The sequence below is a fragment of the Ruegeria sp. AM5 genome (assembly GCF_056540645.1).
In genome coordinates this window covers 56,705-112,902 of sequence record NZ_JBQFXC010000003.1, presented here as the reverse complement: position 1 = coordinate 112,902, position 56,198 = coordinate 56,705, and the positions used below count along the sequence as shown (strand labels likewise).

Annotated in this window: 53 protein-coding genes (2 of these 53 running past the window's edge); 18 read left to right on the top strand and 35 right to left on the bottom strand. The window is 57.6% G+C overall.

From position 1 onward, the window contains the following. A protein-coding gene (locus tag ACR0AH_RS10150) for a hypothetical protein (protein ID WP_170391953.1) crosses the window boundary here: on the top strand, positions 1 to 277 show its 3' portion. Its footprint begins 98 nt before the window's first position; the window shows 277 of its 375 coding nt (coding positions 99–375); the start codon falls outside the window, past its left edge; the stop codon is at positions 275 to 277. A 69-nt stretch (positions 278 to 346) separates the two neighbouring features. Here ACR0AH_RS10150 and glyA read toward each other — a convergent pair whose 3' ends face one another. After that, positions 347 to 1,642, bottom strand: a complete 1,296-nt coding sequence (gene glyA, locus ACR0AH_RS10145; protein WP_170732898.1) for a serine hydroxymethyltransferase — start codon at positions 1,640 to 1,642, stop codon at positions 347 to 349. A gap of 168 nt (positions 1,643 to 1,810) precedes the next feature. On the opposite strand from glyA, the gene ACR0AH_RS10140 reads away from it, so the two are divergent. Continuing rightward, positions 1,811 to 2,572: an NAD kinase gene (locus ACR0AH_RS10140; protein WP_170391948.1), complete on the top strand. Its 762-nt coding sequence runs from the start codon at positions 1,811 to 1,813 to the stop codon at positions 2,570 to 2,572. A gap of 271 nt (positions 2,573 to 2,843) precedes the next feature. Here the strand turns inward: ACR0AH_RS10140 and ACR0AH_RS10135 are convergent, their stop codons facing one another. The 3 genes from ACR0AH_RS10135 to ACR0AH_RS10125 all read right to left on the bottom strand — a co-directional run bounded on the left by ACR0AH_RS10135 (position 2,844) and on the right by ACR0AH_RS10125 (position 8,914). Next, positions 2,844 to 4,283: an amidase family protein gene (locus ACR0AH_RS10135; RefSeq protein ID WP_480591804.1), complete on the bottom strand. Its 1,440-nt coding sequence runs from the start codon at positions 4,281 to 4,283 to the stop codon at positions 2,844 to 2,846. 180 nt (positions 4,284 to 4,463) lie between these two features. Continuing rightward, positions 4,464 to 6,353, bottom strand: coding sequence for a propionate-CoA ligase PrpE (gene prpE / locus ACR0AH_RS10130; RefSeq protein WP_170732896.1), 1,890 nt, complete (start codon positions 6,351 to 6,353; stop codon positions 4,464 to 4,466). Positions 6,354 to 6,640: 287 nt separating this feature from the next. Next, on the bottom strand, positions 6,641 to 8,914 hold the full coding sequence (locus ACR0AH_RS10125) for an NADP-dependent malic enzyme (protein WP_170401318.1): 2,274 nt from the start codon (positions 8,912 to 8,914) through the stop codon (positions 6,641 to 6,643). 196 nt (positions 8,915 to 9,110) lie between these two features. Between ACR0AH_RS10125 and ACR0AH_RS10120 the strand changes: the two genes are divergently transcribed. The 7 genes from ACR0AH_RS10120 (at position 9,111) to upp (ending at position 15,510) form a co-directional block, all read left to right on the top strand. Then, entirely contained in the window at positions 9,111 to 9,815 is a 705-nt protein-coding gene (locus ACR0AH_RS10120) for a hypothetical protein (RefSeq protein ID WP_480591801.1), read from the top strand. After that, positions 9,778 to 10,881 carry a cupin domain-containing protein gene (locus ACR0AH_RS10115; protein ID WP_480591798.1) on the top strand — a complete coding sequence of 368 codons (1,104 nt, stop codon included), beginning with the start codon at positions 9,778 to 9,780 and terminating at the stop codon, positions 10,879 to 10,881. The genes ACR0AH_RS10120 and ACR0AH_RS10115 overlap by 38 nt, the downstream gene beginning before the upstream one ends. Positions 10,882 to 10,985: 104 nt before the next feature. After that, positions 10,986 to 11,378 carry a cytidine deaminase gene (locus tag ACR0AH_RS10110; protein WP_170391936.1) on the top strand — a complete coding sequence of 131 codons (393 nt, stop codon included), beginning with the start codon at positions 10,986 to 10,988 and terminating at the stop codon, positions 11,376 to 11,378. A 4-nt stretch (positions 11,379 to 11,382) separates the two neighbouring features. Then, a complete protein-coding gene (locus ACR0AH_RS10105) occupies positions 11,383 to 12,690 on the top strand; it encodes a thymidine phosphorylase (protein WP_170733100.1) in 1,308 nt (435 codons plus the stop codon). After that, positions 12,687 to 13,898: a phosphopentomutase gene (locus ACR0AH_RS10100; RefSeq protein ID WP_170732892.1), complete on the top strand. Its 1,212-nt coding sequence runs from the start codon at positions 12,687 to 12,689 to the stop codon at positions 13,896 to 13,898. The genes ACR0AH_RS10105 and ACR0AH_RS10100 overlap by 4 nt, the downstream gene beginning before the upstream one ends. Continuing rightward, complete coding sequence (locus tag ACR0AH_RS10095) at positions 13,895 to 14,881, top strand: adenosine deaminase (RefSeq protein ID WP_170732891.1); 987 nt, start codon at positions 13,895 to 13,897, stop codon at positions 14,879 to 14,881. The genes ACR0AH_RS10100 and ACR0AH_RS10095 overlap by 4 nt, the downstream gene beginning before the upstream one ends. Further along, the gene (gene upp / locus ACR0AH_RS10090; RefSeq protein ID WP_480591795.1) at positions 14,878 to 15,510 is read left to right on the top strand and encodes a uracil phosphoribosyltransferase; all 633 of its coding nucleotides are present in this window, start codon (positions 14,878 to 14,880) and stop codon (positions 15,508 to 15,510) included. The genes ACR0AH_RS10095 and upp overlap by 4 nt, the downstream gene beginning before the upstream one ends. A 3-nt stretch (positions 15,511 to 15,513) precedes the next feature. On the opposite strand, the gene ACR0AH_RS10085 is transcribed toward upp, so the two are convergent. Further along, positions 15,514 to 16,527: a hypothetical protein gene (locus tag ACR0AH_RS10085; RefSeq protein ID WP_170420887.1), complete on the bottom strand. Its 1,014-nt coding sequence runs from the start codon at positions 16,525 to 16,527 to the stop codon at positions 15,514 to 15,516. A 147-nt stretch (positions 16,528 to 16,674) separates the two neighbouring features. Between ACR0AH_RS10085 and ACR0AH_RS10080 the strand changes: the two genes are divergently transcribed. Beyond that, positions 16,675 to 17,613 carry a DMT family transporter gene (locus ACR0AH_RS10080; RefSeq protein ID WP_480591792.1) on the top strand — a complete coding sequence of 313 codons (939 nt, stop codon included), beginning with the start codon at positions 16,675 to 16,677 and terminating at the stop codon, positions 17,611 to 17,613. Positions 17,614 to 17,822: 209 nt separating this feature from the next. Further along, the gene (locus ACR0AH_RS10075; RefSeq protein ID WP_480591789.1) at positions 17,823 to 18,599 is read left to right on the top strand and encodes a Hint domain-containing protein; all 777 of its coding nucleotides are present in this window, start codon (positions 17,823 to 17,825) and stop codon (positions 18,597 to 18,599) included. Positions 18,600 to 18,652: 53 nt separating this feature from the next. Here ACR0AH_RS10075 and ACR0AH_RS10070 read toward each other — a convergent pair whose 3' ends face one another. The 8 genes from ACR0AH_RS10070 to ACR0AH_RS10035 form a co-directional block, all read right to left on the bottom strand. Further along, the gene (locus ACR0AH_RS10070) at positions 18,653 to 20,854 is read right to left on the bottom strand and encodes a 3-hydroxyacyl-CoA dehydrogenase NAD-binding domain-containing protein (RefSeq protein ID WP_480591786.1); all 2,202 of its coding nucleotides are present in this window, start codon (positions 20,852 to 20,854) and stop codon (positions 18,653 to 18,655) included. Beyond that, the gene (locus ACR0AH_RS10065) at positions 20,847 to 21,335 is read right to left on the bottom strand and encodes a cupin domain-containing protein (protein WP_170594818.1); all 489 of its coding nucleotides are present in this window, start codon (positions 21,333 to 21,335) and stop codon (positions 20,847 to 20,849) included. Before ACR0AH_RS10065 ends, ACR0AH_RS10070 begins: the two co-directional genes overlap by 8 nt. Continuing rightward, positions 21,335 to 22,546: an acetyl-CoA C-acetyltransferase gene (locus tag ACR0AH_RS10060; RefSeq protein ID WP_170420896.1), complete on the bottom strand. Its 1,212-nt coding sequence runs from the start codon at positions 22,544 to 22,546 to the stop codon at positions 21,335 to 21,337. The genes ACR0AH_RS10065 and ACR0AH_RS10060 overlap by 1 nt, the downstream gene beginning before the upstream one ends. 12 nt (positions 22,547 to 22,558) lie before the next feature. Then, positions 22,559 to 23,197: a glutathione S-transferase gene (locus ACR0AH_RS10055; RefSeq protein WP_170391918.1), complete on the bottom strand. Its 639-nt coding sequence runs from the start codon at positions 23,195 to 23,197 to the stop codon at positions 22,559 to 22,561. A gap of 31 nt (positions 23,198 to 23,228) precedes the next feature. Next, positions 23,229 to 23,441 carry a hypothetical protein gene (locus ACR0AH_RS10050; RefSeq protein WP_170391916.1) on the bottom strand — a complete coding sequence of 71 codons (213 nt, stop codon included), beginning with the start codon at positions 23,439 to 23,441 and terminating at the stop codon, positions 23,229 to 23,231. 53 nt (positions 23,442 to 23,494) lie between these two features. Beyond that, positions 23,495 to 25,276, bottom strand: coding sequence for an acyl-CoA dehydrogenase C-terminal domain-containing protein (locus ACR0AH_RS10045; protein WP_480591783.1), 1,782 nt, complete (start codon positions 25,274 to 25,276; stop codon positions 23,495 to 23,497). A gap of 38 nt (positions 25,277 to 25,314) precedes the next feature. Beyond that, positions 25,315 to 25,716 carry a MerR family transcriptional regulator gene (locus tag ACR0AH_RS10040; protein ID WP_039536426.1) on the bottom strand — a complete coding sequence of 134 codons (402 nt, stop codon included), beginning with the start codon at positions 25,714 to 25,716 and terminating at the stop codon, positions 25,315 to 25,317. Positions 25,717 to 25,888: 172 nt separating this feature from the next. After that, positions 25,889 to 26,257, bottom strand: a complete 369-nt coding sequence (locus ACR0AH_RS10035; RefSeq protein ID WP_170391912.1) for a MerR family transcriptional regulator — start codon at positions 26,255 to 26,257, stop codon at positions 25,889 to 25,891. A gap of 117 nt (positions 26,258 to 26,374) precedes the next feature. Here ACR0AH_RS10035 and ACR0AH_RS10030 point away from each other — a divergent pair, with 117 nt between their 5' ends. The 3 genes from ACR0AH_RS10030 to ACR0AH_RS10020 are packed head-to-tail and all read left to right on the top strand — an operon-like array spanning position 26,375 to position 28,633. Next, positions 26,375 to 26,794, top strand: a complete 420-nt coding sequence (locus tag ACR0AH_RS10030) for a PaaI family thioesterase (protein ID WP_010438901.1) — start codon at positions 26,375 to 26,377, stop codon at positions 26,792 to 26,794. Between the two features lies 1 nt (position 26,795). Beyond that, a complete protein-coding gene (locus ACR0AH_RS10025; protein ID WP_170635955.1) occupies positions 26,796 to 27,314 on the top strand; it encodes a PaaI family thioesterase in 519 nt (172 codons plus the stop codon). Positions 27,315 to 27,316: 2 nt separating this feature from the next. Continuing rightward, the gene (locus ACR0AH_RS10020; protein ID WP_170391909.1) at positions 27,317 to 28,633 is read left to right on the top strand and encodes an MATE family efflux transporter; all 1,317 of its coding nucleotides are present in this window, start codon (positions 27,317 to 27,319) and stop codon (positions 28,631 to 28,633) included. Here the strand turns inward: ACR0AH_RS10020 and arsC are convergent. Genes arsC through ACR0AH_RS10000 form a run of 4 tightly spaced genes read right to left on the bottom strand, consistent with a single transcriptional unit; the run spans position 28,630 to position 30,789 of the window. Beyond that, positions 28,630 to 28,971, bottom strand: coding sequence for an arsenate reductase (glutaredoxin) (arsC, locus tag ACR0AH_RS10015; RefSeq protein ID WP_170420902.1), 342 nt, complete (start codon positions 28,969 to 28,971; stop codon positions 28,630 to 28,632). The genes ACR0AH_RS10020 and arsC overlap by 4 nt on opposite strands. Further along, positions 28,968 to 30,026 carry a quinone-dependent dihydroorotate dehydrogenase gene (locus ACR0AH_RS10010; RefSeq protein WP_480591780.1) on the bottom strand — a complete coding sequence of 353 codons (1,059 nt, stop codon included), beginning with the start codon at positions 30,024 to 30,026 and terminating at the stop codon, positions 28,968 to 28,970. Before ACR0AH_RS10010 ends, arsC begins: the two co-directional genes overlap by 4 nt. Then, on the bottom strand, positions 30,023 to 30,454 hold the full coding sequence (locus ACR0AH_RS10005) for a DUF1330 domain-containing protein (RefSeq protein WP_170420906.1): 432 nt from the start codon (positions 30,452 to 30,454) through the stop codon (positions 30,023 to 30,025). Before ACR0AH_RS10005 ends, ACR0AH_RS10010 begins: the two co-directional genes overlap by 4 nt. Then, complete coding sequence (locus tag ACR0AH_RS10000; RefSeq protein WP_480591778.1) at positions 30,451 to 30,789, bottom strand: DUF952 domain-containing protein; 339 nt, start codon at positions 30,787 to 30,789, stop codon at positions 30,451 to 30,453. The genes ACR0AH_RS10005 and ACR0AH_RS10000 overlap by 4 nt, the downstream gene beginning before the upstream one ends. A 108-nt stretch (positions 30,790 to 30,897) precedes the next feature. Here ACR0AH_RS10000 and ACR0AH_RS09995 point away from each other — a divergent pair, with 108 nt between their 5' ends. Continuing rightward, a complete protein-coding gene (locus tag ACR0AH_RS09995) occupies positions 30,898 to 32,475 on the top strand; it encodes a bifunctional metallophosphatase/5'-nucleotidase (RefSeq protein WP_170625323.1) in 1,578 nt (525 codons plus the stop codon). A gap of 53 nt (positions 32,476 to 32,528) precedes the next feature. Here ACR0AH_RS09995 and ACR0AH_RS09990 read toward each other — a convergent pair whose 3' ends face one another. Then, on the bottom strand, positions 32,529 to 34,181 hold the full coding sequence (locus ACR0AH_RS09990; RefSeq protein WP_480591774.1) for a tetratricopeptide repeat-containing sulfotransferase family protein: 1,653 nt from the start codon (positions 34,179 to 34,181) through the stop codon (positions 32,529 to 32,531). 151 nt (positions 34,182 to 34,332) lie between these two features. Between ACR0AH_RS09990 and mnmH the strand changes: the two genes are divergently transcribed. Beyond that, positions 34,333 to 35,385, top strand: coding sequence for a tRNA 2-selenouridine(34) synthase MnmH (mnmH, locus tag ACR0AH_RS09985; RefSeq protein WP_480591771.1), 1,053 nt, complete (start codon positions 34,333 to 34,335; stop codon positions 35,383 to 35,385). On the opposite strand, the gene selD is transcribed toward mnmH, so the two are convergent. The 7 genes from selD to ACR0AH_RS09950 are packed head-to-tail and all read right to left on the bottom strand — an operon-like array spanning position 35,376 to position 43,462. Further along, positions 35,376 to 37,535 (bottom strand): selenide, water dikinase SelD, encoded by a 2,160-nt coding sequence (gene selD, locus ACR0AH_RS09980; protein WP_480591768.1) that lies wholly within the window; start codon positions 37,533 to 37,535, stop codon positions 35,376 to 35,378. The two genes, mnmH and selD, sit on opposite strands and share 10 nt — an antisense overlap. 5 nt (positions 37,536 to 37,540) lie before the next feature. Next, complete coding sequence (locus ACR0AH_RS09975) at positions 37,541 to 37,927, bottom strand: Na+/H+ antiporter subunit G (RefSeq protein WP_170401276.1); 387 nt, start codon at positions 37,925 to 37,927, stop codon at positions 37,541 to 37,543. Between the two features lie 7 nt (positions 37,928 to 37,934). Further along, positions 37,935 to 38,204: a K+/H+ antiporter subunit F gene (locus ACR0AH_RS09970; protein WP_170391889.1), complete on the bottom strand. Its 270-nt coding sequence runs from the start codon at positions 38,202 to 38,204 to the stop codon at positions 37,935 to 37,937. Further along, a complete protein-coding gene (locus tag ACR0AH_RS09965; RefSeq protein WP_170392908.1) occupies positions 38,201 to 38,698 on the bottom strand; it encodes a Na+/H+ antiporter subunit E in 498 nt (165 codons plus the stop codon). The genes ACR0AH_RS09970 and ACR0AH_RS09965 overlap by 4 nt, the downstream gene beginning before the upstream one ends. Further along, a complete protein-coding gene (locus tag ACR0AH_RS09960; RefSeq protein ID WP_480591766.1) occupies positions 38,698 to 40,236 on the bottom strand; it encodes a monovalent cation/H+ antiporter subunit D in 1,539 nt (512 codons plus the stop codon). The genes ACR0AH_RS09965 and ACR0AH_RS09960 overlap by 1 nt, the downstream gene beginning before the upstream one ends. Further along, complete coding sequence (locus ACR0AH_RS09955; RefSeq protein WP_170391885.1) at positions 40,233 to 40,592, bottom strand: Na+/H+ antiporter subunit C; 360 nt, start codon at positions 40,590 to 40,592, stop codon at positions 40,233 to 40,235. The genes ACR0AH_RS09960 and ACR0AH_RS09955 overlap by 4 nt, the downstream gene beginning before the upstream one ends. Next, positions 40,592 to 43,462, bottom strand: a complete 2,871-nt coding sequence (locus ACR0AH_RS09950; RefSeq protein WP_480591763.1) for a monovalent cation/H+ antiporter subunit A — start codon at positions 43,460 to 43,462, stop codon at positions 40,592 to 40,594. The genes ACR0AH_RS09955 and ACR0AH_RS09950 overlap by 1 nt, the downstream gene beginning before the upstream one ends. Before the next feature lie 220 nt (positions 43,463 to 43,682). Between ACR0AH_RS09950 and ACR0AH_RS09945 the strand changes: the two genes are divergently transcribed. Both ACR0AH_RS09945 and ACR0AH_RS09940 read left to right on the top strand, forming a co-directional pair. Next, the gene (locus tag ACR0AH_RS09945; protein WP_170401273.1) at positions 43,683 to 44,156 is read left to right on the top strand and encodes a rhodanese-like domain-containing protein; all 474 of its coding nucleotides are present in this window, start codon (positions 43,683 to 43,685) and stop codon (positions 44,154 to 44,156) included. Then, a complete protein-coding gene (locus tag ACR0AH_RS09940) occupies positions 44,153 to 44,968 on the top strand; it encodes a PHB depolymerase family esterase (protein WP_170391879.1) in 816 nt (271 codons plus the stop codon). The genes ACR0AH_RS09945 and ACR0AH_RS09940 overlap by 4 nt, the downstream gene beginning before the upstream one ends. Here ACR0AH_RS09940 and mdoH read toward each other — a convergent pair whose 3' ends face one another. The 10 genes from mdoH to ACR0AH_RS09890 form a co-directional block, all read right to left on the bottom strand. Next, positions 44,969 to 46,840 (bottom strand): glucans biosynthesis glucosyltransferase MdoH, encoded by a 1,872-nt coding sequence (gene mdoH, locus ACR0AH_RS09935; protein ID WP_480591761.1) that lies wholly within the window; start codon positions 46,838 to 46,840, stop codon positions 44,969 to 44,971. Further along, positions 46,837 to 48,336 carry a glucan biosynthesis protein G gene (locus tag ACR0AH_RS09930; RefSeq protein ID WP_170401267.1) on the bottom strand — a complete coding sequence of 500 codons (1,500 nt, stop codon included), beginning with the start codon at positions 48,334 to 48,336 and terminating at the stop codon, positions 46,837 to 46,839. Before ACR0AH_RS09930 ends, mdoH begins: the two co-directional genes overlap by 4 nt. Further along, a complete protein-coding gene (locus ACR0AH_RS09925; RefSeq protein WP_170391873.1) occupies positions 48,333 to 49,550 on the bottom strand; it encodes an OpgC domain-containing protein in 1,218 nt (405 codons plus the stop codon). Before ACR0AH_RS09925 ends, ACR0AH_RS09930 begins: the two co-directional genes overlap by 4 nt. 33 nt (positions 49,551 to 49,583) lie before the next feature. Then, the gene (locus ACR0AH_RS09920; protein ID WP_170512182.1) at positions 49,584 to 50,954 is read right to left on the bottom strand and encodes a tetratricopeptide repeat protein; all 1,371 of its coding nucleotides are present in this window, start codon (positions 50,952 to 50,954) and stop codon (positions 49,584 to 49,586) included. 180 nt (positions 50,955 to 51,134) lie between these two features. Then, positions 51,135 to 52,319 carry a CoA transferase gene (locus ACR0AH_RS09915; protein WP_170732872.1) on the bottom strand — a complete coding sequence of 395 codons (1,185 nt, stop codon included), beginning with the start codon at positions 52,317 to 52,319 and terminating at the stop codon, positions 51,135 to 51,137. Then, entirely contained in the window at positions 52,306 to 53,925 is a 1,620-nt protein-coding gene (locus tag ACR0AH_RS09910; protein WP_170662082.1) for a thiamine pyrophosphate-binding protein, read from the bottom strand. The genes ACR0AH_RS09915 and ACR0AH_RS09910 overlap by 14 nt, the downstream gene beginning before the upstream one ends. A 79-nt stretch (positions 53,926 to 54,004) precedes the next feature. Next, on the bottom strand, positions 54,005 to 54,469 hold the full coding sequence (locus ACR0AH_RS09905; RefSeq protein ID WP_480591757.1) for a DUF302 domain-containing protein: 465 nt from the start codon (positions 54,467 to 54,469) through the stop codon (positions 54,005 to 54,007). A 76-nt stretch (positions 54,470 to 54,545) separates the two neighbouring features. Beyond that, entirely contained in the window at positions 54,546 to 55,289 is a 744-nt protein-coding gene (gene cobF, locus ACR0AH_RS09900; RefSeq protein WP_223116743.1) for a precorrin-6A synthase (deacetylating), read from the bottom strand. Further along, positions 55,282 to 56,010, bottom strand: a complete 729-nt coding sequence (cobA, locus tag ACR0AH_RS09895) for a uroporphyrinogen-III C-methyltransferase (RefSeq protein ID WP_480591754.1) — start codon at positions 56,008 to 56,010, stop codon at positions 55,282 to 55,284. Before cobA ends, cobF begins: the two co-directional genes overlap by 8 nt. After that, positions 56,007 to 56,198, bottom strand: partial view of a cobyrinic acid a,c-diamide synthase CobB gene (locus ACR0AH_RS09890; RefSeq protein ID WP_480586523.1) — the 3' portion only. The gene runs 1,131 nt beyond the window's last position; 192 of the gene's 1,323 nt are visible here — the last part of the coding sequence; its start codon lies beyond the right edge, outside the window; it ends in the stop codon at positions 56,007 to 56,009. Before ACR0AH_RS09890 ends, cobA begins: the two co-directional genes overlap by 4 nt.

The following is a 56,198-nucleotide window of genomic DNA, read 5'->3' as shown; positions in this document are numbered from 1 at the left end:
CCGTCGCGCGAAGCGGCGTTTGCCGCGCAAGGTCTATAAACAGGCCTTGGTTCTGGCAGAGGCCGAGCAGATGGCCGAGCATCCCAAACTGCGGATGGTTTTGGATATGCCCCGGCTCGAAAAAGCGTCGGACGAGGTGCAAGGCCACCTGAACGCGATCAATCTGGCAGATCGACGTTGGGGATGGTTCCTGAGCTTTCTTGGCTCGCTTGCGTTGGGCCTGATCGTGTTGGCGGCGTTGGCTGTATTCGTACTACGATGGCGCGGGTATATCTGAACGCTGCACGCCTCAAAGAAAAACGGCGCCGATCAGGGCGCCGTTTTCTGTTCTAAGATCCGTATTGGATCAGAGATTCGGATAAAGCGGGTAGCGCGCGCAAAGTTCGGCGACTTCGGCTTTAACTTTGGCTTCGACCGCACCGTTTCCGTCTTCGCCATTTGCGGCCAGACCGTCGACCACTTCGATGATCCAGTCTGCGATCTGGCGGAACTCGGCCTCACCAAAACCGCGGGTGGTTCCGGCGGGCGAGCCCAGACGGATACCGCTGGTGATCGTCGGCTTTTCGGGGTCGAACGGCACACCGTTCTTGTTGCAGGTGATATGTGCCCGCCCCAAAGCTTTCTCGGTTGCGTTGCCTTTAACGCCTTTGGGGCGCAGGTCGACAAGAACCACATGGGTATCGGTGCCGTGGGTCACAGTGTCCAGGCCACCCTTGATCAGCTGATCTGAAAGGGCCTGCGCATTCACAACGACCTGCTTGATATAGTCCTTGAACTCAGGACGCAGTGCCTCGCCAAAGGCAACGGCCTTGCCAGCAATCACATGCATCAGCGGGCCACCCTGAATGCCCGGGAAGATGGCCGAGTTTACCTTTTTGGCAATCGCTTCATCATTGGTCAGGATCATGCCGCCGCGCGGGCCGCGCAGGGTTTTATGCGTGGTGGTGGTGGCCACATGCGCATGCGGGAAGGGCGAAGGGTGCGCGCCTGCGGCAACCAGACCGGCGATATGGGCCATATCCACATGCAGATAGGCGTCGACCATATCGGCGATTTCACGCATGCGGGCAAAATCGATGACGCGCGGGATGGCCGAGCCTCCGGCGATGATCAGCTTGGGGTTATGTTCCTTTGCCAGCGCTTCGATCTGATCATAGTCGATCAGGTTGTCCTGCTTGCGCACGCCATAATGTACCGCGTTGAACCACTTGCCTGACTGGTTCGGCGCCGCACCATGGGTCAGGTGACCACCTGCATCCAGCGACATTCCTAGAATGGTGTCACCGGGCTTGATCAGCGCCTGAAATACACCTTGGTTCGCCTGCGATCCCGAATTCGGTTGGACGTTGGCAAACTCACACCCAAACAACTGCTTGGCACGGTCGATAGCCAGGTTCTCGGCAATGTCGACGAACTGACAACCGCCATAGTACCGGCGGCCCGGATAACCTTCAGCATATTTGTTGGTCATGACCGAGCCCTGCGCCTCCATCACGGCGGCAGAGACGATGTTCTCCGAGGCGATCAGTTCGATCTCGTCGCGCTGGCGGCCCAATTCAGATGTGATCGAGCCGAACAGCTCGGGGTCACGATCCGCGAGGGACTGGGTGAAAAATCCGTTGTCACGAAGATTGGCGTTCATGTGCGCTCCGCATGGCTGGGGTGTATCTGGCGGATTTCCTATCGGAAACGACGTGTGTCAGAAAGGTTGTAAAGCGACGAAATGGCCCTCTATGGCGTCAACTCTGGCCTATTGCGGAAAGGTATGTTTGTTTCGGAACCAAATGTGCAGCACTGGAAACTATAAAACATGACAAAGAGAATCGCCTTTCTGGCCAGCGATGCCAAGGTTGCGCAGACCGCCCGGGATGCGCTTGTCGCGCGCTACGGAAATGCAGCGCCGAGAGACGCAGATGTTGTGGTGGCGCTGGGTGGTGATGGCTTCATGCTTCAGACGTTGCAGGGCGTCCAGCACTTGGACAAGCCGGTTTACGGAATGAATCGCGGTACCATCGGGTTTCTGATGAACGAATATGCCGAAGTTGATCTGATGGCCCGGCTAGCAGAGGCAGAGGAAGAAGTCATCAATCCACTGGCGATGACTGCAATGGACCAGGCGGGCCAAAAGCACCAAGCACTTGCAATCAACGAGATTTCGCTGCTTCGCGCGGGGCCGCAGGCAGCGCGGCTGCGGATCAGCGTGGATGGGCGGGTACGTATGGCCGAACTCGTGTGTGATGGTGCATTGCTTGCCACGCCGGCGGGTTCAACCGCATATAACTATTCCGCTCACGGACCCATTGTACCCATTGGCGCGGACGTTCTGGCATTGACGCCAATCGCCGCGTTTCGCCCCCGGCGGTGGCGTGGCGCCTTGCTGCCGAAAGTTGCGAAAGTCAGATTCGATGTGATCGAGGCTGACAAACGCCCGGTTATCGTTGCGGCCGACTCCATATCGTTTCCGGATATCGATTGGGTCGAGATCAGGTCTGAGATTGCGATCCAGCATCGTATTTTATTTGACCCTGGCCACGGCCTGGAAGAACGGTTGATCTCTGAACAATTTACTTAAATCTCAGCGTGTTGATCATTTTTCCACCGCTTGTGTGAACCAGTTCACATGCAATGCGATAAGGGTTTGTTAACTTCAAGTTGCCCGGAGAACACGCCGAGGTGGAAGTGAGTGGCCATCTAAAGGTGTTTTCGAATGGTTGCGCAGTTTTCGCGCTGGCGAGGGTGGGTGGTGCTACGCTCGTCATCTTAATCCGGGCATATTTTAGTATGCGGACCCCGGGACAAAATCCCGGGGTCTATTTCATTTGTGAGGCCTGAGTGACGATGTCTCAGGTTTGCGCGCTCATTCGATCCCACAGAATCGGAGCCATCTGCCCCACACGCGCTTCGATCGCGACCACTGCATCCACCGCCATATCCTCACGCCAGCGTCGAGCAGCAATCTGAACATTGATCGGTTGCGGCCCATTCGGCAATTCGGCCAAGCGTGCGGGAACGCTGGCGGCGGGCAGCCCGAGGAAATTCATCGCATAAGAATAGACCGCGCATCCTAACACCTCATGAACGCCTTCCGCACCTTCGGTATCGCGATCAGGTTTAAAGAACGGCTGCGGCAGGAATGGAGACAGGACCAAAGGATATTTCTGCATGAATAGCGACCATTGGCGCGCATAATGGCTGCGTTGCGCCAACGCCTGAATCAGTTCGTCGCCTACGATCGGAGGAAACTCCTGAAAATAAACCTCGAAAATATCACGGATGGTTTGAGACCCGGCTGCCTCGATATCGTTTTTCATCAACGTCAGCACTTCACCCATCAGCGCGCGATAGCCGATGCGCCCGCATTCGAACACATCCGGCGGATCAATGTCTTCAACTATATATCCGGCATCTACCAGCGCCTCCCGAGCAGTACTTAGCGCTTTGTCCACTTCGGGATGCAAAGCGTATTCGAACGTATTTTTAGTGAACGCAACTTTGATTGGGACGTCCGGCCCCGCGCCGCGCCAAGGCATTGGCACATGGAAGGGGTCGCGGGCGTCCGGGGCGATCAGGCTGGGCATCGAAAGGTGCAGGTCCTTTGCGCTTCTTGTGATCAAGCCCTGTACCGACATCGATTGTGCCAGCATCCCGCGTTCCACCTTCTGGCTGGGGTTCCAGGCCGGTACGCGGCCCAGCCCCGGTTTCACTGTAACCGCACCATTGGCTGCAGCAGGGAACCGCAAGCTACCTCCGATATCGTTGCCATGAGCCAGTGCGCCGATGCCCGCCATGACCGCAGCCCCCGCGCCCCCGGACGACCCACCGGGCGAGATATGGCGGCCCCAAGGATTGTGCGTGCGCCCATGAAGTGGATTATCCGTGTCAGCGCGGAACGAGAATTCGGGCGTGTTGGTCCGCCCGATGACAATGGCCCCCGCATTGTGCAAGTTTAAAACCACCGGGGCGTCATCAGGGGCAATGACATCCTTCAAGGCAACCACACCATTTGTAGTGGCATGGTTCTTCTGGTCGACATTCACTTTTATGGTCACGGGTACCCCGTGCAGCGGCCCAACCGAGGCACTATTGCGGCGCGCCTTATCAAGCGCAGATGCACGCTCTAACGCTTCTGTGCCCAGATCGTCCACGACAGCATTCAGCGAGGGATTTACCTGATGCATCCGCTCCAATGCATCACTGATCACCTCTTCTGCGCTCAACTCGCCAGCTTGGGTCAGCGCAGCCAATTCTGTTGCATCAAAACGCCAGATATCGCCCTGTGTCATGCTCGTCCTCCTCACCTCAAACTGAGGTGAGGAGGACCCAATGACAAGCCCCGCAATCGCAAAACGGATCCAACCTTCATCTGGCCAAAAATATCTCGGAGCGCGAGGCAGAGCCTCGCACACGCGCGACAGCGCAAATCGATTGCGCCGTAAGGCGCTCCGCTTGATCGTACCGTGAAATTACTGCGCGTAGCCGATAGTTTGCAGGGCCACCGTGATCTCGTCCAGAATTGCTGGGTCATCGATTGTGGCAGGCATTTTATACGCCTTCCCATCCGCGATCGACACCATCGTACCACGCAGGATCTTGCCCGAGCGTGTCTTGGGCAGACGATCCACCACCACTGCTTTCTTGAACGCAGCGACTGGGCCGATTTTGTCACGAACCATCTGGACCACATCGGTTACCACCTCCGCGTGATTCCGGTCGGATCCGGCATTCAGGCACAGGAAACCTACGGGCATCTGGCCTTTCAGTTGATCAGAAACCCCAATCACGGCGCATTCTGCCACATCGGGGTGGGCGGCCAACACCTCTTCCATCCCGCCCGTCGAAAGTCGGTGCCCGGCGACGTTGATCACGTCATCGGTACGGGCCATGATATAGAGATACCCATCTTCGTCGATCATGCCCGCATCACCGGTTTCGTAATAGCCGGGAAAATGCTCAAGGTAGGATTTTCTGAAGCGCGCCTCAGCATTCCATAGGTTTGGCAATGTGCCTGGCGGAAGCGGAAGTTTGACTGCGATCGCGCCCAACTCGCCCGGTTTCATAGGATGGCCGCCTTCGTCCAGGATCTGAACGTCATAGCCCGGCATAGGCTTGGCAGGTGATCCCAGCTTGACCGGAAGCTCTTCGATTCCGAGCGGGTTGCCAGCGATGGTCCAGCCAGTTTCGGTTTGCCACCAATGGTCGATGACCGGAACTTTCAGCGCATCCTGCGCCCAGATGATCGTATCTGGATCAGCCCTCTCTCCTGCAAGATACAGAGCCTTAAGGCAGGATAGATCGTAATTCGCCATCAATTCTGCATTTGGGTCTTCGCGTTTTACGGCACGAATGGCAGTTGGGGCAGTGAAGAAGCTTTTGACCTTGTGTTCGGATATCACGCGCCAGAAAGTTCCGGCGTCAGGTGTTCCGACGGGCTTGCCCTCAAAAACAATCGTCGTGTTGCCGTGGATCAGCGGGGCATAACAGATATAGGAATGGCCAACGACCCAGCCGACATCCGAAGCCGCCCAGAACACATCTCCCGGATCGACATTGTAGATGTTTTTCATCGTCCAGTTCAGCGCGACCAGATGGCCGGCAGTCGGGCGCACGACGCCTTTGGGCGCACCAGTGGTGCCGGATGTATAGAGGATATAGGCTGGATCATTGCCGCTGACTGGTACACATTCTGCGGGCTCCGTACCGTATTGGAATCCGTGCCAGTTGACGTCGCGACCCTCGATTAGTTGTGCGACTTCCTGCTCGCGCTGGAATATTACGCAAAACTCGGGTTTGTGGGTGGCCAGATCGATCGCGCCATCCAGCAGAGGTTTGTAGTGCACAACGCGTCCCGGCTCCATCCCGCATGAGGCAGCGATGATCGCCTTGGGTTTCGCATCGTCGATACGTACGGCCAGTTCGTTGCTGGCAAAGCCGCCGAATACCACTGAATGCACTGCTCCTAGCCGGGCGCAAGCCAGCATTGCCTCCAGCGCTTCGGGGATCATAGGCATGTAGATGATGACGCGGTCACCTTTCTCAATACCTTTTGCACGGAGCGCGCCAGCCAGATTAGCAACCCGATTGCGCAACTCGACGTATGAGATTTCGCGTTTGGTATGAGTAATGGGGCTGTCATAGATGATCGCGGTTTGCTCACCACGACCATTTTCCACATGGCGATCAACCGCGTTCCAGCACGTATTTACCTTGGCATCACTGAACCATTCGTAAAGAGGCGCATTGTCGTCAAACAGAGCTTTTCTGGGCGCTTGAACCCAATCGATCCCCTTGGCTGCATCCATCCAGAATGCTTCGGGGTCGTTCTTCCAGCTCTCGTAGACGTCCTGATATGCCATAATGGCCTCCTCCCAAATTCCTTGTGCTATGTGTTAGGCATCGTGGATGTTTCGAGCAAGCGATGCGCATAACGGCGCGTCAGTTTATCGCAAAATCTTTGCAGAACCTTGCAGTTTGGCTTGCAAATTTTTGCAAATCCTCTGATCTGAGCAGACTTCTGAGCGTCATATGTAAGGATTTGCAAATCTGCAAATTTATTGCTGCAAATGTGCTGGCGCTAAAAGAATCAAACCGGGCACCTAATCTGGTGCCCGGTCATGTATACGTAATGATATTGGCGCTGGGCTTATCCGTAGTGCGCGACTGGCGTACCTGCGATGGCCGCCATGTTCAGCAGTCCCCTGGCCGTAATCGAGGGCGTTACGATATGCGCCTTGTTTCCCATTCCCATGAGGATTGGACCTACCTCAAGCCCGTCCGCTTTCATCTTCAGGATATTGCGCACACCGCTTGCCGCATCCGCATGGGCGAAGATCAGGACATTTGCAGAGCCTTCCAAACGCGAGTTCGGGAAGATACGTGCACGCAATTCAGGATCCAAAGCCAGATCAAGGTTCATCTCGCCTTCATAGCTGAAGTCGCGTGGCTCGGAATCGAGAATTTCAAGCGCAGCCCGCAGCCGCTTGCCTGATCCCTCGGCCTGATTGCCGAATTGCGATTGCGAACAAAATGCGATCTTGGGTTCCAACCCGAACCGCCGCACGTGACGAGCAGCTCCAATGGTGGATTCGGCAAGTTCTTCTGGTGTCGGCAATTGTCTTACATGCGTGTCTGCAATGAACAGAGGGCCATCTTCCAGAATCATCAGCGAAAGCGCGCCATGCGGGCGCAAATCGCCATCATCCAGAACCTGTTCGACATAGTTAAGATGCCAGCGATACTCACCAAAAGTGCCACAGATCATGCTGTCTGCCTCACCGCGATGCACCATGATTGCTGCAATCGCGGTATTGTTGGTCCGCATGATGGCTTTGGCCAGATCCGGAGTGACCCCCCGACGCTGCATTATTTGATGGTACGAATTCCAATAATCGTAGTAACGGGGATCGTCCTGAGGGTTCACGATTTGAAAATCCTGCCCCGGTCGTACTGTCAGGCCCAGCCTTTCGCACCGTGCGCTGATCACGTCCGGTCGCCCGATCAGGATCGGGGTTTCTGTGGTTTCTTCCAATATCGCTTGCGCAGCCCTTAAAACACGTTCGTCTTCGCCTTCTGCGAAGACAATTCTACGCGATGCGACGGCTGCGGCTTCGAACACTGGCCGCATCAGCAGCGCAGATTTGAACACGGTCTGGTTCAGGCGTTCTTTATAGGCTTCAAGATCATCAATGGGTCGTTTTGCGACCCCGCTCTTCATAGCAGCCTGTGCTACCGATGAGGAAACGACCCCAACGAGGCGCGGGTCGAAGGGTTTTGGGATCAGGTAATCTGGACCAAAAGTCAGCTGCTCACCCTTATAGGCCGCCGCGGCTTCGGCGCTGGTCGTCGCGCGAGCCATGTCGGCGATGCCGTCGACGCAGGCGATCTGCATCTCGTCGTTGATTTCAGTCGCGCCTACGTCCAGGGCGCCTCGGAAGATAAACGGGAAGCACAACACATTGTTCACTTGGTTCGGAAAATCGCTGCGACCGGTTGCAATGATCGCGTCAGGGGCAACTTCGCGCGCCGCCTGTGGCAGGATTTCCGGAGTTGGGTTGGCCAGCGCAAAGATGATCGGGGTCTTGGCCATCTTCTCGACCATCTCAGGCTTGAGCACATTTGGTCCGCTCAGCCCCAGAAACAGATCGGCACCTCCGATCACATCATCCAGAGTGCGCAGATCGGTTTTCTGCGCGAACTGATCCTTGTGCGGGTTCATATCCTCGGCGCGACCTTCATAGACCAACCCGTGAATGTCACAGAGCCAGATATTCTCGCGTTTGACGCCGAGCTTCACCAACATGCTGAGGCAGGCGATCCCGGCAGCACCGCCGCCGGTCGAAACTACTTTGATATCCTCGAAGCTCTTTCCTGCCACATACAGGGCGTTCTTCGCTGCGGCACCAACAACGATTGCCGTGCCGTGCTGATCGTCATGAAACACCGGGATGTTCATCCGTTCCCGGCACAGTTTTTCGACAATAAAACAATCCGGTGCCTTGATATCTTCAAGGTTGATCGCGCCAAATGTGGGCTCCAGAGCACAGACGATATCTGCCAGCTTTTCTGGGTCAGGCTGATCCACCTCGATATCAAAGCAATCGATGCCTGCGAACTTTTTGAACAGGACGGCCTTGCCTTCCATCACCGGTTTCGAGGCCAATGCGCCTATATTCCCAAGGCCCAGAACTGCGGTGCCGTTTGACACAACTGCAACAAGATTGCCGCGGGCCGTGTATTTCTCAGCATTGGCGGCGTTGTCCTTTATCTCAAGACTGGCTTCGGCGACGCCTGGCGAATATGCCCGCGCAAGGTCCCGACCATTTGCCATTGGTTTGGTTGCCTTGATCTCAAGCTTTCCGGGCTTTGGATGCGCATGATAGTCAAGCGCGGCCTGTCTCAGGTTCGGTGTGTCAGACATCGGTAATACAACTCCGTTCCAATATTCGTTTGATGGTTAAACTATTTCTCAGCGCTTGGCTATGTCGCCTCGGACCGAAGTCAGAGACAGGTCTCACGGATACGTTAACGAAACGTTGGTTGAGAGTTGCTGCATCGTTTTTATGTACAGCCAATTCCGGGGAACCTGACGGACACCAGAAGCGGCGGACCTTATCATGCGTCATGAAGACAAAGCTTGTGCTAGTGCGCAATTTGCCAACCCTTCAATCAGGATTGGTGCCAATCGGAATGTCTTCTTTGTTGTGCTTGTTTCGGCGGTTTCATTTCTTTTTGTGGTTATGATTTGGCCCGAAGCGGCTGCGGCTTTCAACCAAGAAGGTGGGTTGATTGAGACGATATCGGCCACTGCGTTACTGGTTTCCGGGCTGGTCGCGTTGACGCGTTTCCGAGGCATCTCGCGGCTGTATATCGGATTGGTCTGCCTGCTGTTGGCCGAGCGCGAATTGGAGGCAGAGGTGTACACAGAAGGCAGCGCGCCTTTCGTGGTGCTAAACTGGATTGATTTATTGCTTGATGTGACTGCAGTAAGGATCGCTTTGGCTGCGATCGTCATTGGTGGATTGCTCTGGAATGGGATACCGAACGGAATTAAGGCACTTAAGATCCGCGCGCCTTTTTTGATGATTTTTTTCCTGGCCGGAAGTGTTGCGGTGCTGGCTCAGCTTCTTGAGGAAATCAGCGGATTGTTCGACGAATACCTTTCGGTTGCGATGGCTACACGTTTGTTCGTGATGGAAGAAACGCTGGAGATGTACTTTTCGATTGGCATTTTGGCTGCTGTTCTGATCGGATGGCCAAAACCAAAATCCGAAGAGAAACAGAATGACCAGCAATACCGGCGACTCCCTCACGCGCGCTGAAATCCGACTGCCGACGCAGGAACTGCGCAACGATATCCCGTTTTATACCAAGGTACTGGGGATGCGGATGGATATGATCTATCCGGCAGATGACCCTCGGGTTGCCGTGTTCTCTGGTCACGGTCTGCGCTTGCGGGTCGAGAAAGATGCAGCTGAAGCGGCGGGAACGTTGCGCATTCTGACATCCGATCCAGAGGGTTTTGCAGAAGGTCAAAGAAGTCTTGTAGCCCCAAACGGCACCCGGATCGAGATTGACGAGTTGAACCCGCCGCTGGTCATGCCGGATACGGTCCACTCTTTTGTTGTCCGTAGGCTCATGGATCAGGCGCCGTGGATCATTGGACGGGCAGGGATGCACTATCGCGATCTCGTGCCGGACCGGCTGGGCGGATCGATTATCGCCAGCCATATACGTATCCCAGATGGTGGTCCTGTGCCCGATATGGTGCATTTCCACAAAGTCGGATTTCAGCTGATCTTCTGCATCCACGGCTGGGTCGATGTGGTCTACGAAGATCAGGGCGACAAGATGCGCCTGACGGCAGGCGATTGCTTTATTCAGCCGCCTGAAATCCGCCACCGCGTGCTGGAAGCGTCAGACAACGTTCAGGTGATCGAGATTGGTGTCCCAGCCGAGCATGTCACGGAGATTGATCATGAGATGGAACTGCCCACACCGCATTTCCGCCCGGATCGGGAATGGGATGGGCAGCGGTTCGTTTACAATCAGGCGAACGGGGCAGAATGGGTGCCATTCCGTTTGCCCGGTTACATCTGTCGTGACACGACGATTGCCGAGAATACCAAAGGCGTGGCGGGCGTTCAGGTCGTGCGCCGGGGCGAGGGTAACCCTCAATGGGCCAGCCACGACACCGACATACACTTTACCTTCGTGATAACCGGCGAGGTGACACTTGAGGGTGAAGGGCGCGAGCCCTATCAGTTGGAACAGGGCGATGCCTTCGTCATCCCGCCGGGAATGCGAACGCGGCTGTCGGAGCCCTCGCAGGATGTGGAACTGCTTGAGGTGACTTTGCCGGGGACCTTCAACACGACGTTGGGTTAGGGCCATGAAGAAGTGGATAATGGCGTCAAGGGGGCTTCAATTCCCCCGTCGCTTTCCAGTAGGGTATGATATTCTGACCAGATGATCAAAAATTGGGATTCGCCATGTCTTTGAAAGATGCAGCTTTGGCCGTTCGGGAAAATGCCCACGCGCCTTATTCGAATTTCAAGGTCGGGGCGGCGATCCGGTCCAGTTCAGGTGTGATCTATTTTGGCTGCAATGTCGAAAATATTGCTTACCCCGAAGGTACGTGCGCCGAGGCCGGGGCAATCGCGGCAATGGTCGCCGCTGGTGAAAAAGAACTGACCGAGGTCTACGTGGTCGCCAGCAGCCCGCAGCCGGTGCCCCCATGTGGTGGATGCCGTCAGAAACTGGCCGAATTCGGCAATGGGGATGTGGTCGTTACGATGGCGACGGTTGATGGTCTGGAAACCAAAACCACGATTGCCGATCTATTGCCCGGTGCGTTCGACGCGTCGCATATGGAGGATGTCTGACTTCATGGATGCGCGCTCGATCATCGCCAAACTTCGCCGTCAGGAAGTACCAACTGGCGACGAACTAATGTGGTTCGCGCAAGGCCTGGCCGATGGTGGCGTCAGTGACGCGCAGGCCGGGGCCTTTGCGATGGCTGTCTGTATGGGCGGTCTGGGGGCCAATGGGCGGGCTGATCTGACTGTTGCCATGCGCGACAGCGGCGAGGTGCTGACGTGGGATTTGGACGGGCCGGTGGTCGATAAACATTCGACCGGTGGCATTGGCGATTGCGTCAGCCTGCTGCTTGCCCCGGCTTTGGCGGAATGCGGGGCGTATGTGCCGATGATCTCGGGGCGTGGTCTGGGCCATACCGGGGGCACTCTGGACAAGCTCGAGGCCATACCGGGAGTGACCACTCAGATCGGGCAGGCGCGACTGACGCAAGTGCTGAAAGACACAGGGGCAGCCATCGTGGGGGCAACGGGCCAGATCGCCCCTGCGGACAAGCGGCTGTATGCGGTGCGCGATGTGACGGCGACGGTGGAGAGCCTTGACCTGATTACGGCATCAATCCTGTCCAAGAAGCTGGCGGCTAGCCCGGATGCGTTGGTTCTGGACGTTAAGGTGGGCAGCGGCGCGTTCATGAAGACACTCGATGAGGCACGCAATTTGGCGCAGGCCTTGACCGAAACAGCTAATGCCGCTGGTTGCCGGACTTCCGCCGTGATCACCGACATGAGTCAGCCCCTTGCGTCCGCGCTGGGCAACGCGCTGGAGGTGGCTGAGGTGATGAAGGCGCTAACCAGCGGGCAGGGATCGCCTTTGGCGGAAATCTCGGCCGAGTTGGGGGGCGTTCTCATGGCGGATGCCGGTATGTGCGCTACGGCAGAGGAAGGGAACGCCAGAATAACCCAAGTGATCCGCGACGGCCGTGCAGCCGAACGGTTCGGACGCATGATGGCTGCCGTGGGTGGACCGGTGCATTTCGTTGACACATGGGATCGGTTTTTGCCGGAGGCCAATGTGATCCGGGAAGTTCACGCTCCGCATGGCGGATATGTCTCGTCTATTGATGGCGAGGCGCTGGGCCTCGCGGTTGTGGCCCTAGGCGGTGGGCGCCAGATCGAGAGCGATGAGATTGATCCGGCGGTTGGCCTGTCGGGCATTCTGAGGGTCGGGGATAAGGTGACCAAAGGCGCTCCGTTGGCGGTTGTTCATGCGGGGCGGGAAGATGCGGCGCAAAGGGCTGCGGCGGTGGTATTGGATGCTATTTCGCTGAGTGACGAACCGGTCGCGCAACCGCCGCAAATCCACGAAAGGATCTGCGCATGAGCCGCGCTTTCCTTGTGGTAATGGACTCGGTTGGTATCGGCGGCGCGCCGGATGCCGATCAGTTTTACAACGGCACCAAACCCGATACAGGCGCGAATACATTGGCTCACATAGCACAAGCTTGTGCCGAGGGGCGCGCGGAAGAAGGGCGGAGCGGACCGTTGCAACTGCCCAACCTGGATGCCTTGGGGCTGGGGGCGGCGACCCGTCTGGCCTCGGGCGCACCGACGCCGGGCCTTGAGGCTGCGCCCACGGGGCTTTGGGGTTGCGCCCGTGAACACTCACCCGGCAAGGATACGCCTTCGGGGCATTGGGAACTGGCAGGTTTGCCAGTGCCATGGGATTGGCACTATTTCCCGGACACCCGACCCGCATTTCCCGAAACCCTAAGTATAGCCGCTGCCAAGGCCGCAGGGACCGACGGTATTTTGGGCAATCGCCATGCCTCGGGGACGACGATCATCTCGGAACTGGGGGCCGAGCATATACGTACCGGCTGGCCGATCTGCTACACGTCTGCCGATAGCGTATTCCAGATTGCCGCCCATGAAGACAGCTTTGGGCTCGACCGCCTGCTGGATATGTGCCGCACCCTTGCGCCGCGATTGCACGAGATGAAAGTGGGCCGCGTTATCGCCCGGCCGTTTGTCGGAACGCCCGAAAAGGGGTTCACCCGGACAACCAACCGCAAGGATTTTGCCATCGTTCCACCTGAACCCGTTCTTACGAATTGGGCACAGGATGCCGGTCGCCGTGTGCATGCGGTGGGCAAGATTGGCGATATATTTTCAATGCAGGGGATCGACACGCTGCGAAAGGGTTCGGACGCAGAGTTGATGCACCACCTTTCGGACCTCGTTGATGAGGCGGAAGAGGGCAGTCTGACATTTGCAAACTTTGTCGAGTTCGACAGTCTGTATGGCCATCGGCGCGATATCAGCGGCTATGCCCGTGCGCTGGAATGGTTCGATCGTGAAATTGGCGCGATCCTACAAAAACTGCGCCCCGGTGATCTGATGCTATTGACCGCAGACCACGGCAACGACCCCAGTTGGAGCGGCACTGACCACACCCGTGAACAAGTGCCCGTGCTGATCGCAGGGCAGGGCATGGGCGAGATCGGTCCCGTGAACTTTGCCGATATCGCCGCCAGTATCGCGCACCACCTGAACATACCGGTGCAAGGGCCGGGAAGGACTTTTATATGACAGTCGCTGACCTGCCTAAGATCGAATTACATTTGCACCATGAAGGCGCCGCTCCGCCTAGCTTCATACGCCAACTGGCCCATGAGAAACGAGTGGACCTGAGCGGGATATTCAAACCCGACGGCTCTTATGATTTCCGCGACTTTGCCCATTTCCTTAGCGTTTATGAGGCTGCGTGCGAGGTGCTGAAAACGCCCGAAGATTTCCGCCGCCTGACGCTGGCAATTCTGGAAGAGAGCGCCGCGAATGGTGTGGTGTATTCCGAAACATTCCTTAGCCCGGATTTCTGCGGCGGTGGCGATTTGCATGCATGGAAGGATTACCTGACTGCGATTCAGGACGCCGCAGACGAGGCCGAGCGCAAATTCGGGATCACCCTGCGTGGTGTCATCACTTGCGTGCGCCATTTTGGACCCGAGCAAGCCAAGGCCAGCGCTCATTGTGCGGCTGAAACCGCAGGTGACTGGATTACCGGATTTGGAATGGGCGGCAACGAATCCGTCGGAACGCAGGGCGATTTCAAATGGGCCTTTGACTGCGCGCGCGAGGCTGGGTTGCGATTGACGACCCATGCCGGTGAATTTGGCGGTCCAGAGAGTGTTCGGGATGCCGTCCGTGATCTGGGGGTCGAGCGCGTAGGCCATGGCGTCCGCGCCATCGAAGACCCGGATCTTGTGTACGAGTTAGTTGATCGGGGCACTACGCTTGAGGTCTGCCCTGGTTCAAACGTGGTCCTGGGACTGTTTCCTGATTTTGCCGCCCATCCCATCGCGAAATTGCGTGATGCAGGCGTCAACGTCACGGTATCCACTGACGATCCGCCGTTTTTTCATACCACGATGCGGCGCGAATATGAGATGCTGAATGCAGCGTTCGGCTGGCAAGCCGAAGATTTTGCTGCCCTGAATGAAACAGCCCTGAACGCGGCCTTTTGCGATGAAGAGACCCGCGCGCGGGTCAAGAAAAGACTGGAGACATCATGAGCGATCACCTGACCGTCGTCGACCACCCATTGGTGCAGCACAAATTGACGCTCATGCGGGACAAAGGCACCTCAACCGCAGTGTTCCGGCAGTTGCTGCGCGAGATCACGCTTTTGCTGGCTTATGAGGTCACCCGCGAGATGCCGCTGACCACCCGCCATATCGAAACCCCGATGGAAGAAATGGACGCACCCATTCTGGCGGGCAAGAAACTGGCGCTGGTATCGATCCTGCGGGCCGGAAACGGGATGCTGGACGGCGTGCTGGAGCTTATCCCCTCTGCCCGAGTGGGGTTCGTGGGGCTTTATCGGGATGAAGAGACGCTAAAGCCGGTCCAATACTATTTCAAAGCTCCCGAGGGTTTGACGGACCGTTTGGTCATTGCTGTTGATCCGATGCTGGCAACCGGCAACAGCTCGGCTGCGGCCATTGATTTGCTGAAAAAGCAGGGGGCGAAAGATATCCGCTTTCTATGCCTGCTGGCTGCCCCCGAGGGCGTCGCGCGCATGAAAGAGGCGCACCCAGATGTCAAAATCGTCACGGCCGCGCTGGATCGTGAGCTGAACTCAAAGGGTTACATTATGCCTGGACTAGGTGACGCTGGCGACCGGATGTTCGGGACCAAATAGGTGCTATTGCCCGCAGATATTCTGTAGCCGGACCCAATCGCGGTCGGGCAGTACCTGTTCCAAAGTACGACCCGCCATCGGATCGGCTTCTATCAATCCAAGAACGGACTCGCCTGTGATATCAAGCGCATAGGCGTATGGGGTCGAGGGCAGGGCGGTCTGTGCAAAAACCGCGAGCAGCACGTCATCGCTTAGCTGCGGCTGTGGACCGGATAGAACCTGCTCGGTGTAGGTGTCCACGATCTCGGGCGTCAATTCGCCGGTGGTCAGCAACCGAAATGCGGCACTCGGGCCTGTACGGTCCAACAGATCGTCCAGCGGTTCCTGCTGAGTTGCCCGCGCGCGCGCGGCTATGATGTATCCGGCGGCAACGGCTGGGTCTTCGTGATCTTCGACCAGTGCCCGGTTTAGCAGTACGGTTCCACCCGGCAGGCTCAGGCTGTCAGGCAGACCTGCTGGTAGGATCACGATTTGGCGGACACCGGTGCGGCGCGCCAGCTGATCCAGCGACGCTTGCGCATCAGGCGAAGAGCAAGCCTTGCCTGACACCCTTTCGATCCGCTGCAGGATTGCATCGCCGATTTCTTGTTGCTTGACCTCTGGCACTACCGAAACAACATGGCGCTGCAGTGCGCTGGGTAGCCAAAACAAAAGCACTGCCAAGACCGCCAGAACAACCCCTGCAACGCTGAGCCAACGCAGCCGTCCGGGATGTGGTCTGGCACGGTCGATGGCGCGCTGCAGCCGGTCAATTGCTTCGATCATTGTGGTTTCAGATTCTGCAAGCTCCAGTGTTTCGCCGGGATCGCCGTCGGGATTGAATATCGCGGGATAGGTTCCGGGGTTTTGTCGCTCTAGCGCCGCCAGCGACCAATGGGTCAGCGCGCTGTCATTGAAGTCAGAAATCGTCAGAGTGGCTTCACCAATCGATACGACTACTTCGCGCCGTTGCTCATCGGGCGAGGGACGCCACAGACCGGTGGCTTCGATCCGCTGGTACTGTTTGAGTGCGGTCATCGGGTAATGCTGCTCGAATATTATTTTGCGCCAAGCTTAGCATGGCGAAAACCAGCGGCGCAAACCTGTTGCGCAGTATTTGTGAAATGTGCTGAGTGTGCCGGGTAAGTTTCGGCCAGAACGGGCTGATTAAGGGCAGAGGCGCGGATGCAGTCACAACAACAAACCCATTCAATCATGGCGTCGTTGCTGATGGTTGCGGCCATGTCCATTATCGGCGTGATCGACAATTTCGTGATCCGCGTGGCCGAGAGCGTGGGGCTTTGGCAGTTTCACCTAAGTCGCGCCTTACTGATGCTGCCGCTGATCGCGGTGTTGTCGATATCGGGTTTGGGCACCTTGAGACCCCGGCGGATTGGTGTCGTCGCGGTGCGCAGCGTGTTGATCACGCTGGCAATGCTTTTCTATTTCAGCGCGCTGGCATTGATGCCCATCGCTCAGGCGCTTGCCGGGTTATTCACATCGCCGATATTCGTGCTGTTGATTTCGGCCCTTTTGTTGAAGCAGCGCATAGGTCCCTGGCGGATCGTGGCTGTTTTATTGGGGTTTTCGGGAATTCTGTGCGTATTGCAGCCGGACCCGACATCATTTGACGTAAAGACGCTACTGCCAGTCGCTGGTGGCTTCTTTTACGCACTCAGCGCTGTTGTAACGCGTACCCACTGTTCCGACGAAAGCACTGTTGCGCTGCTTGCGGCGATGGTTGTCACGCTGGGGCTTGCAGGGGCGATCGGACTGATCTGGCTTGCCGTGTTTCCGGTTGGCGTGCCAGTCGGGCCGGATGGCTTTGCGATGCGCGGTTGGGTTTGGCCGATGCAAGACGCGTTGCCTTGGGTTGTGGTTCAGGCCGTGGGCTCAACAATTGCCGTTTTTATGCTGATCAAAGCCTATCAACTGGGTGAGCCATCATATGTCGCAGTCTTTGAATACTCGGTCATGATATTTGGCCCGCTCTTTGCCTGGGTGGCGATTGGGCAGTCCGTCGGGCAGATGCAAATCATCGGCATTGGCATGATCGCCTCTGCCGGAGTGCTGCTTGGGTGGCGGGAGCGGCGGTTATCCTCGCTACAGCAGGCGGCGCAGTAAGAACGGAATAGAATCGGCTTGTATCCCTCTTAGCATCGTTTCGAAATGCATATCAAAGCTCGCTCGGAATACTGATTTGTTTATTCAAAACCAGTAAATTGCGGCGAAACTGACCTAATTTGGCCTCAAATGTGGCAAAACTAAGTCCAATTGAGGCACAACTCTAAGACCTTCTGAGTTGTGTGAAGGTGCCAACAGGGGGACGGCACGTGTTAGAGTTAGTGAGTGTTTCGGGGTATTCGAAACGTGAAGTTAAAGGCCGACAGGCCTTTGTGGGACAGGCCGCATCAGCGCGTCGTGGGGGATTGCTGCACGGAACCAAAGTGTCCACAACAGGGGGCTGGAAACGGGTCGAAAGACTAGTTGCAGGCGATCTGGTGCGGACACGGGACCATGGGTTCAAAGAACTGAGGCGCGTTTGCGTCGACCGGATCGTGGTGCCGGGAGACGAACGCAGGCCCGAGCATCTGCCGATCCTTGTGCCATCCCGAGCCGCTTATAATGGGCGCCCAGTCTGGCTGATGCCGGAACAGGGTATGGCATTGGATCAAGGCAAGCTTGGTGTTGGAATCGAGGGGGTCTCGATCATTCCAGCTCGAATGCTCAGCGGGGTGGGGCGTCTTGAATCCAGCACGCCTGCGCAGTCATTCGATGTCACGTCATTATTCTTTGACGAGGATGAGCTGGTTTTTATCGAGGGCGGATTTCAGGCTTATTGCCCGTCCGGTCGCATGAATACCGGGTCAAGTCGAAACCCTGAGGCCTATGAAGTCGCGGATGCTGAACACGCCGATCTTCTGATCGAGGCCGTGACGGGCAAAGGGAACCTTTCGGCTTTAACCAACCCGTTGGCTGCGTTACCTGCACCCATTCCGCAAGAGCCAATTTTCCCGATCCGACCGGCATTGGGCGTACGTCGACCCGGGCGACCGGGGCGGCCCAATATGCCTGCGCTGTTCCTGCGGCCTGAATGGCAGCTGCAATAGTAGGTGTTTGAGTATGAAGCAGGCGCATGGGCTCATGCGCCTGCTGTCTTTGTTCAGGCGGCCTGTGCTTCGGGGTTGAAGCGGCCATAGAAGCTCTGACCTTTTTCCGCCATCTCGCGCAGCAGCGGCGGGCAGGTAAAGCGCTCACCATAGGCTTCGGTAAGTTGATCGCAGCGTTCGGCGGCGTAGGGCGTACCAATGATGTCCAACCAGCTGAGCGGGCCACCGGACCACGGGGCAAAGCCCCAGCCAAGGATCGCACCCACGTCGCCCTCGCGGATATCTTCCAGAACACCTTCTTCCAGCGCACGGACGGCTTCCAGAACCTGCGCGAACATCAGACGTTCCTGCACTTCGATCAGGTCGGGCTGGTTTGCGGCATGTGGGTATTTGTCCTGCAGGCCCTTCCAATACTCGACGCGTTTGCCCTTGTCGTCATAGTCGAAGAATCCTGCTTTGGCCTTGCGACCCAGACGACCTTGTTCTTCCATCCAAAAGATCAGATCATCGCCCGGATTTTCCGGGTAAGCGTTGCCCATAGCTGCCTTAGTAGCGCGGGCGATCTTGGCCCCCAGGTCAATCGAGGTTTCGTCGTTTAGCTGAATGGGTCCTACGGGGAAGCCCAACTGACGCGCCGCATTGTCGATCAGAACAGGGCTGACGCCTTCGGTGATCATCCGCAGACCTTCGTTGATGTAAGGAATAATGCAGCGGTTGGCGTAGAAGAAGCGCGCGTCATTGACCACGATCGGTGTCTTGCGGATTTGGCGCACATAGTCCAGCGCCTTGGCGACAGCACGATCACCGGTTTCCTTGCCTTTGATGATTTCGACCAGGAACATCTTCTCGACCGGTGAGAAGAAGTGGATGCCAATGAATTGCTCGGGCCGTACGCTGGCCCTGGCCAGATCTGTGATCGGTAGGGTCGAGGTGTTCGACGCAAAGATGCAATCCTCGGGGATGATCGCCTCAACCTTCTTGGTCATTTCAGCCTTGACGCCGGGGTCTTCGAACACCGCTTCGATGATCAGGTCGCAGCCTTTCAGGTGCTCCAGATCGGGCGTGGCGGTGATACGGGCCAACAGGGCTTCTTTCTTCTCAGCCGTCGCTTTGCCGCGCTTGATCCCTTTATCCATGTAGCTTTCGCTATAGGCTTTGCCCTTGTCGGCAGCCGTCTGATCGCGGTCGATCAGCACAACCTCCATCCCGGCCTGTGCCGAGACTAACGCGATACCGGCACCCATCATACCCGCGCCCAGAACGCCGACTTTCTTGACCCGCTGATCGGGTACATCCTTGGGCCGCACTGCGCCTTTCTCCAGCGCCTCCTTGTTCAGAAACAGCGACCGGATCATCGCCGACGAGGACGGGTTCATGAGCACATTGGTGAACCAGCGCGCCTCAATCTTCAAGGCGGTGTCAAAGTCAACCAGCGCGCCTTCATAGATCGAACTCAGTAGAGCCTTGGCTGCCGGGAAGGCACCTTGGGTCTTGCCGTTCACCATGGCGCTTGCGCCCACGAAGGTCATGAAACCGGCGGGGTGGTAGGGAGCGCCGCCGGGCATCTTGTAGCCCTTGGCATCCCACGGCTTTACCAGATCAGCTTCCTTGGCGTTCAGTACCCATTCCTTGGCCGCCGCAACCGGATCATCCGCCACCGCGTCGATCAGTTGTGCGCCTTTGGCCTTCTTCGGGTCCATCATCTTGCCTTCAAGCAAGACGGGTGCCGCCGCCATTGCGCCGACCATACGGCTGTAGCGCATGGTGCCGCCTCCACCGGGGAAGATACCCAGCAGAATCTCAGGCAGGCCGATCTTGGATTTCGGATTGCTGGTCATCACACGGTGATGACAGGCCAATGCGATCTCGGTCCCGATCCCTGCGCAGGTGCCGTTGATGGCACAGGCGACCGGCTTGCCGCCTTTTTTGGACTTGGGGTCCATGCCTGCCAGTTCCAGCCGACGCAGGATGTTATGGCCACTCATGACGAAATCGAACAGTGCCTGCGCGGGTTCGTCGCCGGCCTCCTGTCGGATCGTGGCGAGCGTGCTCAAGTCCATGCCGCCTGCAAACGACCCTTCTTTGCCACTGGTGATAACGATGCCCTTGATCTCATCATCCGCCAGCGCCTGATCGATCAGATCACCGACCAGAGTGAAGGCCTCGCGCGACAGGACGTTCATGGATTTGCCGGGAACGTCCCAGGTGATGAAGGCGACGCCATCGGCGTCTTTGCTGAGGGTGAAATCAGTCATTGTCATCTCCAATCTGGTCAGCCGTCAGCGGGCTGCCATCCTTGCGAGTGAAAGAGAATCCGTTCTCATCATCTTTCACCATCATGTCTATATCGCTGTAATAGCCGGTCTCTGTCGGGGTCCGGGTGCCCACCACCAGAAAGGTTGCGGGCGCGTCGGTTTTGTTCACAAGGTGATGGCCATTGGTCTCACCTGCAGGCCAAGCGGCGCAGTCACCGGGCAGCATCTCATGCTCGCCATCATCATCGATCAGCATGCATTTGCCGCTGAGCATGATGGCAAACTCGTCCTGCTCCATGTGGTAATGGCGCAGCGAGGATAGCCCCGAGGGCTCCAAACGTACGATGTTGACCCCGTATTGGGTCAGCCCGCCTGCATCTCCGACGCGCTGGACAAAACGACCCGCGGTGGCCTCGGCTAACTTGCCGGGATAAGATGAACCGCCTTTGAACGGTATCTGAGAAAGATCCAGTTTGGGCATCAGACGCGCTCGATAATTGTTGCCGCACCCATACCGGATGCGATGCAGAGCGTGGCCAGACCGGTTTCCTTGTCCTGACGCTCCAGCTCGTCCAGCAGCGTACCGATAATCATCGCGCCGGTTGCACCCAGCGGGTGACCCATCGCGATCGAGCCGCCGTTGACGTTAACCAGCGCCGGATCAACATCAAACGCCTGCTGGAACCGAAGCACGACCGAGGCGAAGGCTTCGTTGACTTCGAAAAGGTCCAGATCACCGATTTTCATTCCGTTGTCGGCCAGAATTTTCTCAGTCACCGGAACCGGACCGGTCAGCATTATGGTCGGATCAGTGCCGATCTTGGCAGTTGCCTTGATGCGCGCGCGCGGCTTAAGGCCGTATTTCTCGCCGAACTCCTTATTGCCGATCAGCACAGCGGCCGCACCGTCCACGATGCCCGAGCTGTTGCCCGCGTGGTGTATGTGGTTGATCCGCTCAAGATGCGGGTATTTGATCATCGCCACCTTGTCGAAGCCCGGCATCTGCTCACCCATCATTGCGAAAGACGGGTTCAGCGCGCCAAGCGACTGCATGTCTGTGCCGGGACGCATGTACTCGTCGCGGTCCAGAATGGTCAGACCGTTCTGATCTTTGATGGTGATCACCGACTTTTCAAACCGATTGTCTTCCCAAGCCGCTGCTGCGCGTTTTTGGGATTCAACGGCCAGAGCATCGGCATCATCGCGGCTGAACCCATATTCGGTTGCGATGATGTCGGCCGAGATACCTTGCGGCACAAAATAGGTTTCCATCGCCAAAGACGGGTCAACGGCAATCGCCGCACCGTCGCTACCCATGGCCACGCGGCCCATCATCTCGACACCGCCTGCGATATAGGCTTCACCCGCGCCGCCTTTGACCTGGTTTGCAGCCAAGTTCACGGCTTCCATGCCCGAGGCGCAGAAACGGTTGATCGCCAGACCGGGGATCGATTCATCTAGATCCGAAGCCAGAACTGCCGAGCGCGCCAGACAGCCGCCTTGCTCCATCACCTGCGTGACGTTGCCCCAGATCACGTCCTCAACGGCGTGGCCTTCCAGATTGTTCCGTTCTTTCATCGCGTTCAGGGTCAGGGCAGACAGGCGCACCGAGGTTACCTCGTGCAGGCTGCCATCCTTGCGGCCCTTGCCGCGCGGGGTGCGCAGGGCGTCATAGATATAGGCTTCGGTCATGGGGTCTTCTCCTTAAGCTCGATCCGACGGGTTGCCGGGCATCAGGTCGTAGGGGTGTTTCCAACCGGGCTGTTCGCTAAGGCGCGTCAGCCAAGCATCGATGTTGGGCCAATCGGCGCGATCAAAGCCAAATGGTTCGGGGTAATAGAGGTAGCCGCAGCAGCTGATATCAGCATTGGTCACGCCACCACCAACGATCCAGTCGCGGCCTTCAAGATGGGCGTTCAGTGTCTGATAGGCAGCCTTGAGGCGACCCTGATTGAACGCGATAACATCCGGATTGCGGTGCTTTTCGGGCAGGAAGTTGATCAGAAAACGAGTCAGTCCGGCCATCGAGCTAAGCTTGTGGTTGTCCCAAAGAACCCATCTGAAAATCTCGTAATTTTCGTCACGATCCTTGCCGCCGAATTTTCCGGATTTCTCGGTGACATAGGCCTGAATTGCTCCGGACTGGCTGGTGCGAAAATCGCCATCTACCAGTACGGGTGCTTCGCCCATTTCGTTCACTTCGGCCCGGAATTCAGGGGTGCGCGTTGCGCCGTTGAAAAAGTCGACAAAGACCGCTTCCCACTCCAGACCCGACATCTCAAGCGCCAGAGCGGCTTTGTAGCTGTTTCCGCTTTCACCGAAGCAATGCAGTTTGATGGTCATTTGGGCGCCCCTCCCAAGGCGTATTGCGCGTTCAGCGCTTTCTTGCGTCCAGCTCGGAGTTGAAGATGCGCAATCTGTGCGTCAGGTTCTCGTGATCAATCACGCTATTGAAATTCTCGAACAAGAACGACAAAGCCTCACCTTCATCCAATCCCGCCTCTCGCGCGAATCCGCGGAGTTTGCGATAGCCATCCTCGGTCATGGCGACGGGAAAGCGGCGGGTCAGGCGAAAGCGTTTTGGCATCTTGTCTCCTCCAAGGGTGGGTTCGGGCTACGACGCCCGAGCCCACACTGAGATCAGAAGTTCGCTGCGTCCAGCGCCATTACCGTGTCCGCTCCGGTTTGGATGCGCGCCAAATGCATGGCTGTCGCGGGCAGGCGACGGGCCATGTAGAAGCGACCGGTATTGATCTTGGTCTCGTAGAACTCTTTGTCCGAGGCGCCACCATCCAGCGCTTCGCGAGCGGCTTTCGCCATCTGAGCCCACATCAGGCCCAGGCAAACATGACCAAACATGTGCATGAAGTCATACGAACCGGAAAGCGCGTTGTTAGGGTTCTTCATGCCTTCCTGCATGAAATACATGCCAGCGGCTTGCAGGTCCTTGGACGCGGCCTTCAGCGGTTCGATGAACGCTTTGTCATAAGCTTCATCCTTGCCGGCATTTTCCTTGCAGAAGGTTTTAACCATCTCAAAGAACGCCATGACATGCTTGCCGCCATCCTGCGCCAGCTTCCGGCCAACAAGATCCAACGCCTGAACGCCGTTTGCCCCTTCGTAGATCATCGCGATGCGGGCGTCGCGGGTGTATTGCGACATGCCCCATTCTTCGATGTAGCCATGGCCGCCATAGACCTGCTGCGCCTGAACGGTCATGTCGTAACCTTCATCCGTCAGGAAGCCCTTGATGACCGGTGTCAGCAGCGAGATCAGCCCGTCGGCATCCTTGTCACCCGAGCGGTGCGCCTTGTCGATCATGGTCGCGCCCCACAGGATGAACGCACGTGCGCCCTCGGTGAAGCTTTTCTGATCCATCAGGTTGCGACGGATGTCAGGGTGCACGATCAGCGGATCGGCCGGGCCATCCGGGTTCTTCACACCTGTTACGTCGCGGCCCTGCAGGCGGTCTTTGGCGTATTCGACGGCGTTTTGATACGCTGCCTCGGCCTGGGACAGGCCTTGCATGCCCACACCCAGACGCGCTTCGTTCATCATCGTAAACATGGCGCGCATGCCTTTGTGCTCGTCGCCCAGCAGCCAGCCGGTGGCCTCGTCATAGTTCATGACGCAGGTTGAATTGCCGTGGATGCCCATCTTTTCTTCGATCTTGCCGACCGAAACACCATTACGCTCGCCCGGAGTACCGTCTTCGTTCACGATAAACTTCGGGACAATAAACAGCGACACACCTTTGATGCCCTCGGGTCCGCCTGGAATTTTGGCCAGCACCAGGTGAATGATGTTATCGGCCATGTCGTGATCGCCCGCAGAGATAAAGATTTTCTGACCGGAAATCTTGTAGCTGCCATCGTCCTGCGGTTCGGCTTTGGTACGCATAAGCCCCAGATCGGTGCCGCAATGCGGTTCGGTCAGGTTCATGGTGCCGGTCCATTCGCAGCTGACCATATTGGGCAGGTACTTGTTCTTCTGCTCGTCGGTTCCGTGCGCCAGAATGGCTGAGGCCGCGCCGTGGGTCAGGCCCTGATACATCACAAACGCCTGGTTCGCGCCCGAGAACATTTCGCCTACCGCAGTACCCATCACATAAGGCATGTTCTGGCCGCCATACTCTTCCGGCATGTCGAGGCCAGTCCAGCCGCCTTCTTTCATCTGCTCGAAGGCATCTTTGAAACCTATTGGGGTGTACACAATCCCGTTTTCCAACCGGCACCCTTCGATGTCACCAACCACGTTCAGTGGGTGCAACACATTGGTGGCAACTTTGCCCGCTTCTTCCAGAACCGCGCCGGTAAACTCGGCCTCCAGTTCATCATAGCCGGGGATATCCGACTGCGAGACTTTCAGAACATCGTGCAGGATGAACTGCGTATCTTTGGTTGGCGCGTTATAGACGGGCATGTGAAGCTCCCTTAATTCATATGTCCGAAAGGCCGGGCTTATTCGGCGGCCTTCTTTTCCTGTTTCATCGAGGCGATAACCTTTTCGCCCCAGCGCAACTGCTCTTTTAGTTCGTCAATGGCCTGCGTCAGCTCTTCGCGGCGCGATTCCATGTCAGCAAGGCGCTCGCACGCGATTTCATAAGTGCGGGACATCTGGGTCAGCTGCTGGTCACCCACGTGGTACAGGTCCAGAAGCTGGCGGATCTCTTCGAGGCTGAAGCCAAAGCGCTTGCCGCGCAGGATCAGTTTCAGGCGTGCACGATCCCGTTTGGTGAACAAGCGCTTTTGGCCCTCGCGGATCGGAAACAAAAGCTCTTTGGCCTCGTAGAACCGCAATGTGCGGGGCGTGACATCATAGGTCTCGCACATTTCGCGGATGGTCAGCAGATCTTCGGTCATGGTTCAAACTCTCATCACTGGCGTCATGCAATCTGAGTTGCGCAGTCGATGAGCGTTTTACAACACACAAGTGACGTTTACGTAATGCGGACGCTGCGTCACAAAATAGTTGACGTAACATCCAGTCGCGTAAGCAGGGGTTTCGGCAATTTTCTTGCCGTAGGGGAAGGGGCTATTTCAGCAGGCCGACGGTCTGATCGCGCAATTGCTGAAGCGCATCCATTGCTTCATCCAACTGCGCGCGCTGCTGGCGCAGCTCTTCCATTTGACGATCGGCCATCTCGATAAAGGTCGCCATCTGCGCCTGATTGCCCTGATCTTCGTAGATCAGCAGCCACTGGCGAATCTCTTCCAAAGGAAATCCAAACTTTCGACCACGCATGATCAGTTTCATCCGGGCGCATTCACGAGGCCCGTAAAACCGCGATCTGCCTTCACGATCAGGCTGCAGCAATTCGATGTATTCGTAATAGCGCAGGGTGCGTGGGGTCACGTCGAACTCGGCGCACATTTCTTTGAATGACAAACGGGTGTCGGACATTCCGGGTCTCCTTGGCAGCAACCTAGGGCGTCGTTGCGGCAAGCGCAACAGGTGGGCTTGCCCTTGGTGTAAACGCAGGCCCATAAAGGGGCAGGTACAAGGACAGGACCCAACCCCATGGTCGATAAGACAGTTTTAGCGCGCCAGTTCATCGAGGCGATTCCGCACGCCAAGGCCTTGGGGCTTGATCTGACCCACATCGGAGAGGGTGAGGCTGAAATCTCGATGCCCTATAACGAGCAACTGATCGGCGACCCTCGGACTGGCGTGATCCATGGCGGGGCTGTGTCGGCCATGCTGGATACCTGTTGCGGTGCCGCAGTGATGAGCCACCCCTCGGCCCCGGGAGGAACCGCCACCATCGATCTGCGTATTGATTACATGCGGGCCGCAACGCCGGGTCAAAGTATCCGGACCCGCGCGACCTGCTATCACATCACGCGCAACGTGGCTTTTGTGCGGGCGACGGCGACGGATGATGACAGCGACCGTCCCGTTGCCACCGCTTCAGGTGCCTTCACCGTGGAGGGTCGCTGAGATGGCAAGACCTCGCCCAGAACCTATGCAGGTGGTCAAGCAACGCCGTGATGCCGCATTGACCGCGCTGGTCGAAGGTGTGCCGTATATTCGGTTCCTAAATATAACATTCGACCGGCGGGGGGACGAACTGACGGGCGTTCTGAATTTCGATGAGAAGTTGATCGGTAATCCTTTTCTGCCCGCTATCCACGGTGGGGTGACAGCGGCGTTTCTGGAAGTCACTGCCGTAATCACGCTGAGTTGGGAACATATGTTTCCCAGGATTGAAAGCGGTGAGATCGGTGCGGAAGACATCTTGACCGACGTGAATATCCGCTTTCCCAAAACCATCGACTTCACTGTCGACTACCTGCGGTCGGGCCTGCCGCGAGACGCCTATGCGCGCGCTTTCATCAACCGCTCGGGTCGACGTTATGCCTCTGTCCGTGTCGAAGCCTGGCAAGACAATCACGCCAAACTCTTTGCGCAAGGTACGGGGCACTTCTTGATGCCGCAATCTCCGACACCGAAAGACTAAAGATGGAGGACGCCTCAGCGCCCATTACCCATAGGCGCGTCCTGAAAATCGCGTTGCCGATCGTGCTGTCGAACGCGACCGTACCGATCCTCGGGGCAGTGGATACCGGCGTTGTCGGTCAGATGGGGCAGGCCGCCCCCATCGGGGCTGTGGGTATGGGTGCGGTGATCCTGTCGGCGATCTACTGGATATTCGGCTTTCTGCGGATGGGCACCACCGGGCTGGCGGCACAGGCGCGCGGTGCAGGTGACACTGCAGAAACCGGAGCGTTGCTCATGCGAGGCTTGCTGCTGGGCGGAACAGCAGGATTGGTTTTCATTGCCGCGCAGGTTTGGGTATTCCTTGGAGCTTTTGCACTGTCGCCCGCCAGCGCCGAAGTCGAGTCTCTGACGCGCGCCTATCTGGAGATTCGCATCTGGGGCGCTCCGGCCACGATTGCCCTTTATGCGGTGACAGGCTGGCTGATCGCAGTCGAACGCACGCGAGGTGTATTCATCCTGCAGATATGGATGAATGGGCTGAACATAGCGCTGGATCTATGGTTTGTGCTTGGCCTGGGCTGGGGTGTCGAGGGCGTTGCCATCGCGACATTGATTGCCGAGTGGACGGGTCTTGCCCTGGGTTTGTGGCTTTGTGGTGATGCGTTTGGCGGCAAGCAGTGGCGGGATTGGCCGCGTATTTTTGATGCCGCACGGCTGCGCCGGATGATGCAGGTGAATGGCGATATCATGGTGCGCTCGGTTCTATTGACCGGGGCTTTCACCACGTTTTTGTTTGTCGGTTCCGATCTGGGCGACGTGAATTTGGCGGCCAATCAGGTGTTATTGCAGTTTCTCGAAATCACCGCGTTCGCTTTGGACGGATTTGCTTTCTCGGCTGAAGCTCTTGTCGGAGGAGCCGTCGGTGCTCGCGACCGCCGGAAGGTCCGGCGCGCGTCGGTTATGGCGTCTCAATGGGGCGTTGGCGGGGCCATCGGGCTTGGGCTGGTGTTTTACCTGGCAGGGCCCGCGCTGATCGATCTGATGTCGACATCGCCTGAAGTTCGTATGACGGCACGCGAGTATCTGCTCTGGGCTGCTCTGGCACCGATCATCGGAGTGGCAAGCTGGATGTTCGACGGTATCTATATCGGCGCCACCTGGACCCGCGATATGCGCAACGCGATGATCCAGTCAGTCGCGCTGTACGTGGTTGCGTTGTTCGTGCTGGTGCCAACGATGGGCAATCATGGGCTTTGGGCCGCGCTGATGGTGTTGAACATCGCACGGGGCCTTACGCTTGGTTGGCGCTATCCGCGACTTGAGGCACAGATCGCCTAAAGCAAGTCCAGCAGGTTCTCGGGCGGGCGTCCGATAGCGGCTTTGTCGCCCGCGATGGCCAGCGGACGTTCGATCAGGATCGGGTGTTCGGCCATGGCCTGAACAAGCTCCTCATCGGGCGAGGTCTTGGCCAGACCAAGCTCTTTGAACGTTTTCTCTCCGGTGCGCATCATGCTGATCGCCGGGATATTCAGCTTGGCCAGAACCGTCCGGATTTCATCGGCCGAGGGCGCGTCTTCGAGGTATTTGCGCACCTCAGGATCTGCGCCGTTTTCCTGCAGCAACGCCAACCCCGCGCGGGATTTGGAACAGCGCGGATTGTGCCAGTATTCGATCATAGCCAGTCCTCTCGTTTGCTGCCCACCGCCTGTGCGACCGAATCGAAGCCGTCGCGCTCCAGCAGCGTGTCCAACCCCTGTGCGATGTCAGCGGCCAGGGAAATCCCGCCATAGACCATCGCCGTGTAGAACTGCACTGCGGACGCTCCGGCGCAGATCTTGGCATAGGCCTGTTCTGCCGTGCTGATGCCGCCGACCCCGATCAGCGGGATATCTGCGCCCGTCAACTGGCTGAGCTGCGCCAGCACCCGCGTCGATTTCTCGAACAACGGCGCGCCGGACAGGCCTCCGGCCTGATCCTTGTGTGCACTGCGCAGGCCATCGCGAGACAGTGTGGTGTTGGTGGCGATCACCGCGTCCACACCGGTTTCACGGGCGACATCGGCGATGTCCTGCAATTCGGCCTCGGTCAGGTCCGGGGCAATTTTCAGGAAGATCGGGATTGGGCGGGGCAGGGCGTTTCGGGTTTCGATCACACCGCTCAGCAACGAAGTTAGCGCCGCTTTGCCCTGCAGATCCCGCAGCTTTTCGGTATTGGGCGAGGATACGTTGACGGTGGCAAAGTCCAAATGCGCAGCGCAATGGGCAAGCACTTTTGCGAAGTCTCCGGGGCGATCATCACTGTCTTTGTTGGCCCCAAGGTTCAACCCGATCACCGCGTCCTTTGGACGCCGCGCCAGACGCGCGGCCATGACCCCCATTCCCTCGTTGTTGAAGCCAAAGCGGTTGATGGCGGCGCGATCTTCGGTCAGGCGGAACAAGCGCGGTTTAGGATTGCCGGGCTGCGGACGGGGTGTCACCGCCCCGACTTCGATAAACCCGAACCCGGCGCGTGAAAGCGGCAACAGTGCTTCACCATTTTTGTCAAACCCTGCGGCCAGTCCGACGGGGTTGGGCAAATCCAGACCCGCGACTTGGGTCTTCAGTCGGTCCGATGTGACCGGCCCAGGCGTCGGTGCAAGCCCCGAGGTCAGGGCCTTGATCGAAAGCCCATGCGCGGTTTCCGGGTCAAGACGGTGCAGCGCAGCGAGCCCAAGTTTTTCGGTCAGTTTCATCCGAAGGAGTCTCCACCCTCTGTCGGTGCGCAACGTATCAGGCGCGAGGTTTCAACGGCGGCCTGCCGGTGTATCACCGCGGCGCGATAGGCAGGGTCGGTCACCATCTCAAGAAATGCGTGGGCGGTGGGGTAGCGGGCGATGAACACAGCATCCCAAGCCTCATTTTGTGGACCGATCAGCATAGTCTGAAATGCGCCGCGCCAAAGGATCGACGCTCCTATGCGGGCGACGATAGGCGCGGTTTCAGACCCGTATTTGCCATAGGCCTGTGCGCCGGTCAGATGTGCGCCGGCCAGTGCGTGATCGGACGGATACTGAGCTGTTTCGCGAAACTTCACCAGATTGAGCATCTCGATAGGATGGTCTCGATCGAGGGCCTTGAACGCCTCGAACTGTTCGCGTTCGGGATCGATGAAGCGGGTCATTCCATCTCCTGCGGGAACTGGTGCGCCTGACCGTCAAAGGGCAGATCGCGTGACCAGACCACATCCGACATTTGAATCTGGCGGTAGAGATGGGGGAACAATGCGCCACCACGCGAAACCTCCCATTTCAGATCATCGCCCATTGCTTGGCTATCACAGGCCAAGAGGGTTAGGCCCTCGACCCCGGCAAAATGCTTGGCAGCGGTTTCAGCGGCCTGTTCTGCGGTTGAGAAATGAACATATCCATCCGAAACATCAATCGGTGCACCATCCGAAGCCCCTTGTGCTTGCAGGTGTGCCCATTCATCGGCGCGGAAGATCTTGTAAATCAGCATGAAGTCCTGATGCCCCGCACGACGGGTAGAATCAAGCCGGATTTCCCCCTTTGACTCTTCGCCACGCAACGCGCACCATCGCGCAAAACAATCATAGGGAGTTTCACGATGTTCACCCGTTTTCTGGCTTCGGCTGCGGTATTGGCACTCAGCGCCGGTATGGCGGCTGCCGAATACAAGCTTACGATTCTGCATACAAACGATTTCCACTCGCGCTTTGAGCCAATCAACAAGTACGACAGCGCCTGTGGCGACGAAGACAATGCCGAAGGCAAGTGCTTTGGTGGATCGGCACGCCTTGTGACGGCAGTCGAAGAGGCCCGCGGACGGGCCGATAACTCGATCCTCGTTGATGGGGGCGACCAGTTCCAGGGCTCGCTGTTCTATACCTACTACAAGGGTAAGGTTGCGGCTGAGTTCATGAACAAGCTGGGCTATGACGCCATGACTGTGGGCAACCATGAATTCGACGATGGCCCTGAGGTGCTGCGCGGCTTCATCGACTCGGTCGATTTCCCGGTGCTGATGTCCAACGCCGATTATGCGGATGAGGAACTGCTGACCGACAAGATCAAGAAATCGGCTGTGATCGAAGTGGGCGGCGAAAAGATCGGTCTGATCGGACTGACGCCGGAAGACACGCACGATATCGCGTCACCCGGTCCAAATATCACCTTCTCTGATCCAGTTCCTGCCGTTCAGGCTGAAGTCGACAAGCTGACCGGCGAAGGTGTGAACAAGATCATCGTTCTCAGCCACTCAGGCTATGGCGTCGATCAGCGCGTGGCGCAGGAGACCACGGGCGTTGACGTGATCGTGGGTGGGCATTCGAACACATATCTTTCGAACACATCCGACAAGGCCGCCGGGCCGTACCCGACCGTCGTAAACGGGGTGCAGATCGTTCAGGCCTATGCCTATGGCAAGTTTCTGGGTGAATTGAATGTGACATTCGATGATGACGGAAATGTTGTATCCGCAGAGGGTGAGCCGCTGATCATGGATAATGCGGTGACCGAGGATCAGGCCGCGCTGGACCGCATCGCCGAGCTGGCCGTACCGCTGGATGAAATTCGCAACAAGGTTGTCGCGGAAGCGTCAGCTTCGATTGAAGGCGACCGGTCCGTTTGTCGCGTGCAGGAATGTGAGATGGGCAATCTTGTTGCGGATGCCATGCTGGCGCGGGTTGCCGATCAGGGCGCCCAGATTGCGATTGCGAACTCGGGTGGGCTGCGCGCCTCGATCGATCCGGGTGAGGTGACCATGGGTGAGGTGCTGACAGTACTGCCGTTCCAGAACACGCTCTCGACCTTCGAGATCAGCGGTCAGGGCGTGATTGATGCTCTTGAAAACGGGGTGAGCCAAGTTGAAGAGGTCAAAGGCCGCTTCCCTCAGGTGGCAGGAATGACATTTACCTGGGATCCATCGGTTGCCCCGAATGAGGGCCGGATTGTTGAGGTCATGGTCGCCAAGGATGGCGGTTTCGAAGCTATTGATCCCGCAGCGACATATCTGGTGGTGACAAACAACTATGTCCGCAATGGCGGCGATGGTTATTCTGTGTTCTCGGGTGATGACAAGAACGCCTATGATTTCGGGCCTGATCTGGCGGATGTTACGGCGGAGTATCTAGCCGAGAACGCCCCGTATCAGCCTTATCTGGACGGGCGCATCAAACAGAAGTGATGTGACCGGAGAAGCAAAAAAAAGGCCGTCTCTCGGGGCGGCCTTTTTTTTGGTCAATCGAACCTGTATTCGGGCCACAACGCCTGATCCAGCCCATCCAACATCGGCTGAATTTGATCCGCAACCTCTTGCCAGCCACCAATTGACCCGGTTGAGATTTTCTTGCGCACCTGATCGGTGCTGGCGGTGCGGACTTTCATGGTATTTTTCTCAGGGGTCATCATCCGCTCATCCCAGTCGATACCGCAGAAGGCGGCGACTTGCTGGATACAGGTTTTGGGGTCGACTACCAGGTCCTCATATCGAACCGTCAGAATACGATCACCGAACAGCTTTTCCCAATGAGAAAGATAGCACCGGTACAGGTTGGCTGAGTGGGCAATCGATTCAAGATTGGATGCATAGCGCATACCCGGTGAGTGAAAACGCCTGATCCATTTTGATAGCCCCACATCCCTTGGATCGCGCAACATGTTGATCACGCGGGCATTCGGGAACGCTGACATTATGAAGCCGAGCCGCTGATAGTTATGTGGCATCTTGTCAACGAATGCAGTCGAACTTTCGGGTAAGGGTGGCATCAGCCTGCGAAACTCTGCTGCACATTCAGCAGCTGCGTCTGCGTCAAATGGTTTGCCGCTCTCTCTGACCTTCTGGGATAATTCACCTGCAATCGTCAGCTCTCCACAGCCGGCGATATCCGGTGCCGAACTAAGCATCATTTCCATCAGTGTTGTGCCTGATCGTGGCTGTCCGACTACGAATATCGGCTTGGGCCCATCGCTTACGCCTGCAGTCGCAGGGGGTACATTCAGCGGAAAAAACGTGCTGATTTCTTTGAACCGTTTCTCTTCTTGCGTACTGTCATAGGGATTCACGTTGTGTTGAATGGCATTGGCCCGCGCAAAGTGGGGGAGCGCCGGGAACAGCCCATCACGTTTGGAGATCAAGTGTGCCTTTGCGAATTCAAGCACCGAGTTGGCGTGATCACTTTCTGAAATTGCGGTGTCGACAGCACGCGCAAGGCTCTCGGCATGGTCATTGTCCACCATTAGAGACATTTGGTAGAGCGCCGCCGCGCAAAACTTGTTTCTCTCAAGTACAGCGCGCAAAATGGTTTTTGAGCCCTCTTTGTCGCCCGTTTGATACAAGTCTACGGCTTTCGACAATGCGATTTTTTCATTTTCAGGTGCGATCCCAAAAGCGCGGGCAATGTCCTGAGAGCTGTGATCGGAGAACCCGACCTCTCCGTAGGCGCGGGCCCGCAACCAAAGCAAATCTGCATTGTCAGGGTCTTTTTCCAGTTTGTTCGTCGTATGGTCGATGATCAGGCGCCAATTCTGTCCCTTGAGTTGTATTTCATCAATGACGCGGACCAGTTCTTTGTTATTCGGGAAGCGTTCAAGTTTCTGCTCGGCATAGGATAGCGCACGCGGAATTTGACCTGTCTGCATCAACGCGTTGGCGAGGTTTTCGACAAATTGAGCATCGTCCGGTTTCATTCGCGATGCTTCAGCAAAGTGTGGAATGGATTGCTTGTACCGCTTCATCTCGGTCAGGACAAAGCCTGCGATTGCTTGGTAATCGGCATCCTTGGGGTGTTTCTTGATGCCAAGCTGCGCTTTTTTCAAGGCCTGCGGCAACTTCCCTGTCTCCAGATCGGCCAATGCTTTGCTCTTGAGGGAATTTGCGGTCTGCTGTGCCATTTGTGCGCACGTCCCATGCCATTAAGAAACCAGTATCGATGGTTCATTACCCAAGCGAAGATGGTTTGCAATGGCTGTTCAGTATTATGGTCTGGTACCTTCAACGGCGGCTTGGGTTTTCTTCCGGCACCATGCGGGATAGACCGTTGATATGGTTTTGAAAGTCTCCAGCCTGCAGCAATTCTACAACCACACGTTTGATACGATTATCGACGTGCGTAGCCCGGCTGAGTTCGCCGAAGACCATATGCCGGGCGCTATCAATCTGCCGGTTCTGAACAATGAAGAACGGGCACGGGTCGGTACCATCTACGTCCAGCAAAGCCCGTTTCTGGCCCGCAAGCTGGGTGCTGCGCTGGTGTTTCGCAACGCGGCAGGCCATATCGAGGATCACCTGAGCCATCATGAGGGCGACTGGAAACCGCTGGTCTATTGCTGGCGTGGCGGGCAGCGATCAGGATCATTTACCTGGATGTTGCAACAAATCGGCTGGCGCGCCGAGGTGGTTGAAGGCGGCTATCGCAGCTATCGCCGACTAGTAAAGCAGTTCCTCTATGATGAAGTGTTGCCATATCGATTGGTCGCGCTGGATGGTTATACCGGGACGGCCAAGACAGACCTGTTGGGCCATCTAAAGGCGCAAGGCGCGCAAGTGCTGGACCTTGAAGGGCTGGCCAATCACCGAGGCTCATTGTTGGGCGAAATGCCGGGTGGGCAACCCAGTCAGAAAGCCTTCGAATCCGCGCTCGCCGCTTCCTTGGGCGAGCTGGATGCAGCGCGTCCGGTGGTTGTTGAAGCAGAATCATCCAAGATCGGAAACCTGATCCTCCCGCCCAGCCTGTGGTCGGCCTTGTGTTCTGCACCTCGCATCCAGATCACAGCACCGATTGCTGCGCGCACCGCGTATCTGGTGTCTGCCTACGATGACATCCTGTCGGATAGCGAACGGCTACGTGATCGATTGTCTCCACTGCGCATTCATCGCGGTCATGAGGTTGTGGATGGTTGGCTGGAATTGATCAATGCCGGCGACAAGCGTGGACTGACACAGGCATTGATGGAACAGCATTACGACCCGGCCTATGCCAAATCGCGTAAGGCGCAGCGTGCCGAAGTGATCGCGCAGATTGAGCCACCGTCACTTGATGATACCGGGCTGTCGGCGACGGTGGCTCGGATCAAGAATGTTCTGGATCAGCTTTGAACACGCAGGCCCGATGTCGCGTCGATGTGACCAATCAGGGCGGCAGGGTAACCGGCGGCGCGTAGTTCCGAGCACACTTGCTCGGCTTCGTTGGCATCGACGGCCGCCAAGAGACCTCCCGCAGTCTGAGGATCGAATAACAAATCCGCCTTGCCGCCGGTCGGAAGGCCTGGGGCGATGGCACGGTTGTCGGTGTAGATTGTAGATCGAATGCCCTGATCACTGAGCTCTGCCGCACCTTCCAGAGCTGGAATCGCGTCCAAAGACAGGGTTGCCCCGCAGCCAGACGCTTCGCATACCCCTTGCAGGTGACCCGCCAGACCAAAACCGGTGACATCCGTCATCGCATGGGCATTTTTCAGGATGCGGGACGCCTCACCCTGCGGCTGTATCATTTGCGCTAAAGCTGCCGCGACCCAGGCGCCTTCCGCCTTGCCCGCCATTTCGGCCGCCATCAAAACACCGCTGCCCAACGGCTTTGTCAGGATCAAAGCGTCATTAGGTTTTGCGCCACCCAGCGTGATCGGTTCAGCATCACAGAGCCCGGTCAGAGTGAACCCGATGGTCATTTCGTCACCCATTGAGCTATGGCCGCCGACGATCTCAGCCCCGGCTTGGTGCATGACGTCGCTGGCAATATGCATGATCTCAGCCATTGTGCGCTGCTGCAACTCAGCTGACATGCGCGGCAGGATGATCGTTGCTGTCGCAGCCTGCGGACGAGCGCCCATTGCCCAGATATCACCAAGCGCGTGGACAGCGGCGATACGCGTCATCAAGGCGGGATCGTTGGTGAAGCTGCGTAAGTGATCCGATGTCATAACCTGTCGCGTGCCACCGGTTAGCAGCACCGCCGCATCGTCACCGGGCAGGGGTGTAATGTCGGGCCTGTCGAGCTGCGGCAACTCCTGCAATGCGGCCTGCAAAGCGCCTCGACCCACCTTTGCACCACACCCGCCGCACATTGGTTTTTCTCCCAACGCCTCTTGCAGCCCTGCTGCGTGATGACGGGGCAACGCGGTGGTGGGCATTTGGGGCAGTTCACGGAACCGGTACATGAACTTCTGATCGATATGGTTTTTCCATTGCCACATGAGCGGCCCGCTGAATGATGTTCCCAATCGCTCGGCCAGTGCGGATTTTCCACCCAGAGAGATGAGTTTCAGGTAATCCTTCTGCGGCACGTAACGCCGCATATTCCCAGACCCTAGCGCGGCGCGCAAATTGTCATACAATATTGGTGCCTCGCGCACTGCGTAGACCCCTGCCTTGGGGCGCGGGTTCTCGGACAGATGGGCGCAATCTCCCGCGGCGAAAATCGCCGGATCGCTGGATTGCAGGGACGCGTTCACTTTGATGAAACCGTCATGCAGCGCGAGGCCGGTATTGGATATCCACTCATAGGGCCGCGCGCCTGCAGCACCGGTGATGAAATCGGCTGGTATCTGGCGACCGTCCGTTAGCTCGATTTCGCCCGCAGAAATCTTCTGGATTGATGTGTTTTCCAGAACTTCGATCCCCAGGTGCGCCATCGCCTGCCGGATGGTGGCGGATGCCTTCGGGACAGTCGCTGTCAGGGCCGTTGCACTGTCGATCAAAGTAACCTGCGCTTCACGTCCTTTGGAACGCAGTGCATGGGCCATCGCCATGACTAGCTCTACTCCCGCAACGCCACCACCGATCACGGCGACCGAGGCGCGGCCCGTCCCTGAAAGATAGCTTTGCCATTGCGCGGCGAAGAGGCCGAGCGGCTTGGCCGGAACGGCATGCTCGGCGAATCCCGGCAATGCTGGCATATCCGAGGTGATCCCGACATTGACCGAGGCCACATCAAACGCCACCGGCGGGCGTCCGGGCACATGGATTTGGCGTGTGTCCGGGTCGATACCTTCAACTGCGCCCAGTATCACCCGCGCACCGGCAAAGCGGGCCAGACGCACCAAATCAATATCAAGCTCCCACCGCTGATAGTGACCAGCGACAAATCCTGGCAACATGCCCGAATAGGGTGCGGTGGGACCGGGGTTTATCACCGTAACCCGCGCGCCGGACAGCGGTTTCATACCCCATTTGCGCAGCAGTAGCGCGTGCGTGTGTCCTCCGCCTATCAGAACCAGATCGCGGGTTAGGGGCAGCAGAGGTTTGTGCATAGGTCTCAGTTCGTACTGTGGTCCGGGACGTCCTCGACCTGTTCGACCGCGTGGGTGGCCCAAAGCTCATCCTCGCCTGCGTCTGGTAGATCACTGGGTTTTTCATGGCGATGAATGTGCCATTTGGCAATGAACAGGGCCGTGATCGGGGCCGTCAGGAACAGAAAGAGCGTGATCAACAACTCGTGCATCGACAGTTTGCCCTCAAGCAAAACCGAATGCGCGATCGAGGCCAGTAGGACGCCGCCCACGCCCAGCGTAGTTGCCTTGGTGGGTGCGTGCAGGCGGGACATGGGGTCTTTCAGCTTGATCATGCCGAATGATCCGACAAAGCCGAAAATGCCCGATACGATCAGGAAGAATGCGATGAGCAGTTCGAAGATAAAGGTCATGCCACGCTCATTCGATGATATTGCCACGCAGCATAAAGCGCGCATAAGCCACGGTTGAGACAAAGCCGAGCATCGCGATTATCATGGCGGATTCAAAGAAGATTTCGGTCTCGATACTCAAGCCGTAAAGGATAAGCAGAGCAATGGTGTTGATCACCATTGTATCTAGGGCCAGAACACGGGTACCGACACCGTCGGCAGTAATGATACGCCACAAGCACATCATGATCGCAGCGCCGAAGCAGGCAAAAGCAAAGTAGATCGCATAGGTGATCATTCGAAAATCTCCTTCAGGCGGCGCTCATAGCGTTGTTTGATCTGGTCGCGCACCTCTTCGGGGTTCGGTGCATCCAGACAATGAACCAGCAGGTAGTGCCCTTGTGCGGACAAATCGCAACTGACGGTGCCGGGGGTCATGGTGATGGTTCCGGCCAGAACTGTGATGGCCTCGGGCGTGCGCAGTTCCAGCGGGACGCTGACAAAGCTTGGCTGGCGGTCGGCATCGCGCTTGAACAGGATGATCCGGGCCACTGCGATATTGGCCATCACGATATCCCATAAGACTACCAACATGTATTCCGCCACCATCGGCCAATTGCGCAGTTTCGGGCGATCCGGCCAATAGGGCTGAGTGATAAACGGAATGATGATTCCCAATAGAAGGCCAAAGACCACCGAGTTCAAAGACCCGGTGTTTGCCAGAAACACCCACACCAGTGTAAGTAGTGCGGTCAGATGGGGATGCGGAAATATACGGTGCAGAAGCTTCATCATTCTTCCCCTCCCAGCACAGCCGAAATGTAGTCATCCGGCGCGAACAGTTGCACGGCCGTGTTGCTGGCATATTGCAGCGCCGGACCTGCAAACAGTGTCAGCAGCACAAGTCCCAGAACCGCCCCGAACACCGAAGTAAAGGCGAGGCCTGGATAGGGCTCGGGCGCGGTTGGTAGGCCGGCTTCTTCGGTTGGCTCAGGCGTCACATTATGTTGGGCGTCGTGACTTTTCCAGAAGATCAGCGTTCCCGCGCGGGCCAGACCCACGATTGTGACGAACGACCCGATCAAGATCACGGCCCAGACTGCATTTGCATCGGGCGCGCCACGTGAGGCGTCCAGTACCAGCAGCTTGCCCACAAAGCCCGATAGTGGCGGCATGCCAGCCATCGCGATGGCGCCGACAAAGAACAGGGCTGAGATCAGACCGGATTGCGGCATCGGCGTCGAAGGGGCTATGGCTCCGCCACGGCGCTCCATTACCATGTCCGCGACAAGGAACAGCAGGGCCGTCGCCAGCGTCGAATGGAAGATATAGTAGAGCGCTGCCGCCGTCGCGGCCTCGCTAAACAACGAGATCGCAATCAGCAATGTGCCCATCGATGCGATGGCGCAAAAGGCCACCATTCGCGCGATATGTTGCGAGCCCAGAATGCCAATAGCGCCAACGGCCAATGTCAGCAGCGCTGCAGGTTGTAGCCAACTACCGACTAGCCCTTCGGTTGCGGCTACATTGGGCCCAAAGACCAGCGTATAGACCCGCAGGATCGAATAAGCACCGACTTTGGTCATGATCGCGAACAGCGCCGCAACGGGCAGCGGCGCATTTGCGTAGCTTGCAGGAAGCCAGAAATGCAGTGGCAACACTGCGGCCTTGATACAGAAAACCAGTAATAGCAAGACTGCTCCAACCCGCAGCAAGGCGGTGTCTTCGGGTGGGATATCGGCCACGCGAACGGCCAGATCAGCCATGTTGAGCGTGCCGGTCACAGCATAGATCGTGCCCAAGGCAAACAGGAACAAGGTCGAGCCGAGCAGGTTATAGGCGACGTACTGAACACCGGCCTTCAACCGCACTGCGCCACCTGCATGCGTCATGAGGCCGTAAGAGGCAATCAGCAGGACCTCGAAAAACACAAAAAGGTTGAAGGCGTCGCCGGTCAGAAAAGCACCGCAGACACCCATTAGCTGAAAATGGAGTAGAGCATGGAAGTGTTTGCCTCTCTCATCCCAGCCAGAGCCGATGGCATAAAGGACAACCGGCAGGGCCAGCAGGGCCGTCAACAACACCATCATGGCCGAAAGTTTGTCCAACACCATTACGATGCCGAACGGTGCGGGCCAGTTGCCGAGCTCATAGACCTGAACCTCGCCACCCGATGCCTGGGCGGTAATGGTCAAGGCGATACCCAGCAATCCCACGACGCCGGCGACCGAGAAGATGCGTTGAAGGTCCAAATGATATCGCAACACCATAATGATAAACGGGGCCAGGATCGCGGGCAGGACGATCGGCGCGACGATCCAATGGTTCATGCGTCTTCTCCCGGTGCGTCCACGCTATCGCTTGCGCTCATATCGATATGGTCATCCTTCGAGGACAGATAGGCGGACAGCGAGATCATCACGATCACCGCCGTCATCCCGAATGAGATCACGATGGCCGTCAACACCAGCGCCTGCGGTAGCGGGTCGGTATAGGGGACATCTTCATATTTGTTCAGAACGGCAGGTGCGTTCAGCGCCAGCCGCCCGGTGGCGAATAGGAACACGTTCACCGCATAGGTGATCAGGGACAGGCCCAGAATGACTGGGAATGTACGGCGGCGCAGGATCAGAAATATCCCGGCGGCGGTCATGACGCCGACTGCAGAGGCTACGAGCGCTTCCATCAGGCCTGCTCCTTCTCGTTATCTTCATCCTGAGGGCTATCCCGCAGCGGGTTGATATCCATCGGGAATTCTTGTGCCATTCCCGGCTGCCACGCGAAGCGCGACAGGCTGTCGAGCGCCAGCATCACAGCGCCCAGTACCGCAAGGAAGACGCCGGTATCGAACAGAATCGCGGTGGCCCATTCGAATTCTTCCAGCGGGGGCCAGTGGATATAACCGAAATCGCTGGTCAGGAACGGGCGTTCATTGAACCATGCACCCAGACCAGTGGCAGCGGCGATCAGAACGCCCCAACCGATGGTGCCGTGATAGTAGAACCGCTGCCGTTCAATAGCCCAGGTATAGCCGCTGGCCATATATTGCATCAGGAAGGCGATCGCGACGATGAGGCCTGCGATGAAGCCGCCGCCGGGCTGGTTGTGGCCTCGGAAGAAGATATAGGCCCCGACCATCAATGCGATGGGCATCATCACGCGGGTGACGACCACCATCATCAATGGGTGAGAGTCACCCGACTGCGGCCAATGTGGTTTACGGTTCAGCAGGTAACTGCGCACATTGGTGCTCAGCACTGCTTCGGTCAGGGCGTAGATGATCAGGGCTGCGATGCCCAGCACGATGATCTCGCCAAAGGTATCAAAACCCCGGAAGTCTACGAGGATCACGTTCACGACGTTGGTGCCACCGCCACCTTTGTACGAATTGGCCAGATGGAATTCCGAGATCGTTGGGAAAGCAAAATCCCGCATCATCAGCGCATAGATCAAAGCGCCTGAGCCGATCCCGGCAACCACCGAAATTGCCGCATCACGCCAACGCCGTGCCGCGCTGCTGTCCCAGGGTGTGTCGGTCGGCAGAAAGTTCAGCGACAACAACAGCAGGATCATGGTCACCACTTCGACCGAAATCTGTGTCAGCGCCAGATCGGGGGCAGAAAGGTAGTTGAATGCCATCGAAACGATCAGGCCAACCACCCCGATCAACACCAGTGACAGCAGTCGGTTGCGGTGGAACCACATGATCGCCAGCGTCGCACCCACCAGACAGATCCAGCCGATGATCGGGATGACCTGAGCCTCAAGCGGTACGCGTGTTTCAACGCCAATGGTGCCGGTGGAGTAGGCGTAGTAGCCAAGCCCAACGACAAAAGCCACGAAGATGATCGCATATCGGCTGAGCACACCATTATGCAGCTCGTCCGTAATCCAGCGGCTGAGTCGGGTCAGCGCGTCGATGATTGCCTCGAAGATCACCTTTGCCTCGGGCCGGGGCAGGGCGTTCCATATCTGGTCGCCGCGTTTGTGCAACGACAGCAGGAACAGGCCTCCCAGCGTCGCGACCACCGACATGTAAAGCGCAGGTGTAAAGCCGTGCCACAGTTTCAGCGAGTAATAAGGCAGCTTCTCGCCCCCGATCACGGCGCTGGAGACAACCGCGACAAGCGGGCCAACGATGGCAGCAGAATAGAGACCGATCAGGACAACCAGCACCACAAGGAACGCCGGCGCCAACCAAAGACCAACAGGCGGGTCATGCGGATGCGCGGGGTAATCGTCCCGCTCGGGCCCAAGGAAGACATGGCTGACAAAGCGAAAGGAGTAGGCCGCTGAAAATAGCGCAGCCAAAAGCGCCAAGCCGGGTACCAAGTAAGGTGAGTTAAGCCAAGTCGTGTGGACTGTCTCTTCCAGCATCATCTCTTTCGAGAGGAAACCATTCAGCGGTGGCAGACCGGCCATCGACAGGGCAGCGATTGTGCCGATAGTAAACGTGATCGGCATCAGATGCCGCAAACCACCCAGCCGTTTGACATCGCGTGTGCCGGTCTCGTGGTCCACGATCCCGGCGGTCATGAACAAGGCCGCCTTGAACGTCGCGTGGTTGATGATGTGGAAGACGGCTGCAACAGCGGCGATCGTCGTGCCAAAGCCCAGTAGCATCGTCACGAGACCCAGATGGGACACCGTCGAAAACGCCAACAGCGCCTTTAGGTCATCCTTGAACAGCGCAATCACGGCACCCAGCAGCATGGTGATCAAACCGGTAGTGGCGACGATGTAGAACCACGCATCCGTACCCGCCAGAACCGGCCACATCCGGGCCATCAGGAACAGGCCTGCCTTCACCATTGTGGCCGAGTGCAGATAGGCCGACACTGGCGTCGGAGCCGCCATCGCGTGCGGCAGCCAGAAATGGAACGGGAATTGCGCCGATTTGGTGAAACAGCCAAGCAAGATCAGGATCAGCGCAGGAAGGTAGTACGGCGAGGACTGGATCAGCTCTTTGTTCTGCAGAATGACACTCAGGTCATAAGATCCCACGATATTGCCGAGGATAAGCATCCCTGCGATCATCGCCAGCCCGCCCGAACCGGTCACGGCCAAAGCCATACGCGCGCCTTGACGACCCTCGGGCAGGTGCTTCCAATAACCAATCAGCAAGAATGAACTGAGCGACGTAAGTTCCCAGAATATTAGCAGAAGCAGGATATTGTCGGACAGAACAATTCCCACCATCGCGCCCTGAAACAGCAGCAGATAGGTATAGAACTGCCCCATCGGATCCTCGCGCGACAAGTAGAATCGTGCGTAGAGGATGATCAGAAGACCGATGCCCAGGATCAGCAGGGCGAACAAAAAACCCAGGCCGTCCAGCATGAAGTTCGCGTTTAGTCCAAGCCCGGGTATCCAGTCGAACCGCGCGGTCACAACATCACCGCGCATGACGCTGGGAATGTGGATCAGCAATCCCATCAACGCGAGGAAGGTGGTCAACCCAGCCGCTGATGCTGCTGCGTTTCGTCCTGCCCGGATCAGGAGGGCCGGAAAGACAGCTCCGAGGAAGGGAAGGGCCGCGATAAGGAATAGGGACAAGTGCGATACTCCGGTCTGTGCGGTCAATATGACTGAATTACTAGGGATAATTTATTGACTGTCCGGAAATTGCAAGGTTCCGAAAGGTCCTAAAGCGCACATATTGGACGTGATCCACCTGTGTAACTATGACGCGAACTTGATCTGAGGGTTGGATTTCCTGAAAGCGTCGCGAATTGCCATATGATAATACCGATCTGACAATGCAGGAGAGTGCCGCATGGCAGAAGGGAAACGCCGAACCCGCAGATGGGTCCTATTGGGCGGAGGGGCCGCCATTGCAGCGGGTTTCGCAATCCGCGAATACCGGCTGATCCCGCAGGCCTATGCTGGTGGTCAGATTGCGGCGGCCACAGCCCATCAACAGGCTCTCGACGGCGCGATCCATCTTATCGATATCCGAACCCCACGCGAATGGCGGGCGACCGGGGTCGCCGAAGCAGCCCATCCGCTCGACATGCGCCGTGAGGATTTCGTGCAGGCCTTGGACCACCTGCTCGGGGGGGACCGATCTGCACCTGTCGCACTGATCTGTGCACGCGGGGTGCGCTCGGCCCGATTAAGCAATCGACTGACCGAGGCTGGATTTACCAATATCATCGACGTGCCCGAGGGCATGCTGGGTTCGGCGGCCGGGCCCGGTTGGGTGCGGGCTGGGTTGCCTGTCAACGATTATGAAGAGGAAACGGGATGAGTGTCAGACACTGGTTGGCCGCGTGCTTTGTTTTTGCCGGGCAACCCGGCCTTGCGGCTTGTGGCGATACCGAGGGGATGTGCGAAACCGCATCAGGCGGATATCACATCGAACTGCCGAAAGCGGAGAACCCTCCGCTGGTTGTGTTCCTGCACGGCTATGGTGGCAGCGCCACCGGTACGCTCAAGAACCGATCCATGGTCGAGCCACTGCTGGCGCGCGGCTACGCGGTGATGGCACCGGAAGGGTCCGAGAGAAACGGCCGAAAAAGCTGGAACTTCTTTCCCGGTTGGGAAGGTCGGGATGAACCCGCGTTTCTTCGTGAAGTAGTGCAGGACGCTGCCGACCGGTTTGATATCGACCCGGATCGCGTGGTGCTGGGCGGCTTCTCGGCTGGCGCGTTCATGGTTTATTACCTCGCCTGCGCTGCGCCGGATTCATTTTCTGCTTATGTCCCGGTTTCAGGCGGGTTCTGGCGGCCACATCCCGAAAGCTGTGATGGTCCGGTGCGCATGTTCCACACCCATGGTTGGACGGACAATGTGGTGCCGCTGGAGGGCCGCCTTTTGGGCGGAGGCCGTTTCCACCAGGGCGATATCTTTGCCGGATTGGAAATCTGGCGGGTCGCCAATGAGTGTGCCGATACCAAGCCCAGCGGGTTTTCTACCACGGGCCAGTTTATGCGTCGCAACTGGATGGGATGTGCCGAAGGTAGCGCCTTGGAATTTGCTCTGTTCCCGGGCGGCCATACGGTGCCAAACGGCTGGGCTGATATGATGGTAGACTGGTACGAAGGCTTGCCCGGCGGGTGATCATTCCGCCGGTGTGATCACGCCTTTGCCTTCGATCAATCGCTTCAACTCATCGCGATAGCGCCGGGCCGAGCGTGTAATTGCAGGCTCACTGACATCTTCGCGCATACCAACCATACGGCGCGCGGTGCCTGCCGATACGCCGCTGAGCGCAGACAATGGGATCGCCAGTGCCAGGCTGATCGCAATCGGGGCCAGCCAGACCGAGACCAGACCGGCGAGGATGCCAACGCTAAGCGCGACGCCGATGATAGTCTCAAGGCTGTGGCACAGGATCAGCGTGCGCAGCCCGTAGCTGCCACCATCGCGCGCTTGCGGGGACCAGCCCTTTTGAATGCCCAACGCGGTGCGGAACACTGCAATCATCTGCTGCACCATAAGTATAGGGGCATAGAGGATCGACAGGATGACTTCGGACAGAAATGAAGTGAAGAATTTTCGCGCTCCGCCGAAATCGGAATAGCGCACACCGCTGAGGGGCAGGGCAGCGACGCCCAAAACCTTGGGCGCCAATAGCATCGCATACATCACCAGAATGATCAGCACATGCCGTGTTTCGGACATTTCTGGCCATTGCGGGAACAGCGGATTGTCCGGGCTGAAGTAATGCAGGACCGAGGCGTCCTTGCCCTGACCGATCAAGGCCCACATCACCAAAAGTGCGAACCATAGCGGCGACATCAGATATCCGACCGCTCCGTGGAACATATGGAACCGCGAGACTGCGCGGAAGCCGGTCGAACCCAGCAGTTTCAGGTGCTGCAGGTTGCCCTGACACCAGCGTCGATCGCGCATTGCGTGGTCAATGAGGGTGGGGGGCGTTTCTTCATATGATCCGCGTATGCGCGGCAGAAAGCGCACGGCCCATCCTGCGCGACGCAGCAATCCAGCCTCGACGAAATCGTGGCTCATGATCAGCTTGTCTTGTCCGTTGAGCGACCGCAACTTGGGCAGACCTGCGCTAGAAGCAAATGCACAGGTGCGAATGATGGCGTTGTGGCCCCAATAATTGCCTTCTTGCCCGCACCAGCGCGCGAGGCCTTCGGCAAAGGCGATACCATAGACGCCGTTGGCAAACTGCTGCATCCGGGCAAAGACCGATTGCGCGCCAATCAGCTGCGGATAGCTTTGGATCAGGCCTGCGCCGGGATCGCGGGCTAGCGCATCGGTCAGGCGCGAGATCGCGCGACCCGTCATCAGGCTGTCGGCATCCAGCACCAACATCGCATCCCAGTCCGCGCCCCAGCGGCTGACCCAATCGGCAATATTGCCGACCTTGCGATCCGTATTCTGGGGGCGGCGGCGGTAATAGAGTTCAAGCCCCGGTGCCAGCGTGGTCCGTAGCGCCTCGACACTGGCCTGTTCCTGCGCGGCGATCTCGGGGTCGCGCGTGTCGGATAAAATGAACATGGCATAGTGGTGCTGACCACCGCGTTTCTGCAGGTCTTCCAGCATCGTGCGGGCGTTGCCGAGCACGTTCCACGGCACCTCGTTATAGACAGGCGTCAAAAGCGCCACGCGCAACGGTTGCGAGCGTCCTTCACGCTTTGGCTGCTCTTGCCGGGACAGCGAGACCATGCCCAGCAGCACGGTGCAGACCGTGAAAGAAATCCAGAAGAAATTGAACGAGATTAGCGTCAGCAGGATACCTTCGACCAGATTAATCCCTTCGGCGCTGAACCAGTCGGACATGACCCAGAGCAGACCCAAAGTCGCCGCCATGGCAGGTGAGAAGACCAGCGCGCGCCAAAACCCAACAGAGGGATTTCGACCCCCGGCAGGTACCTGCGCATCGCGGAATCCCTGCGCAAAGTTCTGCGCTGGCATCGCCAGAGGGGCCTCGGGCGGCATGATATGAAGATCGCGGTTCATATGGTCCAACGGTAAAGCCAGACTTCAGAGGCTGGTTGTTTGTCTTTCAGCAACTGCGCGCGCAGTTCCACGTGGTTGCGTTCGCCCGGTTCGAATGAGAACGCCAGCCGCAACCCGCCCGTGTCTGGGTTACGCTGCAGAACGCCTTCTGAAGTTTCGGCATGGGGCGAGTCGACAAACACCGTGATGGCCTCGGGATCGTCAAGCAGCTCACTGGCTTCGAAATCAATCACAGCTAAACGGCCCTCGCCGAATGTGTTGTCGCCCATCGCGGTGTTGATCACGCGGGCCATAGGGGTGTGCTGAGGTTCCTCGCCCCAGATCAGGCGATAGGACAGATCAATCTGGCTGCCTGCGGCGTAGGGTTCCATTGGGCGCCAATAGGCGACGATGTTGTCATAAATCTCCTGATCCGCCGGGATTTCGACAAGCGTGACGGTGCCTTTACCCCAGTCTTCGCTGGGTTCAACCCACAAGCTTGGGCGTTTGTGATAATTGGCTTCAAGATCCGCATAGTCCGAGAACTTGCGCTTGCGTTGCATCAGACCAAAGCCGCGGGGGTTTGTGTCGACAAAAGACGAGATCTGCAGGCGAGTCGGGTTCGCAAGCGGGCGCCACAGAACCTCTCCTGCGCCGTTGCGGATCATCAACCCGTCACTGTCGTGCACTGCGGGGCGAAAATCATCGAAACGGCTGTGATTGGTCTGATCGAACAGGAACATAGATGTGCCGGGCGCGATGCCGACATGGGGCAGTTCGGTACGTGGGAACAGGGTGGCTTCAATATCCATCACGCAATCTGAACCGGCGGTAACGTGGAAGCGGTAGGCCCCTGTAACGCTGGGGCTGTCCATGAGCGCATGAACGACCATGTTACGTTGATCCGGTTCTGGACGCTCCAACCAGAAACGAATGAATTCGGGAAATTCCTCGCCATCTGGATCGCCGGTCTTCAAGGCGAGCCCTCTGGCCGAAAGGCCATAGACTTCGTGCAAACCGATGGCGCGGAAATAGCTGGCCCCTTGCCAAACGCAGAACTCGTCTGTCTCGCCAGGGCGGTGCATCTCAGTACGCAGGCGTAGACCTGAAAAGCCCAGCGTGTCGTCAATTGGAAGCTCAGGTACGTCTTCAGACTTATCGAACATGGCCAGATCAAAGGCGACCGGCTTGGTCATACCGTCCTCGACGGTCGATACTTTCACTGTGCGTGGAAAATACAGGCCCGGCGTGAAAAAATCGACGTTGAAGGGCGTCTCGGTCTCGTACCACAGCGCGCGATCCAGCCGGAACCGTATTGAACGGTATTGCTGATACGTCAGGTCCTGCCACTCCTGCGGAACCATCTCACGTTCGGCATAATCACGGCTGGCCAGGTCGCGGGCCATTGCGATGACGTCGTCTCGGCTGAACGGGGTCTCTCCACCTGTGGCATATGCCGCTGGGGCGAAGGCCAGAGCCGTTGATGAGGCGAGAAAAGCGCGACGTGTAAAGTTCATTTCTTTGATTTCCAAGGTTGTGACTTGAACCAGGCGGCCAGATAAGCCACGCCGATGATCATGGCAAAGCCAATCATGTTGGCGATGAACACACTGGCAACATCTCGCCCACTCAGGTCCAGTCCGACGCCGATAAGTCGTGCTGCTGCCATAGAAAATACGAACACCGCGAGCGATTGCTGACCCACTTTGGTGATGATGGTCAGCAGGAACTGCCAGACCTTTGCGGCTGCCCCATGACCGGTCGCTATCAGGCGACGGCCATGCTCACCGGCGATAACCCAACCCAGATAGGCAAGCGACAGAAAATGCAGATATCGGAATAGACCAAAGTCGGTCTTGTCGCGAAATTCTTTGGTCACTGGCCAGACCTTGCGAATCTCATCAGCCAGATCAGGGGCTGCTGCATTGATCCAAGTGAATACCTTCCACGAGCCGAACGGCATCGAGAAGATCAAAAACAATGCTGCCGCCCAGATCAGAGTTTTCGACACCGGCGGCGCTGGAATCCAACCTCGCATGAACGCAAAGCCGGTGAAGAACAGCAATTGCCACCCGAATGGGTTGAAGAACCACTGGCGCTCTGACCAGGGCTCGGCCGGCAGGTCAAGGTAGTCGAATTGTGCAACGAGCCAGATCGTGACCGAGGCCATGGCGACCGCCCAGAATCCGATACGATATAGCCCCATAAACAGGGGCATCATCGCCAGTACCACCAGATACATCGGTAGAATATCGAAGTAGTTCGGCACATAGGTCAGGGTGAACAGTCCGACGATCTGTGACGCCGGATCGTTGAAGAAATGCTGTAGATTGAGAGAGGAGATATAGTTTTTCTCGAACAGCCCACTCTGGTTCAGGGCCGCCATTGTCATCGCGACAAAGAAGAACAGGCAGATATGCGCCCAGTAGACCTGCCAGATGCGAAAGCTCACGCGTGCGGTGCCCATCCACCAGCCTTTGCGCATGAACGCCCCCCCAAAAGCAATTGCCGAAGCCATGCCTGAACAGAATACGAAGATCTCGGTTGCGTCCGAAAAGCCAAAGCGGGCAGGTATCCATTTGGCCCACGGATCGTTCGGAATATGGGCAATCAGGATGATGAACATCGCGATGCCGCGATAGAAATCCAACCGCGGATCGCGCGTAGCGGCGGGGGCGGCGGCCTGAGACGCCACCGGAGCAAAATCAGAAGCGGGCGATGCGGTCGCCATACGGTTTCTGTCCTTCTTGGTCTTTTATTGTTGTTATTCGGCGGGGACGCTTTGTGCGTCGCCGCTGTCGCGTGCGGCCTCGATCAATTCTCGGCGGGCGAGGGCGTAATTGTCCTCTCCCCCGGCACGTTTGGCGCGGCGGTCGTCCAGGATGCGCTCGACAGCATCCAGGCGGCCAGCGCGCAGGCCGGAATCAATGGTGATACGCTCGAATACATCACGTTGGGCGTGGCTGCCACCCGCCAGTTGCATCCCACCCCGGGCATTTGAAAGAAAATCAAAGGCTTGGCCGTAAAGGCCTTCTCCAAAGGCCTCAAGCCCCTTTGCGGCGGCAATGCCCGGGTCGGACATGCGGATCGGCGTGTCACCCTGATTGCGCTGGGCGTCATTTTGAATACGCTGCAGCATATTTGCTGTAGCCTCCGAACGATTGTCCCCGGTCAATGCCAGCAAGTAGTGAAGATCGGCGAAGATCAAGCATCCGTCTTCGGTTCGGGCTGCGCTGAGATCGGCCAGTTCTTCCCAGCGGTTGCCAACATCCACGCCCTCAAGCTCTAGCCGGGACAGCAGCGAGGTTGCATTCGAGATATCGCGATAATCGTCGGTTTTGTCCTGGCGGATGTGATGATCGTAAAGCGCCATCACTTGATCGACTTGCCCCAAATCCAGGTGCATCAGCGCCTTGTGCCACCAGACGTGATAGCGGAAATTGTTGCAATGCGCCCAAGCGTCCTCGCGTCCCGCGAGCCAGTCCAGTCCCAGCTGCGCGTTGCCCGTCATCTCGTGCACGTGCGCTACAGCGTGCAATCCCCAGGCGTCGTCCGAAACCATCCATAGGGCCTGACGACCGGCGATTTCGGCTTTCTCGTAGGCGCCGGTTTCCTCCAGCGCGAACGAGTGGCATCCCAGCAAGTATCCACGTCCGGCGTGGTCGGGTTCATACGCTGGCATCACCCGTTCGATCGACCGACGCATCCCCGCCGCATCGCCCAGAACGAAACGCGTCGCATGACTGAGCTTCATGGCCAGAGTATCAGTTGGGTGCGCCCGCAGAATCTCTTCAAATTTCTGAACGGCCTGTGATGGAAGGTCGGCCATATACAAACCAAGGGCCTCGACATATAGCCTTTCCCGGGCTGAAACTGGCTGACGCTCCATCGCTGCATTCGCGGCACTCAGCGCTTCGGCAGCGACCGCGATCATCTCACGCCGGCCCAGCAGAACCATGAACAGCCCCTTGACCGCATGGCCCAGCGCAAAGTCCGGCTCAAGCTCCAGAACCTTGCCCAGATGTTGCGGTGTGACAGCGGCATGCGCCATGAACCCAAGGAGAACACCATCCCATGCCTCGACGCTTGCGGGCTGGTTCAGGGTGTTCATCTGTCCAAAGACGTCTTGTTTCATACTCGGGTCCAATCTGATTGCGACGTTCTACACTGTTCGATGTAACAGAGTGTGCAGCCGGGTCGTAACAGTATCGACCCTGCTCTCGAATTGGTGAAATCCCGTGTGTGAGAAACGCGAAAAAAACCGCCGATTCAAGGGCATGTTTCAGCAACTTGCCGCCTAAACGGGCAGAGTGTTTCAATCTTCGAAGGGGTTTTCCGCGTTCAGAACAGCCTGTGTGTCAGCCCCACAGACCGGTGGTGCGCTGCGATATGTTACAGGCGTGCGTGACAGGTTCAGGGGATTCCCGATCAGTTGCACCTCGCCAGGCTCAGCTTGCATCGAGATCTGCATCTGGCGGGCAGCGACCTGATCCGAGGCAAAAACCTGATCGAGCGTCCGCACCGGGCCAACAGGGACTTTCAGGTCTTCAAGCCCCGCGATGACGCTGCCTGTATCCAGCGCCTGAACTGCCGGGCGCAGGATCGCATTCAACGCATCCCTATTTTCAAGACGGGCCGGGTTGGTGGCAAATCGGGGATCGTTGGCAAGCTCTGGCTTTTCGATGAAGCTGCAAAATCTTTTGAACTGACTGTCATTTCCAACGGCCAGAATCACGTGCCCATCCGCCGTCTGATAGACCTCGTAAGGCACAATATTGGGATGCCCGTTGCCGCGCCGCTGAGGCACTTCGCCCGAGGTCAGATAATTCACGCCTTCATTGATCAGCCAAGAGATCTGTGCATCCACCAGCGCCAGATCGATCTGCTGACCCTCGCCAGTCATGTCGCGATGACGCAGCGCAGCCAGAATACCAACGCAGGCATACATACCACACATCACGTCAGCAATTCCGACGCCTACTTTCATCGGCGCGCCGTCGGCGTCTCCGGTCAGAGACATGATCCCGCCATATCCTTGCGCCATAAGATCATATCCGGGCTTCGATGAGTTTGGGCCTGTCTGCCCGTAGCCTGAGATCGAACAGTAGACGAGGTCAGGAAACTCATTGGACAAGGTTGCGTAGTCGAGCCCGTATTTCGCCAGTCCACCGGGCTTGAAATTCTCGATCAGAATATCAGCGTGCGAGGCTAGGCGTCGGACTTCTGCCTGTCCTTCGGGTGTTGCGATATCCAAGGCGACCGATTTCTTGTTGCGGTTGGAGGACATGAAATATGCGCTCAGGTCTGAGCGGTTGCCATCCGCATCCTCGGCGTAAGGAGGGCCCCATTGCCGCGTATCATCACCACCGGTCGCCGGGTTTTCGACTTTGATGACGGTAGCGCCAAGGTCGCCCAACAACTGCGTACAAGTGGGTCCTGCCAGAATGCGAGACAGGTCCAGTACCTTGACGCCTTTCAGCGGTCCTTCAGATGCGGCCATCATATCCTCCACGGTCAATTTCCGCAGCAATGACAGTGAACTTGTCTGCTTTCAACGCCTGATCCAATGCAGCCCGCAAATCGTCGCGGCTACGAACTGTGTGACCATAACCGCCGAATGCGCGGCCTAAAGCCGCAAAGTCATGGCGGTCAAAGTCCACTCCGCGATTGCCCATCTGGCGCTGGCGTTGTTTCAGTTCGATAAGCGCAAGGCTGGCATCGACAAAGACCAGAAAGATTGGGTTGCCACCCAATTCGGCGGCAGTCGACAGCTCTCCAGCAACCATCAGAAAGCCGGCATCGCCAGAAAAGCTGATCACGGGGCGATCCGGTTCGGCCATTTTCAGACCGATCGCCATCGGAACGGCACACCCCATGGTGCAGAGCGCCGAGGACTGGATCAACCCTCGTGCCTCCGAACACTCCCACATCTGACTGAGCAGAATGCGATGCGCGCCGCTGTCGGCCGTGGCGAGGGTCTCGGGTGGCAGAACGGCACGAGTTTCTGCGATGATCGCCGCCGGTCCCCAGTCTTCATCTGTCGGAAAAGCATTCGCCAGCGCAGCCTTGACCTGTTCAGGCTCACCATTCGGCCAGGTCTTGCCGGCAGGGTTGCCCTTGGCAATGGCCTCAAGCGTTGCGCCGGTGTCGGCGACCAGATTTAGCCCAGCCTGATGCATGTAATGATCGTTCACCACGGCTGATATGTCGATCACGCGCTTGGTTTCTGGGTCCCAGATCTCGCGCCAGCCGGGGCGCATCTCGATAGGGTCATATCCCAAACACAGTACCAAATCAGCCTGTTCCACCAGCGGGACTAGATGCTTATCGGCCAGCGGAGACAAACCCGCCCCGCCCAGGCAGAGTGGATGATCCTCGGGCACCACCCCCTTGGCCTTGTAGGTGGTGACAAAGGGAATGTTGAAATGCTCTAGAAATGCTCGCACCACACAGCGCGAGTCGTCGTAAAGAACATCAAGACCGATGATCGCCAAAGGTCGCTCAGCCTCGGCCACCCAGCGGCGGGCCTTTTCCAGACATTCCGCGCCAGGCGCGACAGGAGCAACTTTTGCCAGTCGACGACGTTTAACCCCTGATACGCGCGTATCGGCCACCGAGATAGGCACATCGATGTGTACCGGGCCGGGGCGCGCTTGGTTGGCAAGCGATACCGCCTTGTCGGCGATGATATCGGCCCCGTCGGCCGTCAGCATAAAGCTGCCTTTGGTGATCGAGCGATAGACTTGCGCGTGATCCATCACTTGATGGGTGTAGGTCAACGCCTCATCCGCGTCGACACATCCGGTCAGCACGATCATCGGCACCCGATCCTGCAGGGCGTTGGCGACCACATTGATCCCGTTCATCGCTCCGGGCCCGAGTGTGGCCACGAGGATTGCAGGTGCACCATCGCGATGGTGGACTGCTTCGGCCATGAAACCTGCAGAGTTTTCGTGTTTTGCAAGGTGGAAAGCAATGCCCGCGCTTTCCAGCGCATCCACCAATGTCAGAACCTCGCCGCCGGGCATTCCGAACGCATGGCGGCATCCAGCCTCGAAAAGGCGTTGTGCCAACAAATCCGCAGCGCGGGGAGACAAGTCCTGCATTAATCAAGCTCCGACAAAGTTATCTGCCAGCAGATTGCGGAGGACGCGTCCGGACGCAAGCAGGTTCACGTCAGTGTGACTATTTGACGGCGTTTTCCGCTACGGCCTGAAACTTTGCGTCCAATTCTGTGGCAATCTCGCGCAGAGCGTCTCCGCCCTCGTCTGCGTAAGGGGCAAAGACGAAGCTTGGTGTCTTGTAAGAAAGGGTTGCAGTGCCGTCCTCGTTCTCGGTCACGTAGAAACGGATGGGCGCTTCGATCATCGCGTTGGTCGAGGTTTCAAGAACCCGAACTGCGTAATCGTTGTTGAATGCGCCAATCACCCGGTTGCCCGGAATGGTGATACCGCGCGAGGCCGCCGCTTTGGTCGGCCCGGCCTGTGTCACAACGATCAGGCCGTTTTCCTTTACCGCGGCCTTTGTGTCATCCACGAGGGTCTCATAGCTTTTTCCGCTGGAGTAAACCGCCCATCCAGTAAGAGGTTCGATGCCGTCGGCCCCAGCAGGCATCGCCAGCAGGCAGATCGCAGCCCAAAGCGCCCTCATGTTCTTTCCCTTCCTGTTGACTGGGGAATTGATGACAGAAAAGCGCTGAAACGGGGCTCACAATCCTGTGCGCGCGTCAGGCCGCACGTTTCTTCAGCAGATAGATATCCATGATCCAGCCGTGATCAGAACGGGCCTGCGCGCGGGTATCCAGAATGTCTTGCGCCACATCCGCCAATGGGCCTTTGATCAGAATCTCTTCTTTCATGCCCACATATGCCGCCCACCAGATGTCATAATCGGTCATCTTCAGGCTCTGGAACGAGCATTCGCCATCCAGCATTACGGCCACTTTCGACGCCGTTTCAGGCCATCCATCATCGCGGATGCGACGGCCTGTGGTCACGACATAGGGCGCGCCCAGCTCATTGATCGGGATCGCATGGGCTGCAGTCAATGCCTGTAACGCTGTGATTCCCGGAATAACCTGGACTTGCGGTTGCGGGTCCAGCCGCGCTGCAATTCTTAGCGAACTGTCATACAGCGACGGATCACCCCAGATCAGCAACGCCACCTTCTGCGCGTCCGGGTAGGCTGAAATCGCCTCGTGCCAGCGCAGGGCAATTGCGTCGTGCCATTCGTCGACGCCTCGGAGATAGCCGTCATCTGCCCGGCGTTTGGGAACGTCGAAATAGGCGATCCGTGCAGGTTTGTCGGTGACCTGCGAGATGATGTCTTCGCGCAAACCGGCCAGATCAGCTTTGTTCTCTCCTTTTCGCGGGATCAGGATCAGGTCCGCTGATCTGATCGCCTTCGCCCCCTGAAAGGTCAGGTGGTCGGGATTACCCGTTCCGATTCCGATCAGGATCAGTTCAAACATCTTCGAACTCTGCCAGCGGGCCATACAGGATCAGGGCCGGGGCGGTTCCAACCTCGGATCGCAGCTTGTCGGACAGGTCTCCGATTGTGGAGCGATGCAAGGATTGCTCAGGAGTTGAAACAGATTCGGCCATCAATGCAGGCGTGTCCAAAGGCAAGCCATGCGCGCTCAGGGCTTCGACCAGCAAGGGAAAAGTGCGCTTGCCCATAAATACGACCGTTGTCGCGGTAGCGTCAGCCAGGGCGGGAAGGTTCAGATCGGTCGGCAATTTGCCACTTACGTCATGCCCGGTGACGAATTGAACACGACGTGCAGTCAGGCGTCGGGTCAGAGGGATACCAGCGGCAGCTGCCGCCGCGACGGCAGAGGGGATGCCGGGAATGATCTCATATTTGATGCCGGCTGCCTGCAACGCGACCAGTTCTTCCTCCAGTCGACCGAATAATCCTCCGTCACCGGATTTCAGGCGTACCACCTGCTGACCGGTCTGCGCATACTCCACCAACAATCGGCTGACGTGATCCTGCTTGGGCGAAGGGCGACCGGCGCGTTTGCCAACACCAACCAGATCAGCATCGTCACGCGCATGGGTCAGGATCGGGCCGCTGCTGAGATCATCAAACAGCACCGCATCGGCCTTCTGCATCCGGTCTACGGCCTTGAGCGTTAGTAGCTCCGGATCACCCGGACCGGAGCCAATGAAAGAGACAAAACCGGTCATGCCGAGGCCTCTGCAATAAGATGGAAAAATGTTCCGGTGACATTGCCACGTCGCGATCCTGTCTGAGGGCCTTCGGCCCCCTCGGCATCGAAGACTCGCGCAAGAGGAGCGTCAGGTTGTTCGATGATCGAGGAATAGTGGAACTCATGTCCGCGCAAGGCTGTACCCTTGGCAAAGCCCGGCATCGA

Bases quoted from the DNA above. Each gene is read 5' to 3' on its own strand.
- glyA (WP_170732898.1), bottom strand. From the start codon at position 1,642: ATGAACGCCAATCTTCGTGACAACGGATTTTTCACCCAGTCCCTCGCG.
- ACR0AH_RS10140 (WP_170391948.1), top strand. From the start codon at position 1,811: ATGACAAAGAGAATCGCCTTTCTGGCCAGCGATGCCAAGGTTGCGCAG.
- ACR0AH_RS10135 (WP_480591804.1), bottom strand. From the start codon at position 4,283: ATGACACAGGGCGATATCTGGCGTTTTGATGCAACAGAATTGGCTGCG.
- prpE (WP_170732896.1), bottom strand. From the start codon at position 6,353: ATGGCATATCAGGACGTCTACGAGAGCTGGAAGAACGACCCCGAAGCA.
- ACR0AH_RS10125 (WP_170401318.1), bottom strand. From the start codon at position 8,914: ATGTCTGACACACCGAACCTGAGACAGGCCGCGCTTGACTATCATGCG.
- ACR0AH_RS10120 (WP_480591801.1), top strand. From the start codon at position 9,111: ATGCGTCATGAAGACAAAGCTTGTGCTAGTGCGCAATTTGCCAACCCT.
- ACR0AH_RS10115 (WP_480591798.1), top strand. From the start codon at position 9,778: ATGACCAGCAATACCGGCGACTCCCTCACGCGCGCTGAAATCCGACTG.
- ACR0AH_RS10110 (WP_170391936.1), top strand. From the start codon at position 10,986: ATGTCTTTGAAAGATGCAGCTTTGGCCGTTCGGGAAAATGCCCACGCG.
- ACR0AH_RS10105 (WP_170733100.1), top strand. From the start codon at position 11,383: ATGGATGCGCGCTCGATCATCGCCAAACTTCGCCGTCAGGAAGTACCA.
- ACR0AH_RS10100 (WP_170732892.1), top strand. From the start codon at position 12,687: ATGAGCCGCGCTTTCCTTGTGGTAATGGACTCGGTTGGTATCGGCGGC.
- ACR0AH_RS10095 (WP_170732891.1), top strand. From the start codon at position 13,895: ATGACAGTCGCTGACCTGCCTAAGATCGAATTACATTTGCACCATGAA.
- upp (WP_480591795.1), top strand. From the start codon at position 14,878: ATGAGCGATCACCTGACCGTCGTCGACCACCCATTGGTGCAGCACAAA.
- ACR0AH_RS10085 (WP_170420887.1), bottom strand. From the start codon at position 16,527: ATGACCGCACTCAAACAGTACCAGCGGATCGAAGCCACCGGTCTGTGG.
- ACR0AH_RS10080 (WP_480591792.1), top strand. From the start codon at position 16,675: ATGCAGTCACAACAACAAACCCATTCAATCATGGCGTCGTTGCTGATG.
- ACR0AH_RS10070 (WP_480591786.1), bottom strand. From the start codon at position 20,854: ATGACTGATTTCACCCTCAGCAAAGACGCCGATGGCGTCGCCTTCATC.
- ACR0AH_RS10065 (WP_170594818.1), bottom strand. From the start codon at position 21,335: ATGCCCAAACTGGATCTTTCTCAGATACCGTTCAAAGGCGGTTCATCT.
- ACR0AH_RS10060 (WP_170420896.1), bottom strand. From the start codon at position 22,546: ATGACCGAAGCCTATATCTATGACGCCCTGCGCACCCCGCGCGGCAAG.
- ACR0AH_RS10055 (WP_170391918.1), bottom strand. From the start codon at position 23,197: ATGACCATCAAACTGCATTGCTTCGGTGAAAGCGGAAACAGCTACAAA.
- ACR0AH_RS10050 (WP_170391916.1), bottom strand. From the start codon at position 23,441: ATGCCAAAACGCTTTCGCCTGACCCGCCGCTTTCCCGTCGCCATGACC.
- ACR0AH_RS10045 (WP_480591783.1), bottom strand. From the start codon at position 25,276: ATGCCCGTCTATAACGCGCCAACCAAAGATACGCAGTTCATCCTGCAC.
- ACR0AH_RS10040 (WP_039536426.1), bottom strand. From the start codon at position 25,716: ATGACCGAAGATCTGCTGACCATCCGCGAAATGTGCGAGACCTATGAT.
- ACR0AH_RS10035 (WP_170391912.1), bottom strand. From the start codon at position 26,257: ATGTCCGACACCCGTTTGTCATTCAAAGAAATGTGCGCCGAGTTCGAC.
- ACR0AH_RS10030 (WP_010438901.1), top strand. From the start codon at position 26,375: ATGGTCGATAAGACAGTTTTAGCGCGCCAGTTCATCGAGGCGATTCCG.
- ACR0AH_RS10025 (WP_170635955.1), top strand. From the start codon at position 26,796: ATGGCAAGACCTCGCCCAGAACCTATGCAGGTGGTCAAGCAACGCCGT.
- ACR0AH_RS10020 (WP_170391909.1), top strand. From the start codon at position 27,317: ATGGAGGACGCCTCAGCGCCCATTACCCATAGGCGCGTCCTGAAAATC.
- arsC (WP_170420902.1), bottom strand. From the start codon at position 28,971: ATGATCGAATACTGGCACAATCCGCGCTGTTCCAAATCCCGCGCGGGG.
- ACR0AH_RS10010 (WP_480591780.1), bottom strand. From the start codon at position 30,026: ATGAAACTGACCGAAAAACTTGGGCTCGCTGCGCTGCACCGTCTTGAC.
- ACR0AH_RS10005 (WP_170420906.1), bottom strand. From the start codon at position 30,454: ATGACCCGCTTCATCGATCCCGAACGCGAACAGTTCGAGGCGTTCAAG.
- ACR0AH_RS10000 (WP_480591778.1), bottom strand. From the start codon at position 30,789: ATGCTGATTTACAAGATCTTCCGCGCCGATGAATGGGCACACCTGCAA.
- ACR0AH_RS09995 (WP_170625323.1), top strand. From the start codon at position 30,898: ATGTTCACCCGTTTTCTGGCTTCGGCTGCGGTATTGGCACTCAGCGCC.
- ACR0AH_RS09990 (WP_480591774.1), bottom strand. From the start codon at position 34,181: ATGGCACAGCAGACCGCAAATTCCCTCAAGAGCAAAGCATTGGCCGAT.
- mnmH (WP_480591771.1), top strand. From the start codon at position 34,333: ATGGTTTTGAAAGTCTCCAGCCTGCAGCAATTCTACAACCACACGTTT.
- selD (WP_480591768.1), bottom strand. From the start codon at position 37,535: ATGCACAAACCTCTGCTGCCCCTAACCCGCGATCTGGTTCTGATAGGC.
- ACR0AH_RS09975 (WP_170401276.1), bottom strand. From the start codon at position 37,927: ATGACCTTTATCTTCGAACTGCTCATCGCATTCTTCCTGATCGTATCG.
- ACR0AH_RS09970 (WP_170391889.1), bottom strand. From the start codon at position 38,204: ATGATCACCTATGCGATCTACTTTGCTTTTGCCTGCTTCGGCGCTGCG.
- ACR0AH_RS09965 (WP_170392908.1), bottom strand. From the start codon at position 38,698: ATGAAGCTTCTGCACCGTATATTTCCGCATCCCCATCTGACCGCACTA.
- ACR0AH_RS09960 (WP_480591766.1), bottom strand. From the start codon at position 40,236: ATGAACCATTGGATCGTCGCGCCGATCGTCCTGCCCGCGATCCTGGCC.
- ACR0AH_RS09955 (WP_170391885.1), bottom strand. From the start codon at position 40,592: ATGGAAGCGCTCGTAGCCTCTGCAGTCGGCGTCATGACCGCCGCCGGG.
- ACR0AH_RS09945 (WP_170401273.1), top strand. From the start codon at position 43,683: ATGGCAGAAGGGAAACGCCGAACCCGCAGATGGGTCCTATTGGGCGGA.
- ACR0AH_RS09940 (WP_170391879.1), top strand. From the start codon at position 44,153: ATGAGTGTCAGACACTGGTTGGCCGCGTGCTTTGTTTTTGCCGGGCAA.
- mdoH (WP_480591761.1), bottom strand. From the start codon at position 46,840: ATGAACCGCGATCTTCATATCATGCCGCCCGAGGCCCCTCTGGCGATG.
- ACR0AH_RS09930 (WP_170401267.1), bottom strand. From the start codon at position 48,336: ATGAACTTTACACGTCGCGCTTTTCTCGCCTCATCAACGGCTCTGGCC.
- ACR0AH_RS09925 (WP_170391873.1), bottom strand. From the start codon at position 49,550: ATGGCGACCGCATCGCCCGCTTCTGATTTTGCTCCGGTGGCGTCTCAG.
- ACR0AH_RS09920 (WP_170512182.1), bottom strand. From the start codon at position 50,954: ATGAAACAAGACGTCTTTGGACAGATGAACACCCTGAACCAGCCCGCA.
- ACR0AH_RS09915 (WP_170732872.1), bottom strand. From the start codon at position 52,319: ATGGCCGCATCTGAAGGACCGCTGAAAGGCGTCAAGGTACTGGACCTG.
- ACR0AH_RS09910 (WP_170662082.1), bottom strand. From the start codon at position 53,925: ATGCAGGACTTGTCTCCCCGCGCTGCGGATTTGTTGGCACAACGCCTT.
- ACR0AH_RS09905 (WP_480591757.1), bottom strand. From the start codon at position 54,469: ATGAGGGCGCTTTGGGCTGCGATCTGCCTGCTGGCGATGCCTGCTGGG.
- cobF (WP_223116743.1), bottom strand. From the start codon at position 55,289: ATGTTTGAACTGATCCTGATCGGAATCGGAACGGGTAATCCCGACCAC.
- cobA (WP_480591754.1), bottom strand. From the start codon at position 56,010: ATGACCGGTTTTGTCTCTTTCATTGGCTCCGGTCCGGGTGATCCGGAG.